The following is a 53045-nucleotide window of genomic DNA, read 5'->3' as shown; positions in this document are numbered from 1 at the left end:
GGCGCATCTCGCCCGGGTCGAGGCCTGGGACGCCGAGGAGGGTGCGTATGAGCATCAGCACCACACGCGTCCGCTCACGCTCGCTCCAGCGCTGTCCGACTCCCCAGTCGGCCTACTCTCGTGGATCCTCGAGAAGCATCGGGCCTGGAGCGACTGCGGCGGCGACGTCTCATCCCGGTTCAGCGACGACTACCTCGCGACACTCGCCTCCGTCTACTGGTTCACGAACGCGATCGGCACCTCACTCCGCCCGTACTACGAGTCCGCGACCGGGATCACGACGCGTGTCGACCGGGTCGAGGTGCCGACCGCGGTCGCGCTCTTCCCGCACGACCTGGCGAGCCCGCCGCGCAGCTGGGCCGAGCGGAGCTACGCCGTGCGACGGTTCACGACCATGCCCCGAGGCGGCCACTTCGCCCCGCACGAGGAGCCCGAGCTCCTCGCGGACGACATCCGGGCGTTCCTGACGACGCTGTAGCGGACGGCAGCACGGCGCTCGTCGTTGCCGATAGGCTGCCCCACATGTCTCCAGTTCGTGATTGATCGGCCCGCGCGTCGTCCCCGACGCTCGTCGTCCCGATCCTGATCACCCCGCGCGCCGTCGAGCGCGCCCGTTTCACTGGAGTCCTTCTCATGTCGTCCACCCGGACAGCGCGTTATCTCGACGTGCTCGCACTTCCCCATGTCCCGCTGACCTTCGGGTCCGCTCTCGTCGGCAGATCCGCCTACGCGCTGGTACTGCTCCCCCTGCTCTACGCGGTCTCCGAGGCGACGGGTTCGATCGCCCTCGCGGGTGTCGCGGTGGCCGTCTACGGCGCAACGGCGAGCCTCCTCGCACCGCTTCGGGCCTGGTTCATCGACCGCCACGGCGCGCGTCGCGTCCTGGCCATCCTGGTCCTCGTCTTCGGTGGCGCCATCGCGGGCCTGGCCGTCGCGTCGCTCACCGCCGCTCCCGGGGCGCTGTTGATCACGCTCGCGGGACTGGCGGGCGCGTTCGCTCCCCCACTCGGGCCGACGATGCGAGTCGCCTGGGGTCGACTCACGCCAGACGGTGAACTCCTGCGCAAGGCACTCAGCCTGGATGCGGTCGTCGAGGAACTCCTCTACCTCGCGGGACCCGCGGCGGCCGGGTTGGCCCTCGCCGTCATCGCCCCGGGGACGGCGCTCCTCGTGCCCGCCGGGTTCGTCCTCATCGGCGGACTCCTCTTCGTGAGCACCTCGACCGTCGGCAGCATGGCGCCGCAGGATCGCAGCGTCCCCCGGCAGGACCGTGGGCGGTCACTCCTACTCGACGCCCGCTTCATCGCCATACTCCTGCCGGTGCTGGTCGCCGGGGCGGTCTCGGGCACGATCAGTGTCGCCGTACCGGTCGTGCTCGCGGAACACGGTGGTGCGGCCGCCGCGGGCATCGCCCTCGGACTCTTCGCCGGCGGGAGCGCCCTCGGCGGGCTGCTCTACGGGGCACTCTCGGTCCCGGGGTCGGCCGTCCGCCAGCTGGTCGCACTCGCGGGGGCACTGCTCGTCTCGGCATCGCTCATCGCCGCGGTGACCGGCTTCCTCGCCGTCAGCGTCGTCCTCGCGGTCACCGGGCTGTTCTTCTCGCCGATCATGATCGTCTCCTACGTCGCCGCGCACGCAGCCGGTGGGCGGTACCAGCAGAACGCCGCGACGACCTGGGTGAACACGGGACACAACATCGGGGCGGCAGCGGGCAGTGCGATCGCCGGCGTCCTCATCCAGGCGACCGGGGCACCCACCGCGGTCGTCGGCATCTGTGCGGCGGCAGCCGTCGTCGTCCTCGTCGCGGCGACGCTCGCCAGGCTCACGCCGGGTGAGTCGTCCACCGGGGACGACTCACCGCGAACGTGATCGGGGCCTATCGATACGGTGAGAGCATGCGCACCGTCCGAGACGCCTATGCCCGTCGGTCCGCCGAGTACGCGACGCTGCTGGGCACGATGGCGTCAGTGCACCCGTCGGACCGGCAGCTCGTGACCTCCTGGGCCGACCGGATCGCCGGTCCCGCGCTGGACGCCGGCTGCGGCCCGGGCCATTGGACGGCGTACCTCGCCTCGCGCGGGCTCGACATCCGTGGCGTCGATCTGGTCCCCGAGTTCATCGCGCATGCCCGCGCCGAGCACCCGGAGACCCGGTTCGACCTCGGCAGCCTCGACGCCCTCGACGCCGAGACCGGATCGGTGGGCGGCGTCCTCGCCTGGTACTCGCTGATCCACCACCGTCCCGACACGATCGAGACACCGCTCGCGGAGTTCGGACGCGTGCTCCGACCGGGCGGCGAACTGCTGGTCGGCTGCTTCGAGGGTCCGGCGGTCGAGGCGTTCGACCATGCCGTGGTGACGGCCTATCGTTGGCCGGTCATGGAGCTGGCCGAGCGGGTGCGCCGGGCGGGCTTCGAGGTCGTCGAGACGCACACCAGGACGAGCCTCGACCAGCGGCCCCACGGCGCGGTCCTGGCCCGGCGAGCCGACGCGGTGAGGTGAGGTGGTTCGTCGCCCGGCCCGAGGCTGAGCGACGGTCCGCCGCATCTCACTGCCGCTGCATTTCCAGAGTATGCCGGGCACCGGGGCTTGCCGCAAGACCCCCTCCGGCCTCCAGAATGGGTGGCCGCGGTCGCCTCCGACCGCGAGAACGGGGTCCTCATGCACGACGTCATCATCAGCGGTGGCGGCCCGACCGGCATGATGCTGGCAGCCGAACTCCGGCTCCACGGGGTCGACGTCCTCGTCCTCGAGCGGGACGCCGAGCCGAGCCCTGCGGTGCGGTCGTTGGGCCTCCACCCGCGGAGCATCGAGATCCTCGACCAGCGCGGCATCCTCGACCGGTTCCTCGCCGAGGGCACGCGGTACCCGGGCGCCGCCGGTCACTTCGCCGGGATCGTCCCGCCGCGACCCGTACCGCTCGACACCGCGCACGACTACATCCTCGGTCTCCCGCAGCCGGTCACCGATCGGCTGTTGACCGAACGCGCGCTCGAGCTCGGTGCCGAGTTGCGGCGCGGGAACGGACTCGTCGGCCTCGAACAGGACGATGACGGCGTCACCGTCGAGCTGGACGACGGTGAGCGCCTGGGGGCACGGTGGCTCGTCGGATGCGACGGCGGGCGGAGCACCGTCCGGAAGAGCCTCGGCATCGGCTTCCCAGGCGAGCCCGCGCAGACCGAGTGGATCCTCGCGGAGATCCAGGTCACCCTCCCGGCCGACGAGGTCGCCGCCATCGCCGACGAGGTCCGGAAGACGCACCGTGGCTTCGGCATCGGACCGGTGTCGGGCGGCTTCTTCCGCGCGGTGGCGCCCGCCGACGCCCCCGCCGACGAACGCCTGGCGACTCCGACGATCCAGGAGTTCCGGGCCCGGCTCGAGCGCTTCGCCGGGACCGACTTCGGCGCACATTCCCCGCGCTGGCTGTCGCGCTTCACCGATGCGACGAGACTCGCCGAGCGCTACCGGGTCGGCCGCGTGCTGATCGCTGGCGACGCCGCCCACGTGCACCCGCCCCTCGGCGGGCAGGGCCTCAACCTCGGGGTCCAGGACGCGTTCAACCTCGGATGGAAGCTGGCCGCCGAGCTCGCCGGCTGGGCACCGGCCGACCTCCTCGACACCTACGCGATGGAGCGCCGCCCGGTCGCCGACGACGTCCTCACGCTCACCCGAGCGCAGAGCGTCCTCCTGTCCCCCGACCCCGGCCCGCAGGCGGTGCGTCGGCTGTTCTCGGAGCTGATGCGGTTCGACGACGTGGCCCGCTTCCTGGGCGAGCGGATCGCTTCCACCGGCATCCGATACGACGTCGGAGGTCCCGGCGCAGCGGTGGACAGCGGCTCGGACGACGGGTCGCTGCTCGGTCGACGGCTGCGCGATATGGCCCTGACCGACGGCGGGCGCCTGTTCGCCCTCCTCCATCAGGGTCGCGGACTCTTGCTCGACCAGTCCGGAACCGACACCGTCACCGGCTGGGCGGACCGCGTCGACCGAGTCGTCACCACGACCCCGGAGCTCGCGGCCACGGCGGTGCTCCTGCGCCCGGATGGTCACGTGGTCTGGCTGGCCGACGGGCGGGAGCCGCTCAAGCCGGCCCTCCGGCGCTGGTTCGGCGAGCCGACACGGTGAGGTGAGGCGGTTCGTCGCCCGGCCCGAGGCTCAGCGACGATCCGCCGCATCTCAGCGAGCGCTCAGTCGTGGTCGATGGAGGCGACCGCGTCGGCCACCTGCGACTTCCCCTCGGCCACGCGGTCGTCGTCGTCTGTGACGATCCCGATCGTCTCCTCGATCCGACCTCCGACGGCCTGGATGATGGCCGCGGGCTGCGGCGCCTCCGGTTCCTTGTCGTCGCTCCCGTCCGAGTCCTCGGGGTAGACCTGGAGTCGGTCGTCGTCGCCGTCCGCCACCGTGCGCCTGGCGTGGTCGACGCAGAGCTTCGCGACCTCCTCGGCGTGCGCGTACATGACGGAGTGCGCAGCACCCGGGATCTCCCAGAGGCGTGAGGAGGGCAGGAGTTCGCCGACCCGTTCCACCCACTCGCGCGGCGCGACGGCGTCGTACTCGCCGCGGATCACGAGCGTGTGCGCCTGCACCTTCGGCAGGGCCTCCTCGATCGGGTAGGTCAGCATCTCCGGCAGGACCCGCGAGAACCACTTGAAGCCGCAGAAGACGTAGGCGCTGACAGCCAGCACCTTCACGGTGAGCGGTTCGTGCCAACTCGACTGCAGGAACCGGACCGCCTGGGTGAGCACCCGCCGCTGACCCGGCACGACGACCGGTCCGATGAGGATGAGGGTCGACAACTCGGGGCGACGGGAGACGAGGTCGCTGACCACCTGACTGCCCATCGAGTGGCCGACGATGATCGGGTCCTTGAGATCGAGCTCGTCGATGACCCGACCGACGAGGTCCGCATACTCGCGGATCGTGAGCGTCGACGAGGGGTGCGGCACCCCGCCGAAGCCGGGGAGGTCGAGCGCGTGCACCGGCCCGAACTCGTTGAGGTGCGGCGCGAGGCGCTCGAAGTACGTGGACGAGACACCGATGCCGGGGATGAGGATGAAGGAGCGATCCCCGCTGGACCCTACGGAGTTGACCCGGACGTAGACGTCGCCGTCGTAGACGCGATCGACCCGCACACTCCGCTTGCGACGCTTGCGTTCGATCCTCGACATGCCCCCAGCGTACAAGCGGGCGACGCCTGCACCGCCGGAGCTGTCAACCATGCGGGATTCGGATCGGCGAGCGCGATGATGGAGGCGACCGGAGCGGCAATCCCACGCTCCCTGAGAGGTGGCACCACGATGACCGTTCCCCGCGTCCTGATCTCCGGAGCCAGCATCGCCGGCCCCGGCCTGGCGTTCTGGCTGAACCGCTACGGCTGGGAGACGACGGTCGTCGAGCGCGCGCCGGCGTTCCGCGACGGCGGCCAGAACATCGACGTGCGGGGCGCTGCTCGCGAGGTCCTGCGACGCGCGGGCCTCGAGGACGCGGCACGCGAGGCGACCACCGGCGAGCGCGGAACCCGGTTCGTCGGTGACGCCGGTGAGACGATCGCCGAGTTCCCGGTGTCGGACTCCGAGACCGACGGCGCGACCGCCGAGGTCGAGATCCTCCGTGGCGACCTGGCCCGCATCTTCATCGACGCGACGGACGGCACCACCAGCTACCGGTACGGCGACCACATCACCGGGCTCGACGACGACGGTGAACGGGTCCTCGTGTCCTTCGCACATGGCGAGGATGAGGCGTTCGACCTCGTGATCGCGGCGGACGGCATCCGATCGTCGACGCGTGAGCTGGCCTTCCCCGGCGAGGCGGTGACCCGGTCCCTCGGGCTCGAGATGACGTACCTCACCATTCCGCGCGACGACGCCGACGTGCCGTGGTGGCAGTGGTATTCGGGCGTCGGCGGCCGCAGCGTCACGCTCCGACCCGACCGGCACGGCACCACCCGGGCCGTCCTCACGGAGGTCACCTCCGACCGCGGCGACGGCGTCGTCCCCGCGCGCCGCGACCTCGACGCGCAGCGACGGCATCTCAGGAACCGGTTCGTCGGACTCCCCTGGCAGGCGAACCGGATCCTCGAGCATCTCGACGACAGCGACGACGTCTACTACGAGTCCATCGGCCAGGTCAGGACGCCCCGCTGGGCATCCGGACGGGTCGCACTGCTCGGTGACGCGGCCTGGTGCGCGTCGCCCGTCAGCGGCATGGGGACGAGCCTGTCGATCGTCGGCGCCTACGTGCTGGCCGGTGAGCTGGCGGCGCACGTGCACCACCGGGACGCCTTCCGCGGGTACGAACGGATCATGCGCCCCTACGTCGAGCAGGCCCAGTCGCTGCCGCCGGGTACGCCGCAGCTCGCCAACCCGACCTCGAAACCCGGCGTCGCGGCGTTCCGCACCGCACTCCGCGTGGCCGGCTCGAAGCCGGCGAAGCTCGTCGGTGCGCAGTTGTTCTCCCCGCCGGCCGACAAGATCGACCTGCCCGAGTACGAGCACCTGGCATGACGACCTCCACCGGCAAGCCCGCTGCGATCTCCGTGACCGCACCGGCACTGTCCGGCCCGGTCGTCGCCGCGCAGGAATGGCGGGACCTGGCGTTCGTCCACTGGCGCGTCCCGGCGAGCGCCGTCGCGCCACTGCTCCCGCCCGGAGTGGTCCCCGACGTCTTCGACGGTTCCACCTGGGTCGGGCTGATCGCCTTCCAGTTGGGCGACGCCCGCATCGGTCCGCTGCCACCGTCGCCCATCGGCGGCTCCTTCACCGAGGTGAACGTCCGGTTGTACGGGGTCGACAGCGAGGGGCGTCGCGGCGTCGTGTTCCGGTCGCTCGAGGCGTCGAGCCTGCCGGCGGTCCTCGCGGCTCGCGCGATGTTCGGCCTGCCCTACCAGTGGGCGCGGACCGCGCAGCGACCGACGGACGACGGCTGGGAGTACGCGTCGCGGCGGATCACGACGTCGCCGACGACACGAGGTCCGGGCTTCCAGCTCGGCGTCGATGTCGACCGCGCGACGACCGTCGACGACGAGCTGTCGCAGTTCCTGACGGCGCGGTGGGGGCTCTTCCAGAGCCGCTTCGGTCGGACGCAGTGGTTGCCGAACGAGCACGAACCCTGGGTGCTCCACCCGGCGTGCGTCACCTCCTTGCGCGACGAACTCTGCGCGGCGGCGGGCCTCCCGGGTGTCGTCGAGCACGAGCCCGACTCGGTGCTCTTCAGCCCCGGCGTGACCGCCCGATTCGGCATCGGCTCGTTCCTCGCCCGCTGAGTGGCGGATCAGTCCGCAGCGACCGCGGCGAGCACGGCGGGATCCTCACAGCCGCGCGCGAAGCCTCGGATGCGGCGGTCGATGTCGCGCTGCAGGACGATCGCACCGATGCGCTCGGCGATCGGCGCCAGCCACCGCGGCTTGCACGTGAAGTTGTAGCGCCAGACGGCGAGGGTGCGCTGGTCGTCGCCCTCCACCGGGCTGAAGCGCCAGCCGCCGGCGAGCCGCTCGAAGAACCATGAGCCCTTCGTCATCTTCATACCGACGTTGGTCGGCGGGTGGTACGACACGTACTCGCTGACCATCCGGAACCCGAACCGCTGGACGGTGAAGGTGCGGACGCCCTTGGCGGCCTCCTTCGCGCCGTCGAGGAAGTACTGCCTCCGGATGAACGGATCCCAGCGCATCCGGGTCTCGCCGGTGGTCTGGGAGATCGCGAACGCGACGTCGGGCGGGACGGGCACGGTGCAGCGGGATTCGACGACGGGCATGCCCCATCCTGACACGGGTGCTTGACGGGTATCGCTTGTTCGTGTTCAATCAGTCACATGAGCCGATCGACCGCCGAGGATCAACGCGTCCGCACCGTCGCGAGTGCGGTGGAGGTCTTCTCGATCGCCGGTTACCGCGCCACCCCCGTCGCGGACGTCGCTGCGGCGGCCAAGATCTCCCCCGCCTACGTCTTCCGCCTGTTCGACGGCAAACTCGGCCTCTTCGTAGCCGCTGTCGAGCACTGCTACGAGCAGGTCGCGAACGCGATGTCCGCAGCCGTCGAGGACCACCCGGAGTGGAGCCCGGACGACAAGCTCGACGCGATGACCCAGGCGTACATCGAGCTCATCCGCGACCGCAGTCTCATCGCCCTCCAGGTGCACGCGCAGAGCGCCTGCGACGTCCCCGAGATCCAGGAGGCGGTCCGTTCCGGGCTCGCACTCGTGGTGCGCGTCATGTCCCGTGACTCCGGGGCGGACGCCGGCGCGGTCCAGCGCAGTCTCGCCTACGGGCAGCTCTGCCACCTCGTCGTGCAGGCGGGCCTCGGCGACGTCGACGCCGACTGGGCGCGCGTCGTCGACCACGGCATCCGGCACGACTGATCGACTCCGAGCCACCGACCGCACCCGCGAATTTTCATACCCACATTTGTGACTGTTCAGTCACACACAACCATCACGAGATCGGAACACACCATGCACACCACACCATCCGCGACCACCACCCAGGTCGTCCTGCCGGGCCTCGTCGAGCCGTCCGGCCTCGAACTGGCCACCGTGCCGACGCCGACTCCCGACGCCGGCCAGCTCTTGGTCGAGATGGAGGCGACCGGGGTCTCCTTCGCCGAGCAGTCGATGCGCAAGGGCCGGTACTTCGGCCAGCCGGCGTTCCCGTTCGTCCCGGGGTACGACCTCGTCGGACGGGTGCTCGAGGTGGGCCCCGGTGGCGACGCGACCCTCATCGGCAGGCGGGTCGCGACCCTGACCAAGACGGGCGCCTGGGCGACCCACGCCGTCGTGGCCGCGCGCGACAGCATCCTCGTGCCAGACCGCGTGAGCTCGGAGGACGCCGAGACGGTCGTCGTGAACGGCGTCACCGCCTGGCAGATGCTGCACCGCGCGGCACGGGTCCAGCCGGGCCAGACCATCCTGTTGTTCGGTGCGAACGGCGGTGTCGGCGGAATCCTCATCCAGCTGGCGCGGCTCCACGGCGTCCGGGTCATCGGTGCGGCGTCACCCCGGCATCACGAGGCACTCCGCGCGGCGGGCGTCATCCCCGTCGACTACGCGGACCCCGAGCTCGCGACACGCGTTCGCGAGCTGGCGCCGAACGGGGTCGACGCCGTCTTCGACAACGTCGGCGGCCAGACGACCCGCACGGCCTTCGGACTCCTCGCGCGCGGCGGCACGCTCGTGACCTACTCGATCATCTCAACGGTCGGCGGCACGGGACCGCTGATGGCGCCGTTCCTGCTGGCGATCGGTCAGGCGCTGCTCTGGACGGCCCTCCCGAACGGCCGCAGCTCGACCTTCTACGACCTGTGGGCAGGCCACCGCTTCCGTCCCGCCCGCTTCCGCCGCCACCTGGAGGCCGACCTCGGCGAGGTCTTCCGACTCCTCGAGCACGGCGACATCACCGCGAACATCGCCGCCCGATTCCCCCTGACCGAGATCGTCGCCGCCATGGAGCTCGCCGAGTCGCGGACGCTCAACGGGAAGGTGGTCCTGCACCCGTGAGCCTGCGCCTCACCTCAGCGGCGGAGCGCGGCGGGCAGCACCCGGTCGACGAGCTTGAGCAGCACGGCGAACACGATCGCGACGACGAGCACCATGAGCGCGTTCCGGACGGCACCGTCGAAGCCGAGCTGCGTCGCATCGAGGAAGGGGTAGGGGTACCAGCCGGTAATACCGCCACGGATGAAGGTGAAGACCACCCAGGCGAGCGGCCAGAGGAACGCCCAGGCGACGGTGCTCCAGGTGAAGCGCGGACGCGGACCGAACACGAGCCAGGCGCCGAGCGTGAGCCACGGGGACAGGTAGTGGAACCCGATCGTGATGACGAGCGCCCACCCCGTGAGGTTCACCTGCGGCGCCAGCACCACCGCGTACACGATGCCGGTGATGACGATGCTGAGCAGGGCGTCGAGCCGCGCGACCCGCCAGAGCCGACCGTCACGCAGGGGGTCGATCGCCAGCAGGACGGACACCGCGAGCACGATGAGGTTGCTGAGGATCGTGAACGCACTGAAGATGCGAGCGAAGCGGGTCGCCAGTCCGACGGACATGTCCACGCCACCCGAGCGGGCGTCGGCGCCGCCGGTGATGACGAGGACGATCTGGATGACGAGCGAGGTCGCGATGATCACGGCGATCAGGAGGTACATCACGCGGCTGGCGGTGACGACGGCTGCGGACGGCGCGACCTGCGGGGGATGGACGGTGGTGCTCACCCGCCAACCCTAGCCAGCCCGCCGCACCCCACCTCCCTCAAGCCCTGACGCGTGCGCTTTCAGGCCAGCAGCGGCAGTCGCCCGACGATCCGGTCCACCCGGTTGCGCGGCCCGACCAGCGCGACGGCCAGCGGGGCGAGTTCGTCCGGCGCGGTCGCCGCCACTGCTTCGAGATACTCGTCGTAGACCCGGGTGAGCTGGGCCGCTTCCGGCATGTCGACGACGAGCACGCCATCCGAGCCCGCCGCCTTGGCCCGGATCGCCGCCAGTTGCTCAGCCGGAGCGGACAACACGCTGCACCCGGCCCACGGCAGTCCGGGATGAGCCGAGCCGTCGGCATCGAGGGCGTCCGGCCCGAGGAGTCCCTGCACGCTGGCTCCGATCGCCGCAGCGACGCAGGCCGCCGCATTCACGGCTCGACCGACCGGGAGGTCCTGCTGCACGACGACGACCCATTTCAGCCGGGCGGACCGCGTGGGCGCCGCCGTGTCGATCTCCTCCGGCGCGAAGCCGACGAGCTGTTGTTCCGTCATGTCTCTCCCTGATGTCGTACGTGAATCGACCATCAGGCTATGTCGGGCGGTACCACAGCGAATTCAACCCCGTACATCGTCCGGACGAACTGGCACAATCGACCGCATGGACGAACTTGATACGGCGATCCTGCGCGAACTGCAGCGCGACGCACGGCGCACCAACCGGGACATCGCTGCCGCGGTCGGCGTCTCGCCCACCACCGCGCTCGACCGGACCCGCGGCCTGTACCGCCGCGGCGTCATCCGCGGCGCGCGACTCGACGTCGATCTGCCGTCGCTCGGTCGCTCGGTCCAGGCGCTCATCGCGATCCGGATCCGACCGCCGTCGCGCGTCAACATCGACGCGTTCCGCAGCTGGGCGATCACCCTCCCCGAGACCATCGGCGTCTTCGTCGTCTCCGGGAACGAGGACTTCCTGCTCCAGGTCGCCGTCACCGACAACGACGCGCTCTACGCCTTCGTCATCGACAAGCTCACCGAGCGCGAGGAGGTCGCGGACGTCCGGACGAGCGTCGTCTACGAGCATGTGCGACCGCACGTGGTGATGCCCGCGGAGACGAGGGACTGAGCGACTGTGGCGACAGATCAGCCGACGTGCTCGCCGAGGAACCCACGGACGTCGTCGATCTCGGCCTGGTCGATCCCGTGGGCGAGGCCCGGGTAGGTGCGCTCGGTGAGGGTCGTGTGCAGCGGCAACCACGCTGCGGCGCGCGCGACGGCCGGCGCGGCGATGACGCGGTCCTCGAGACCCCGTCCCCAGAACACCGCGGGTTTCGTCGCTGCCAGCATCTCGTCGCCGGGCTGCGGCGCACTCAGCACGAACCCGGCGAGGATGACCGGCGCCACGACCCGCTCGGGTCGCGTGCGCAGCAGCTGCGAGGCCATGAAGCCGCCCTGCGAGAAGCCGATGGGCACGACGCGCGCCTCGGCCGACACGTGCTCGTCGATCCAGCCCCAGACGGCGTCCGTCGCGCGGGCGATCGGCTCCGGGTCCGGGTTGCCCGGCGTCGTGATCTCGAACCAGGCCGCGCCACCGTGGCCCATCTCGAGCGGCGCGCGCAGCGACACCCAGGGCATGCCGAGCGCGAGCGGCCCGACGAGACCGGTGAGGTCGTGCTCGTTGGAGCCGTAGCCGTGGAGGAGCACCGCGACGACGGGAGCGGACGACGCGGCGTCGGCCCAGTCGGCGGAACGGACGTCGCGCAGTGCGGTGGTCATCGGGACAGCAGCTCCTCGGTCGACAGGTCGGGCAGGGCCACGGTCACGCGGGTCCCCCACGGGTCGGAGACGGTCACGGAACGACCGTCCGCGTCGAAGGGGATCGCGCGGGCGCGCAGCCTCGCGGCCAGCGTATCGAGGTTCGCGAGGTCGGGGACGGTGATCGACACGTCGCCGAGGCCGAGGGCGGCCGCGCGAGGACCGGCGCCCTGGCTGTTCCAGACGTTCATCGCGATGTGGTGGTGGTACCCGCCGGCGGAGGCGAAGATCGCGCCGGGGTACTCGGTCTGCGTCGTCTCGAATCCGAGGGCGTCGACGTAGAAGGCTCGGGCGGTCTGGAGGTCTCCGACCTGCAGGTGCACGTGCCCGACGGCACCGGCCAACGAGGGCCCGGCGCCGAGGGCGTCCTCCGTGAGGTGCCGCTGCAGGTAGGCGTTCGGGTCGAGGTAGGTGGTGGTCATGGCGATCTGGTCGCCCGAGCGCACCCAGCTGCTGCGCGGGCGGTCCGTATACAGCTCGACGCCGTTCCCCTCCGGGTCGGTGAAGTAGAACGCCTCGCTCACGAAGTGGTCGCTCGACCCGACGAACTGTCCGCGGGGGTCCTGCGCGGCCCGATAGACCGTCGCCGAGAGGCTCGACTCGTCCTCGAACAGGAACGCCGTGTGGAACAGGCCGGCCTGCCGCCGGTCGACGGCCGGCAGGTCTGGCGTGTGAACGAGCCGCACGAGCGGGGTGTCGCCACGACCGAGCACCCGGTGCACCTCGCGGTCGCGGCTGCGCTCCTCGAGCGGCTCCATCGCGAAGGCGTTGGCGTAGTAGCCGGACATGAGGTCGAGGTCGCCGACGCGGAGCGTGACCGCGCCCATCGACGTCTCCGGGGCGAGCAGACGCTCGTCGAGCACAGCGGACATTCGGTCTCCGATCGGGTGATGGGGTCGGTACAGGCTACCCCGTTTACTTGTAGATGTAACCAATTGAGTGTCGCCGTATTCCGCGATCGGCCGACACGCCTGTCAAGCCCTTGTCTCGCGCGCGCGAGGGGTGTGGGCTGGAGGACCACAACGAGAAGAGTGCTCACATGACCGATGCCAGCAGCGCGGCCGACCGCAGACGGAGTCGCCGCGGACTTCCTCCCATGAAGACCCTCCTCACCGACCTCCGCGAGGACATCGTCCGCCTCGTCACGGGCGAGATCGCCCTGTTCAAGGCGGAGATGACGAAGAAGGCCAAGGACCTCGGGATCGGCGCGGGGATGCTGGTCGTCGCCCTGGTGCTCGTGCTCTTCGGTTTCGGGACGCTCATCGCGGCCGCCGTCCTCGGACTCGCCACCGTGCTCCCCGCCTGGCTCGCCGCCCTCATCGTCGGCGTCGTCCTCATCCTCGTCGCCGGGATCCTGGCGCTCGTCGGCGTCAAGAAGCTCAAGGCCGGCGCGAAGCCCGTTCCCGAGCGCAGTGTCGAAGCCCTCACCGGCGACCACCTCGCAGATCAGCAGCACGACTCGAAGCACGACACCAAGGAGGCCGCAGCATGAGCGACCAGGATCTCGCCCGCCCCACTCCCCCCGAGGGTGCCGGTCTGAACACCCTGCAGCTCGACGTCGAACAGACGCGCGAACACCTCGCGCAGACGCTCGACCTCCTCTTCCAGAAGTTCGACGTCCGCACCGCCGTGGCCTACCACCTGCGTACCACCGCCATCGTCGTCGCGTCGGTCGCGGTCGTCGGCGCCGGCGTTCTGCTGTGGCGTGCGAACCGAGGGCACCGTGTCTGAGCCCACCAAGGAGGACCGCCTCGAGCGCAGCATGCCAGACGATCCGCGGAACCGCGATGCGGACCACGCGGAAGAGACGATGAACCCCCAGCGCGTCCCCGTCCCCTGGGGCTACGTCCTGAAGCGGACGCTGCACTCCTTCACCTCGAACCAGTGCACCGACCTCGCCGCAGGGCTCACCTACTTCGCGATCCTGTCGCTCTTCCCGGCGGTCCTTGCGCTCGTCTCGATCCTCGGCCTCTTCGGACAGAGCCGCAACGGCACCGACGCCCTGCTCGAGATCGTCGGCAACCTCGCACCGGGCGACAGCCTCGGCTTCCTGACCGACGCGGTGAACCAGTTCGTCGAGTCGCCGGCGATCGGCTTCGCCCTCATCGCCGGTATCGCCGGTGCCGTGTGGTCGGCATCCGGCTACGTGGGCGGTTTCGGTCGCGCGCTCAACCGCATGTACGGGGTCGAGGAGGGTCGCAAGATCTGGTCCCTGCGTCCGACGCAGCTCGGCGTGACCCTCGTCGTCCTACTCGTCATCTCGGTGATCGCGCTCGCACTCATCGTGTCCGGCCCCGTCGCGCAGGCCATCGGACAGGCGGTCGGTCTCGGTGAGACGGGCCTCACCGTCTGGTCGATCGCGAAGTGGCCGGTCATGGCCGCCGCGCTCGTCTTCGTCATCGCCGTGCTGTACACCGCGACGCCGAACATCAAGCCGGAGAAGTTCCGTTGGATCAGCATCGGTGCGCTCGCCGCGCTCCTGATCCTGCTCATCGCCTCGGTCGGGTTCGGGTTCTACATCGCGAACTTCAGCAACTACGACGCCACCTACGGCTCGCTCGCCGGCATCATCATCTTCCTGCTGTGGATCTGGATCGCGAACCTCGCGCTGCTGTTCGGCGCCCAGCTCGACATCGAGATCCAGCGTGGCCGCCAGCTCGCCTCGGGTGTCGCCGCGGAGCAGGAGCTGCAGCTGCCCCTGCGCTCGGACGCCGCGATCAGGGCGCTCGCCGACCGCGACGCGAAGGACGCCCTCGAGGGACGTCGCGTCCGACGTGCAGCGGACCGCACGGACTGACCCAAACAGCCCGCGAACTGTCAGAAGAAGCTAGTCGGACGGCGTCTGACTAGCCGGAAGTGACAGTTCGCGGGCTGCTGTGGGGCGGGACGGGGTTACGGCGTGGGCATACCGCCGTTGACGTTCAGGGTTTCGCCGAGGACGTAGGACGACTCCGCCGACGCGAGGAACACGTAGGCGGGAGCGAGCTCCGCCGGCTGGCCCATGCGTCCGAGTGGGGTGTCCTCGCCGAACTCGGCGATCTTCTCCTGCGGCTGTCCGTCCGACACCTGGAGCGGCGTCCAGATCGGGCCGGGAGCGACCGCGTTGACGCGGATGCCCTTGGGCGCGAGCTGCTGCGCCAGCGCCTTCGTGAAGGCGTTGATGGTCGCCTTCGTGGACGCGTAGTCGACGAGGATGTCCGACGGCGAGTACGCCTGGATCGACGTCGTGTTGATGATGGACGAGCCTGCCGGAAGGTGCGGGAGGGCGGCCTTCGAGAGCCAGAACATCGCGTAGACGTTGGTCTTGAAAGTGTCGTCGAACTGCTCGTCCGTGAGGGTGGTGAGGTCCTCGTTGAACATCTGCTTGCCGCCGTTGTTCACGAGGATGTCGAGTCCTCCGAGGCCCTCGACCGTCTGCGCGACGAGGTCGCGGCAGTAGGACGGGTCGCGCAGGTCGCCCGGCAGGGTGAGGACGGTGGCGCCGGCCTCGCGGACGATGCCGGCGATGCGCTGCGCGTCCTCTTCCTCCTCCGGGAGGTAGGAGAGGGCCACGGAGGCACCCTCGCGGGCGAAGGCGATCGCGGTGGCGGCACCGATACCGGAGTCGCCGCCGGTGATGAGCGCCTTGCGGCCGGTGAGACGACCCGAGCCGCGGTAGCTCTCCTCGCCGAGGTCGGCCTTCGGGTCGAGCTTCGCGTCGAGGCCTGGCTCGGGCTGGTGCTGCTTCTCGGCGGTGATGTGGGCGTAGAGCTTCGCCGGGTCGGTGAAGGTGTACTGGTCGTTGGCCATGGTGATGGTCCTCTCGTTCAGTGTTCGGTCGTGGTCGGACAGGTCGGAATGGTTCAGGTCAGATGCGGTCGGTCGCCGGGTCGGTCGCCGGGTCGGGCCCCGAGGTCGATCGGCGTCCGTAGGAATTGACGGGTCGGCCGGTCGCGAGTCCGTCGAATCGGAAGATGCCGCCGCTGAGCGGTGCATCCACCAGGTCCGCCTCGGTGAGGTTCTCGCGGGCCGTCCCGACGAAGAGCGTCGTGAGCTCGGGCCCGCCGAAGGCCACCGACGTGACGCCCGGGGCCGGCACGCTCAGCTCGTCCTCGACGGTGCCGTCCGGGCTCCACCGGAGCACGCGACCACCGCCGTTGACGCCGTTCCAGAATCGACCGTCGGTGTCGAGCGCGAGGCCGTCGGAGTCGTAGCCGACGAGGAAGGGCTCCAGCGGCCCGAGTCGGCCGTCTTCTCCCGTGCTCGCCCGGTAGACCGTCTTCACGGTGGTGTCGGTCACGTACACGGTACGACCGTCGTCGGACCACTCGAAGCCGTTGGTGACGCCGAAGCCGCCGAGGAGCGTGCGGAGTCCGGTGTCGTCGAGCAGGTACAGGGCGGCATTCGGTTCGCCGGTGGTGACGTTCATGGAGCCGACGAGGAACCGGCCGTACGGGTCGACCTTCGCCTCGTTGCTGCGCAGGCCGGCGTGGACGTGGTCGAGCTTCGCCAGGGTCTCGGCGATGAGCCCGTCGTCGTCGAGGGTGACGATGCGGTCACCGAGTGCGGCGATGTAGCCGCCGGCGGCACGCGGCTGCACGGCGCTCAGCGGCGGTGGGAGCTCGGTGACGCGGTCGTCACTGCCGTCCACGGCGCCGTCCATCCGTCCGCGGTGGAGCGTGCCCGCGGTGATGTCGACCCAGACGACCTCGTCGGTGCGGGCGTCCCACCAGATGCTCTCGACGAGGATCGCGGGGGTGTCTCGGAAGACCTGTGGGTGAACATCCATTGCCTCCACGGTACGGACCCGGACGGGTGTCCCCGCGGGGCTTGCTTTCCCAGCATCCGGCCGGTACCCGCGTGCGTGGGCCCTTCGACACTTCGACAGACTCAGTGCGGCGCAGCTCAGGGACCGGGAGCGCTCAATCCTGCTCGGTGAGCTCCTTGATCGTGAGGGCCGCGTTGATGAGCGCGAGGTGGCTCAGCGCCTGCGGCAGGTTGCCCCAGTGCGCGCCGTCGGCCGGGTCGATCATCTCGGCGAGGATCCCGACGTCGTTGGTCATGCCGACGAGCTCGTCCATGGCCGCGATCGCCTCGTCGTGACGACCGACGCAGGCGAGCGCGGAGGCCCGCCAGAACGCACAGGCGACGAAGGTGTACTCCTCCTGCTGCACCCCCGAGTACCGGTACAGCAGCGCCCCCTCGCCGAGTTCGGCCGCCAGTGCGTCGATCGTCGAGGACATCCGGTCACCGCGGTCGAACCCGCTCATCGCGTGCAGCAGCACGGAGGCGTCGAGGTCGTCGCTCCCGGGGAACATGACGTACGCCCCGCGCTCCTCGTTCCACCCGTGCTCGTCGATCCACTCCCGGATGCGGGTCTGCTCGGTGCGCCAGCGGTCGGCGCTGCCGGCGACCTGCCCGAGCTCCGCCAGGTGCACGGCGTCGCCGAGCGCCTGCCAGCAGCCCATCTTCGACGAGACGTAGTGCTCCTCCTGGGGCAGCTCCCACATGCCGGCGTCGCGGTTCCGCCACAGGTCGCAGGTGCGGTCCGCGACCTCGGCGAGGAGACGGCCGGTCTCGACGTCGAGGACGTTGCCGGCGTCGACGTAGGTGCGGCAGATCGCGAAGAGGTCGCCGTAGACGCCGAGCTGCAGCTGCCCCTGAGCCGGGTTCCCGCTGACCACCGGACCGATGCCGCGCCAGCCGGCGACGTCGTGCTCGACCACACCATCGGGCACGCCGCCCTCGAGGCCGTAGAAGATGTGCAGCTCCGGTCCGTTCTCGCGGATGGTGCGCAGCAGCCACGACACGGCGGCGTGCGTCTCCTCGCGGAGGCCGAAGCGGACGAGGGCGTGCGCGGTGTACGCGAGGTCGCGCACCCAGGCGAAGCGGTAGTCCCAGTTCTTGGCCCCGCGCGGGTTCTCCGGGAGCGAGGTGGTCGCCGCGGCCGCGATGGCACCGGTGGGGCTGAAGATCAGGAGTTTGAGGGCGAGGGCACTGCGCTGCACCTGATCCGCCCAGGGGCCTTCGTAGGAGAAGGCCCGGGACCAGGCGCGCCAGTTGTCGATCGTCCGGTCGATACCCACGTCCACGTTCGCCGGGACCGGCAGATGGATCGGCTCACCGTGGGTGGCGACGATGATCAGCAGGTGACGGGAGTTCTCGGTCGTCGTGAAGCGACCGGAGAGCTCCGTCGGCATGGCCCCGTCGACCTCGACCTCCTCCGGCCCGTACTCGTCGCCGACGACCGCGATCGTCGTCGCGCCGGAGCGGATGATGGGGCCGCGCGTGCTGTCCTCGATCCAGGGCGAGGCCGTCCCCAGTGCGGTCCCGGGCCGGACGCGCCAGGTGAACTCGACACTGCCCGACACCCCGTCGATCCGGCGCGCGAGTTCGGCCCAGGGCAGGCGACCCGCGATGCCCGTGACGAGTGCGTCCGTGATCGTCGCACGCCCGTGCTCGGTCGTGAAGGTCGTGCGCAAGACGTTGGTGCCGGACACGTAGCGTCGCGTGACGGTGTACTCGCCGACCGGCTCGAGCTCGATGCACCCGCCGGAGTCGTCGTCGAGCAGCCGGGCGAACACCGGCATGGAGCCGAGGTCGGGGATCGGCAGCCAGTCGACCTGGCCACGGAGTCCGATGAGGGCGACGGTGCGGCCGTCCCCGATCGGTGCGTACGAACGGAGATCCTCGCCAGCTGCGGTCATGCGATTCACCCTACGAGCCGCACCTCCGAATCGCCGGGGCTGGCGGCCCCGCCACGCGGCTGCTAGCGCGGGACGCCGGGTGCCGGGCGGGCGTCAACCCCTGGAGGCGGATCGCTCGGATCGGCTTGGGTGGACGGACCGCAACCACAGCATGCTGGCACGCACAGCAGCACGGATCCACAGCAGCACAGGGAGGAACACCATGAACCAGCCCGCTCAGCAGCAGCAGCCGCCCGGGACCGAGGGAGCGCTCACGCCGCAGGCCGACCACGGCGAGACCGGCTACCGGGGTTCGGGCAAGCTCGAGGGCAAGGTCGCCATCATCACCGGTGGCGACAGCGGTATCGGCAAGGCCGTCGCGATCGCCTACGCCCGCGAAGGGGCGGAGGTCGTCGTCAGCTACCTCGATGAAGACGAGGACGCGGCCGACACGGTCCGCTGGGTCGAGGAGGCCGGCCGGACCGCCCTCAGCATCGGTGGTGACCTCACGAGCCCAGAGCACTGCCGCGAGATCGTCCGCGCGACGGTCGAACGCTTCGGGAAGGTCGACATCCTGGTGAGCAACGCCGCGTACCAGATGACCCGGGAGAGCCTGGCCGAGATCCCGGACGAGGAGTGGGACCACACGCTCGCCACGAACCTGAGCGCGTTCTTCCACTTGAGCAAGGCGGCCGTCCCCCACATGGCTCCGGGCTCCTCGATCATCGCGACGAGCTCGGTGCAGGCCGACTCGCCGTCGCCGCAGCTCATGCCCTACGCCATGACCAAGGCGGGTCTCGCGAGCATGACCGCGTCGCTCGCGCAGGTGCTCGGTGGTGACGGGATCCGCGTGAACGCCGTCGCGCCCGGTCCGATCTGGACGCCCCTGATCCCGTCGACGATGCCGCCGGAGACGGTCGAGTCGTTCGGGACGGACACCCCGCTCGGGCGTCCGGGCCAGCCTGCCGAGGTCGCTCCGCCCTACGTGCTGCTCGCCTCGGACGAGGGGAGCTACATCTCGGGCGCCGTCATCGCGGTGACCGGCGGCAAGCCGATCCTCTGAGGACCGGGCGCGCCGGGCGCCGCTCAGGCGTCCGGCGACCGCTCCGAGCGTTCGATCTCGGCGTGGATGCGACGCAGCGCGAACAGCAGGTTCTCGCCACCCGCATCCTCCGCCGGGTCGGCGTCGTCCGACTCCCGACCGGCCGCACCGTTCGCGCCCGCGTGGGCCGAGCGCACCGCCCGACGCAGCATCGTCAGCGCCTGGTCGGAGGCACGCAGCGCATCGGAGAGACGCTCGTCGTCGATCGCCGCCTCGACGAGGTCGGCCGAGGCGTCGATCGCATCGGCGAGCGCACTCCGGACGCCCTCGTCGAGGTCGACCGGCACCGGGATCCCCCAGAGCGCCGCACGCAGGGCGTCACCGATCTCCACGACCACCGGCGCGATCCGCTCGAGGGCGGCGAGCGCCCCCTCATCCCCGCGGAAGTCATGCCGGTTCCACCGCGTGCGCGGATTGGCCCGGCGGCTCTCCGCGGCGTCTTTCATCAGCACGCGCGCGGCGTCGACGTCGTGCCGGATGGCGAGCAGCGAGCTGTCCCAAGACGGCGGGTCGTCCGGGGTCGGTGCCGACTCGGATCGGAGGGTGTCCGACATGCTCCGGAGCGCACCGACCATCCGTGACCTCGCGGCCGAGATCCCGGCTGCCGACTCGCGGACGAACAGCGGCGGCATGATGAGCAGGTTCACGAGGAGCCCGACGAGCACGCCGAGGGCCATCTGCACGAGGTAGCCGACCGAGAAGTCGTTGGCGTTCGCTCCGCCGATGATGATGACGAACAGCGCCGCGATGGGGACGTAGTCACGGCCCTGTCCTAGCCCCGGCAGGCCGGCGAGCAGCGTGCCGAGCCCCACCGACAGCGAGACGGACACCCAGCCGGGCGCGGGCGAGATGATGAGCAGCCACGCGAGTCCGATGCCGAGGCCCAGACCGATGAGGGTCTGCAGGCTCGAGCGCACCGAGTCCATGAGCGTCGGTGTGAGGCTCACGAGGGCGCCGAGCGGTGCGTAGTAGGAGAAGTCGCCGAGCTCGCCCGGGAGCAGGCTGCCGAGGAACCAGGCCGCGGTGGCCGCGATGGCCACCTTGAGCGCGAGCATGAGGCGCCACGGACGCAGCGCGGGCATGATCCACGCGCCGACCCGCTGTTTCGGCGTCCGGATGCTCCCTGTGGCGGTCGTGCGCCCGGTCACTTCATCGCCGCTCATCACAGCCGCCATGGTGGTCTGGCCCTGTTGAAGCGTCAACCCCCACGCGCTGATCAGCTCGGCGGCCTAGCGTTGGTCTGGTCATCTCCGATGGCGACAACCAGGAAGGAAGCGAACATGACGAACGCATCTGCATCATCCTCACGTCCCGACGCGGAGGAGATCCCCGACGGATCGGGCTCCGACGGTTCCGAGTCGACTGATGGTGAGGACACGGCGTCGGGCGGCGGCGCCGACGACGAGTAGTCGCCGAACCGACATTCGACCCCGACGGGTGGCGGCGCCGACGACGAGTCGCCGTCGGACGCCGCCCCAGGTCAGCGACTGCGGGTCGCCGTCCGGTTCTCCGCGCTGATCATCCACGCGAACTGCTCCAGCTGCTGGATGATCGCGTGGAGGATGTCCGCGCTCGTCGGGTCCTCATCGTCGACGTCGTCGTGGACCCGACGCATCGTGCCGACGACCGCCTCGAGTCGGACGGTGATCAGGTCGATCGTCTCCGAAGTGTCGATCTCGCCCTGCGGGTACTCGGGCAGCGTCGTGGTCTCGGCGACGATGTCGCTGCGGCCGTCCGGCACGGCGTGCAGGGCACGCATGCGCTCCGCGACGGTGTCGCTGAACTCGCGCGCGGCGTCGATGATCTCGTCGAGCTGCAGGTGCGTGTCGCGGAAGTTGCGTCCGATGACGTTCCAGTGCGCCTGCTTGCCCTGGATCGACAGCTCGATGAGGTCGACGAGGACGGCCTGCATGTTGGCGTCGAGTTCCTTCGACGCGACGAAGCCCTTCTCGGCGTTCTGCCGACGGGTGGGCTTCGGCCCGGATCCTCCGGGAGCCGATCGGGTCGTGCTCTCGGTCTTGCTGGTCTTCTCTGCTGTTGCCATGGTTGGCACCTCCTGCACGGCAGGTTACGCACCGTACCTGTCGATCCCGGGGCCCTTGACATCGACGCCGAAGCGTCCCATCCGTGCCCGCGCGGCCGCCAGCTGGGTTTTCGGAGCCGAGAGTCTTAAGGTGAAGCGACACCGCGATAGACACCGCGTGACGCACAACGAGGAGAGCACGGCCCGCCATGGGAAAACTGATCTACGGTTCTGAGGTCTCGATCACCTTCGAGGACCGGCTGCTTGCGCACCTGCAGTTCGTGATCGGTGCGAAGCTCCGCCGGAACGAGGCCTTCTACTTCGGTTGGAAGGACGACCCGCGCGCCGGCGACGGGCGCAGCGTCATCTGGATCCACCCCTCGGTGCCATTGCGTTTCAAGTACTCGGGCAGTGTCCCGATCGACCTCAACCGCGCGTGGATCGACGCGCTGAACGTCACGGCGAACTCCGCCCACGGCCTCTCGGTCATCGCGGAGCCCGCTCCGAGCCGGACAGGACAAGTCGCATGAGCCGCATGGAGATCGTCTACCAGGGACTTCCGTACTCGATCGCCGTCGAGGATCCGGACGAGTTCCGCGCCGAGGTGCTCGACAGCATCTCCGCCGGACAGTTCCGGTGGCTGCAGGTCGACCGCGGTGAGGGTCAGCTGGAGCCCATCACCATCTTGATCGGCCCCGGGATCGGCATCGCGATGGGCACACCGGACGGTCCTTCCCAGGACACCCCGTCCTCGGCACTCCCCCAGGGACAGGACCCCGACCTGCTGTCCTGACCGCCTCGCCAGCGGAAGCTGGCATAGCGCAGCCGACACCTGGAAATCAACAGTTCAGAGCGACGATTTCAAGTTTCCTACACTTGTTCGGCGGACATTGAAGTGGGTCTCCAGGCTGGCCGCTCGACACCGGCGCATCTCGCCGTGTCGATCGTCGGAGGCCCGAAGAAGGGCACAGCACATGGGCGCGATCGTATACGGCACGGGCGAGAACCGGTTCCACCTCGAAGACCGGATGCTGGCTCACGTCAAGACCATCACCCTCATGAAGCTCCGCCGGAACGAGTCGTTCTCGGTGACCCTGCGCGACACCTCGACGGAGCGCGGCCGCGTCACGCTCTGGCTGCACCCGTCGATCCCGCTGCAGTTCAGCTTCGACTCGGACGAGACGTTCGAGATGGACCGCCCCCTGCTCGAGGACCTCATGCACGGCGCCAACGGCGGCGAGGTCACCGTCCGCGCTGACGCGGACGAACTGGCGTAGCCCTCGGGACCGCTCACGGGTGCCGCACGAAACAGGAGGGACTTCGTGCGGCCCCGTGAGCATCCCGGCCGCCGACGGCTCAGTCGGCGATCGTGAAGCGGACCGCGTGCAGCGCATCGGCCCGTGACGAGCCGCCCACCCGCAGCTCGAACTCGCCCGCTTCGACGACCCGCCGTCCTCTGGCGTCGACGATGGAGCAGTCGGCGACGGGCAGTTCGATCGTGACCGTCGCCGTGTCGCCCGGTTCGATCGCGACCTGACGGAACGTCTTCAGCTCCTGGTCGGCCCAGCTCACCGAGGTGACGAGGTCGCTGACGTACACCTGCACCGTCTCGAGGACGGGACGCGAACCGCTGTTGTGCACCTCGACCTCGGCGCGCAGGGTGTCGCCACGTCCGTGGACGACCTGGTCGAGGCGCGGCTCCCCGTACTCGACGCTCGAGTAGGACAGTCCGTCGCCGAACGCGAACGCAGGCTCCTGGGTGAGGTCGGCGTAGCGGTCGCCGTGCTGTCCGCGGATCTGGTTGTAGTACGTCGGCTGCTGGCCGGCGTGCCGCGCGAAGGAGATCGGTAGGCGACCGGTCGGCTCGATGAGACCGAGCAGGAGTTCCGCGATCGCGCGGCCACCCTGCATGCCGGGGCTCGCCGCCCACACGATCGCGTCGGCGTGCAGCGCGGACGGCGGCAGCACGAGCGGCTTCGAGGCGAGCAGGACCACGACGAGCGGCTTGCCGGTGGCGGCCAGGGCGTCGAGCAGTGCCACCTGTCCGCCGATGAGCTCGAGCGTCGCGGTGGAGCGGCCCTCCCCCACGAGCTCGATGCGGTCGCCCACGACGGCGACGACCACGTCGGCGTCCTGGGCCAGCGCGACGGCTTCCGCGATGAGCGCATCGTCGGGTTCCGCGGGCGTGACGAGCGGTGGACGCGGCTGGCCGTCGGGGAAGGTCGCGCCCGCTGGATCGGGCGAGAGCGTGAGGATGTCGGCTCCGAACGCGGTCGTGACCGTGCTCCCGGCGGGTGCGACCGCACGCAGGCCGTCGACCACGGTGGTGATCATCTCGCGCGGCTGGCCGTCGGGCAGCCAACCGGCCTGGCCGGAGTTGCCCGCCCAGTCGCCGAGCTGCATCTGCGCGTCGTCCGCGAGCGGACCCACGACGGCGATGCGCTGCGGCCCGGCCTCGGACGTCGCGATCGCCCTGCCTGCCTCGTCCGCCCGGTAGCCGCCGGCGAGCGGCAGCACGCCCTCGTTGCGGAGCAGGACGAGGGAACGCCGCGCGGTCTCGAGGTTGAGCTCGGTGTACTCCGGCGAGCCGATCACCGCGAGCTGCTCGGCGGCGTCCGGGTGCCGCGGGCGCTCGAACAGGCCGAGCGCGAACTTCAGGGTGAGGATGCGACGGACCGCGCGATCGAGGTCGGCCTCCTCGAGCAGTCCGCGGTCGAGCGCTTCCAGGGCGCCTTCGAAGAAGCCGGGCGTGGTCATCACCATGTCGTTGCCGGCGCGGATCGCGGCAGCCGAGGCGTGCACGTAATCAGGGCTGACGTGCTGCTCCCACACCATGCGGCCCACGTTGTCCCAGTCGGTGATGAGCGTCCCCTCGTAGCCCCACTCGCCGCGCAGCACGTCGTTGAGCAGCCACTCGTTGACCGTGATCGGCACCCCGTCGATCGACTGGTAGCCGAGCATGAAGCTGGCGCAGCCCTCGCGGGCGACCCGCTCGAAGGGCGGGAGGAACCATGACCGCAGTTTGCGCGGCGAGATGTCGGCCTCGCTCGCGTCGCGCCCGCCCTGCGTCTCGGAGTAACCGGCGAAGTGCTTGGCCGTCGCGAGGATGGCCGTCGGGTCGGACAGGCCGTCGCCCTGGTAGCCGCGCACCATCGCGGACGCGAGCTCGCCGATGAGGAACGGGTCCTCACCGAAGGTCTCGCCGACACGCCCCCAGCGGAGGTCGCGGGCGATGCAGAGCACCGGCGAGAACGTCCAGTGGACACCCGTCGCGGCGACCTCGACGGCCGTGGCCCTGGCGACCCGCTCGAGCAGCTCGGCGTCCCAGCTCGCGGCCATGGCCAGTTGCGTGGGGAAGATCGTCGCGCCGAGGTGGAAGGAGTGACCGTGGATGCAGTCCTCCCCCACGATCAGCGGGATCCGCAGTCGCGTCCGCCCCACGAGTTCATGGGCGACCGCGAGACGCTCCGGTGACGCGTGCAGGATCGAGCCGACGTGCGTCTCGAGCACGTGCGCCTCGATGTCGTCGCGGGCGTCGAGCTGCATCATCTGCCCGACCTTCTCGCGGACGGTCATCCGCTCGACGAGGTCGTCGACGCGGGCTGCAATGGGCAGCGTGGCGTCGAGGTAGCGGGCGTCCTCGAGGTGGCGGGCGGTGTCGGTCTTCATCGTTCGGTGGCTCCAGCGCGTTCGGTGTGGGTCGTGTCGGTGATCGTGGACGGGCCGGTCGTCTCGGTGCGGACGGCGGTGACGCTCGCCCCGGGCTTGATGCCTCGCTTGCGGAGGGCCCTGGCGCGTTCACCCGCCGAGCGGAGCCTCGGGTTCACGTACTCGTCGATCCCGAAGTTGATGAGCGACAGCGCGACACCGAGCAGGGCGATGCAGACACCGGCGGGCACGTACCACCACCAGAAGTCGGGGAACGCACCGTTCTGCTGCGCCCAGAACAGGATGGTGCCCCAGTTGAGGTTCGTGATGGGGATGACGCCGATGAACGCGAGCGTGGTGAGCCCGAGCACTGCAGCGGTGACCGTGCCGACGAAGCTCGAGGCGATGATGGCGGTCAGGTTCGGCAGCATCTCGACGGTGATGATCCGGAAGAGGGACTCCCCGTTCGCCTTCGCCGCCTGGATGAAGTCGCGGTTCCGCAGCGACATCGTCTGCGCGCGGAGCACCCGGCCGCCCCACGCCCACCCGGTGAGCGCCAGGACACCGGCGATGAGGAACAGGCTCGGGTTGTCGTACTGAGAGGCCACGATGATCATGAGCGGGAGACCCGGGATGACGAGGAAGACGTTCGTCAGCGCGGACAGCGACTCGCTCGTGAACCCGGAGACGTACCCGGCGGTGACCCCGATGGCGACGGCGATGATCGTCGCGAAGATCCCAGCCAGGAAGCCGACGAGGAGCACGCCCCTGGTGCCGTAGATGAGCTGGCTCAGGACGTCCTCGCCCATGTGCGTGGTACCCAGCAGGTGCGCGGCCGACGGAGCCTGGCGCAGCGCGGTGAAGTCCTTCTCGAGCGGGCCGTAGGGCGCGATGAGGTCGCCGAAGACCGCGACGAGGACGAAGAACCCGAGGATGCAGAGCCCCGCGATCGACTTGCCGTTCCGGAACATCGCGAACGACGACGCGAACCGGGCGGCGAACGAGCGACCAGCGGGCGTCGGCTTGGGCGCCTCGGCGGTGGCGAGGGCCTCGGTGGTGGGGATGGTCATGTCAGGACTCCATCTGGCGGGTGCGGGGGTCGAGCACCGCGTAGGCGACGTCGGCCAGGATGTTCGCGACGAGGACGGTGAGCGTGATGACGAGGAAGAGCCCCTGCATGAGCGGGTAGTCCTTCGCCGTCGTGGCGTCGAGCAGGAGCTTGCCGACGCCCGGGTAGGAGAAGACCATCTCCATGACGATCGTGCCGCCGACGATGAAGCCGAGCGACAGGGCGAAGCTCGACAGCTGCGGCAGCATGGCGTTGCGCGCCGCGTAGTCGACGAGCACCCGGCGGGTCGGCAACCCCTTCGCCTGCGCGACGGTCACGTAGTCCTCGTCGAGGACGGTGACCATCATGTTGCGCATGCCGAGGATCCAACCGCCGAGTGAGGCGAGCACGATCGTCGCCGCCGGGAGGAAGCCGTGCGCGATCACCTGGCCGATGAAGTCGAGCGTGAACTCGGGCCTCGACCCCTTGCCGTAGGCGTGGGAGGCGGGGAACCAGCCGAGGAGGGTGGAGAACACCGCGATCGCGATGAGGCCCATCCAGAAGTACGGCACCGTCGAGAAGAAGGTGGACAGCGGGACGATGAAGTCCGCCTTGCTGCCGCGTCGCCACCCGATGAGGGCGCCGATGGACGTGCCGAGGACGAACGACAGGATCGTCGCGATCCCGACGAGGCCCACGGTCCAGGGCAGAGCGGCGGCGATCACGTCCGTGACCGGGGCGAGGCCCTTCGAGAAGGACCGTCCGAGGTCGCCCGAGAAGAGCAACCGCCAGTAGTCGAGGTACTGCTCGAGCATCGACCTGTCGGCGTCGAGTCCGAACAGGGTGCGGAGCGAGTCCGCCGCCTCGGGGCTGATGCGGCCCTGGTTCTTCGCGATGTACGCCGAGACCGGGTCGCCCTTGAGCATCCGTGGCAGGAAGAAGTTGATCGTGATCGCGGCCCACGCGGTGAACGCGTAGAAGGCGGCGCGACGGAGGAAGAAGGTCATGCGATGGTCTCCGTTCCCGCGAAGTGGCGGTCGGGGTCGGGCGACGCGTTGCGGAGGGCGAGCGTGTAGGGGTGCTGCGGGCGGAGGATCACATCGTCGGCCGGGCCCCGCTCGACCACCTCGCCGTGGTGCAGGACCATGATCTCGTCGCTGAAGTGCCGCGCGGTCGCGAGGTCGTGCGTGATGTAGAGCACGCCGAGTTGCGACTCGCGCTGCAGCTCGGCCAGGAGGTTGAGGACACCCAGCCGGATGGAGACGTCGAGCATCGAGACGGGCTCGTCGGCGATGAGGAGGGACGGACGCGACGCGAGCGCGCGGGCGATGGCGACCCGCTGGCGCTGACCGCCGGACAGTTCGTGGGGCCGACGGTCGATCGTGCCGGCCGGGTCGAGCTGCACGCGCTCGAGGAGGCGGTGCACCTCGTCCTCCACCTCGGCCTCGGGGACGACGTGGTCGAGGCGCAGCGGTCGCTCCAGGTGGTGGCGGATCGTGTGCGACGGGTTCAGCGAGGCGAACGGGTCCTGGAAGACCATGCGGACCTGCTGGCGGTAGCGGCGGAGTGCACGACCACGACGCGGGATGGCCTTGCCGTCGAGCAGGATGTCGCCGCTCGTCGCCCGTTCCAACTGGGTGAGGATCTTCGCGATGGTCGACTTGCCACTGCCGGACTGACCGACGAGGGCGAGCGTCTGGCCGGACCGCAGGGTGAAGCTGACGTCGTCGAGCGCGAGCATGTGGCCGGAACCACGGACCCGGTAGCGCTTCGAGACGTGCGAGAACTCGAGGGTGGTCATGCGGTCACTCCTGCCTGGGTGGCCGACGTGGCGGCACCGGTTCCACGGACGAAGTCGCCGCGCTCGCCAGTGAGGCTCGGGAAGGACGCGAGCAGCTTCCGCGTGTACGGGTCCTTCGCCTGTCGGTAGATGCGTTCCGCCGTGTCGATCTCGACGAGCCGGCCGGCACGCATGACGGCGATGCGGTCGGAGATCTCGAGGAGCAGCGGGAGGTCGTGGGTGATGAAGATGACCGAGAAGCCGAACTCGGTGCGGAGCTCGGAGATCTGTTGGAGGATCTCGCGCTGCACGAGCACGTCGAGCGCGGTGGTCGGCTCGTCCATGATCATCAACTGCGGCTTCAGGGCGAGCGCCATCGCGATCATGACCCGCTGACGCATGCCGCCGGAGAGCTCGTGGGGGTAGGACTTCAGGCGGTCGCGGCCGACCCCGACGATGTCGAGCAGCTTGCCCGCCTCCTCACGGCGTTCGGCGCGTGACATGCCTCGGCGGTGCGTGGTGAAGACGTCGTCGAGCTGCCGCCCGATGGAGGTGACCGGGTTGAGGGCGTTCATCGCTCCCTGGAACACCATGGAGGCCTTGTCCCAGCGGAACGCGCGCATCTCCTCCTCGCCGAGCCGGCCGAGGTCGATGTCCTCGCCGGACTCGTCGTGGAAGACGGCGGTCCCGCCCGTGATGACCGCCGGTGGTTTGAGGAGCCGTTGCAGGCCGTAGGCGAGGGTGGTCTTCCCACAGCCGGACTCGCCGGCCAGGCCGAGGATCTCGCCGCGGCGGAGGGTGAGCGAGACATCGCGCACGGCTTCGACGGGTGGTTCCACGTCGTAGGTGACGCTGAAGGAGGACACCGTCAGCAGGTCGTCGTTGGTCACTGCATGAGTCCGTTCTGTGCTGATGAAGAGCGGCGCCGGACCGTCAGCAGGTCGTCGTTGGTCACTGCATGAGTCCGTTCTGTGCTGATCGCGGTGCATGCCGTTGCGCATGCGGGAGGTGACGGGCGGGGCGGATGAGCGCCCCGCCCGTCGGTGTGGTGCCCGTGTCTACTTCGCGGCTTTGAGCTGCGTGAGGATGTAGACCGCGGTCGGCTGCGTCGGGTCGGCGGGCGCGTAGGGGTCGTCCTCGCTCGGCCATCCGGTGTAGTTCCGCGTGTTGTACGAACCGATGAACGGGCGCGTGCCGATCGGCATGGCCGGGACGTCGGACACGAACAGCTTCTGCACGGTCTCGAGCGCGGCTGCGCGCGTGGCGTCGTCCGTCGCGTTGGCGTAGGCGGCGAGCGCCGCGGTGGCCTCCGGGCTGTCGTACCGACCGAAGTTGAAGTCGGCCGCCTCACCCTCGGCGACGAGCCAGCGGCCGTCCATGATGTCGGAGTACAGGTCGTACGGCGTCGCGCCGGTGTCGGTCCAGTGCAGGATCGCCTGGAAGTCGCCGTCCGACTTCGCCGCCCACCAGGTGTCCTGGTCGGGGGTGTCGACCGTGGCGGTGACGCCCAGCGTCTTGACCGAGTCGGCGATGAGGCTGATGCCGGTCACGTAGTCGTTCCAGCCCTGCGGCACCGACAGCGTGAAGGTGACGGCCTCGCCGGACGGGTCGGTGAGGACGTCGTCCTCCCAGGTGTAGCCGGCGTCGGTGAGGACCTGCTTCGCGGCCTTCGCGTCGACGGTGTAGTCCTCGCCCTCGAACTCGGAGGCGATGAACGCGTCGCCCGCCGGGGTCGGGAGACCGGTCACCGAGCTGAGCTCGGGGACGCCGCCCTCACGGGCGATCTGCTGGTGCTGCTCGCGGTCGATGACGAGGTTCACCGCCTGGCGGAACGCGGGGTCGTTGAACGGCTTCGTCTGCGTGTTCACGAACATCGCGTCGACGGCGAGACCGGCGGCCGCCCAGTAGACGTTGTGTTCCTTGTCCTTGTCGAGGTACGCGGACTGCACGTTCGGGATGAAGGCCTGCGCCCAGTCGGCGTCGCCGTTCGCGAGCGCGGTGGTGAGGGCCGTGTTGTCGTTGTACGACACGTAGTAGAGCGTCGGCACGGCCGGCTGCTCACCCCAGTAGTCGTCGCGGGCGGAGAGTTCGACGCTCTCGGTGCTGAAGCTCGTCAGCGTGTACGGACCGGTGCCGACGGGCTCCGGGTTCTCGAAGGTGGCGGGGTCGTCGACGGACTCCCACACGTGCTTCGGGACGATCTGCTTGAGGAGCACCTTGTCCTGCTTCACGAACATGGGGTTCGTGAACGACAGGGTGACGGTGTCGCCCTCGGTCGCGACCGTGGTGAGGCCGAGGGCCGAGTTGTCGAGTTCGGGGTGGTCGATGAACTGCTGGAAGGTGAACGCGATGTCGTCGGCGCTGAACGCCTCGCCGTCGTTCCAGGTGACGCCGTCGCGGGCGGTCAGCGCGACGGAGGTGTAGTCGTCGGACCAGGCGATCTCGGAGGCGAGCCACGGCTTCACCTCGGCGCTCGGGTCGACGAGGTTGACGATCGCGAGCGGCTCCAGGATCGCGTTGATGTAGCCGAGCTTCATCGCGGACGAGTCGCCGACGTAGGGGTTGTTGGATTCGGTGGCGATCGAGCCGTCCGGCTTCGCGATCGTCAGGGCGGCGCCGCTCTCGGGTCCGTCGCTCGACCCGCCGCCACCGGTGCATCCGGTGAGCAGCAGGGCTGTGGCCGCGAACGCGGCCAGCAGTGGGGTTCTCAGCTTCATCGCTTTCTCCTCTTGGGTGTGCGCTGCGGCAGTGCGGCGCAAGTCGGGATTCGGTGATAACTTACTGACCATTCAGTAAGTTGGCAAGCGCGGTAGTGTCGGGCGCATCGAGGCCCCCGCGGAACGGACACCATGAGCACGGTGAAACGACAGAACACGGTGAAACGACCAGCCCAGCCACGCCCGGCGACCGTGGCGAGGCGAGCCGAGGTCGTCCGCTCGGCGCTCGACGTCTTCGGCGCCAAGGGGTACGCGAACGGAACCCTCATCGACATCGCCGAGCTCGTCGACATGACGCCGGCGGGCATCCTGCACCACTTCGGGTCGAAGGACCAGCTCCTCCTCGAGGTGCTCAGCTACCGCGACGCGACGGACGTCCAGGACCTCGACGACCAGCACATCCCCGGCGGTATCGACCTGTTCAAGCACCTGATCCGCACCGCCGCCGCGAACGCGCAGCGTGCCGGGATCGTGCAGGCGTTCGTCGTCCTGTCGGCGGAGTCGGTGACCGAGGACCACCCGGCCAGGCACTACTTCGACGACCGCTACCGGACCCTCCGGCGTGAGATCGCGGAGGCGTTCGAGGTGGTGTGCGCCGAGCGGGGCGTGGATGCGCCCGAGACGATCCACCGTGCGGCGGCGTCGATCCTGGCGGTCATGGACGGCCTGCAGGTGCAGTGGCTCATCGACCCTGCGGACGTCGACCTCGCCGAGACGAGCGAGTACGCGATCCGGGTCATCGTCGAGTCGGTGCTCGGGCCGGGCGCACTGGACGGCTGAGTCGCCCGAATCGGTCGGTTTTCGGGCTGATTTCGAGCGCTTTTGGGCGACTCACTGGGCCGAGCAGGATTCGAGAAGCGCCGTGGGGCTCGCAGGGCTACCGTGAGAGGCGGACCACAGCCCCGAACGGAAGGACGCCGACATGGCCGAGAAGCAGTCGAGCACGAAGAGCGGATTCAGCGCCGAGGAACGCGCGGCGATGAAGGAGCGCGCCAAGGAGCTGAAGGCGGCCGCGAGTCGCGAGGAGGCCCTGCAGGCCGTCGTCGACGCGATCGCCGAGATGGAGGACGCGGACCGCGCCATCGCCGAGCCGTTGCACGAACTGATCATGGGTGGCGACTCCGGCCTCGCGGCCAAGACCTGGTACGGCATGCCCGCCTACGTCGGCGCCGACGGCAAGGCGGTCGTGTTCTTCCAGGCGGCGGCGAAGTTCAAGGCGCGCTACGCGACCATCGGATTCAACGACTCCGCGAAGCTCGACGACGGCGACCTGTGGCCGACTGCGTTCGGGGTCACCGCGTGGAACGACGCCGTCGCGAAGCGTGTCGCAGACCTGCTCGCCCGGGCGGTCTGACCCCGCCCGGTCGCTTGTCGAGTGCCCTCGCCCGGTCCCTGAGCCTGCAGAAGGGCACACGGACCCGCCAATCGGGCACCCTTTCCCCGGTCCCGGAGCCCGTCGAAGGGTCCACGGACACCCTCACGAATCCGGCGCCCTTCCACCGGTCCCTGAGCCTGTCGAAGGGCCCACGAGGGACCTCCTGCTCCGCTGATCTTCTCCCGGTCCCTGAGCCTGTCGAAGGGCCCACGAGGGGACCTCCTGCTCCGGTGATCTTCTCCCGGTCCCTGAGCCTGCCGAGGGGCACACGGGGAACCCCACGAGTCCGGCGCCCTTCCACCGGTCCCTGACCCTGTCGAAGGGCACACGAGGAAACCTCGCCAATCCGGCGGCCCCCTTCCGGCCCCTGAGTCTGTCCAAGGGCCCACTAGGGACCTTCTGCTCCGGAGATCTTCTCCCGGTCCCTGAGCCTGCCGAGGGGCCCAAGAGGAAACCTCGCCAATCCGGCGGACCCCTTCCGGTCCCTGAGCCTGTCGAAGGGCACACGAGGGGACCTCCTGCTCCGGTGATCTTCTCCCGGTCCCTGAGCTTGTCGAAGGGCACACAAGGATGTTCCCCAACCAGCCCGACTCGGCATCTGGAATGTCAGTGGTCCATGGTGGACTGGTTCCATGACCGAGACCACCCTCACCGCGATCCGCGCGAGCGACGAGTACGCCGCGCGGCTCGAGGAGTTCTCGGACGAGTGGGCTGAGATCCACCGGCAACAGGCCTTCCTGGACGCCCGGAAGGCGCGCCTCCTGGCCCGCTCCGCCGCCTATGCCGATGCCTTCGCGGACGCCACGGTCCCGGCGATCTTCCCGCCGGCTGAACGTCAGGCGCTCTCACGCCGGTCAACGTGTGCGGCCCTCGCGATGGCGACCCGGATGCCGGAGCGGACGGTCCAGCTTGCGACGAACGACGCCGAACGTCTGGTGAATGACGCACCGGCTGTGCTGGCGTCGCTGGAGGCCGGCCGGATCTCGGCGCGGCATGCGCAGGTGATCACCGACCAGCTCTGCGACGTCCCGGCTGCCGGGCGGGCGGTGTTCCTCGACAAGGTCCTCGTCGTCGCCGAGCGCACCACGGCCGCTGGGCTCCGCACGAGCGCCCGCGTCCTGCGCGAGCGTCTCCACCCAGAATCGATCACCGCCCGAGCGGTCCGCTCGGAAGCCGACCGCCGCGTCGAGTTCGAACCGGCCGCTGACGGCATGGCGTGGGTGCACCTGTTCACGACGGCACCGATCGCGCAGGGCATCATCGAGCGCGTCGAAGCCGCCGCGGCCGAGTCGCGCGCTGCGGGCGACACGCGCACGTGCGCCCAACTGCAGGCCGACGCCCTGGCAGCCCTCGCGCTCACCGGCGTCACACCTGACGACGTCATGTCGAACCCGGTGCTCCCGCACCCGATCGAGGTGCAGGAACACATCAAGCCCACCGTGCAGATCACCGTCCCGGCGCTGAGCATGGCCGGCGTGAGCGACGCACCCGGCATGCTCGACGGCTACGGTCCGATCGACCCGGAGACCGCAGCACGTATCGCAGTGAACGCACCGAGCTTCACCCGGATCCTCGTCCAGCCGGAAACCGGCGCGGTGCTCTCCGTCGGACGCAGCCAGTACCGGGTCCCGGCCGACCTGCAACGCGCGGTCCGCCTGCGAGACGGCACCTGCCGGGCACCGGGCTGCGGCAGGCGAGCACGGGCCTGCGACCTCGACCACTCGGTCGCCTGGGAGGACGGCGGGACGACGGATGTCGGTAACCTCGCGTGTCTGTGTCGACATCATCACCGGATGAAGCATCTGCCCGGATGGAACCTCGACCACGGACCCGGCGGCGTCCTCGACTGGACGACACCCGACGGGAAGCAGTATCGGACCGAACCCGATCCCGCGCCCTTCTGACCAGTTTCGGTCCCTGAGCCTGTCGAAGGGTTCCTCGTGGGCACTTCGACAAGCTCAGTGACCGGGAGAGGTGTGCCCGAGATGATGAGCCGTCCTCGTGGGCACTCCGACAAGCTCAGTGACCGGAAGAGGTGTGCCCGAGATGATGAGGCGTCCTCGTGGGCACTCCGACAAGCTCAGTGACCGGGAGAAGTGCGCCTGGACCATTTCGGTCCCTGAGCCTGTCGAAGGGCAGCCGTGGCGCGCAACCTCGGTCAGCGGAAGAGGTTCACCCGGATGAACCCGGTCCCTGAGCCTGTCGAAGGGCAGCCGAGCCCAGGCACGTCGGTCGACGGGGAAGGTGCATGCGGGAGACTTCCAGCTTCTTCCTCACCTCCCGGGCAACGCCAGCCCGGTCGGTCGCCCTGACACCGCGAGCAAGAGGTCGAGCGCCGATCCCCGGACCTCGTCGCCCGCACCCCAGCTCACCCCGGCGTCCTCGGCGACGAGCCGGACGCCCCGGACGCGTTCCTTGCCGCCGCCCATCGAGACGCCGGTCCGGAGCTGGTACTCCAACGCCACCAGGACCGCGGCTATCGGGTAGTCCGCGCTGATGCCGAGCGGCCGACGGACGTCCTCGCCGTGCACGATGGCCTCGACGAGCCTGGTCGCGAGGTTCGCCGGCGGGGTGCGCCTCAGCTCGGTGGCGTCCGCCAGGGCGCGGAGCGTCTCCTGCGGATCGTTCCGCCGCTCCCGCTCGACCCCGCGTTCATTGTCGAGGTCGAAATCGAACCGCGCGGCGATGAGTCGTCGGGCGAATCCCAGCCGCGTCGTCTTCGCCGAATCGACGAGATGGGCGACGACGTCATGCACATCCCATCCGGTGCAGAGCGACGGCCTCCCCCACTGCTCGTCGCTCAGCACCGACAGGTCCGCGACGAGCCGCCGACGCTCCTCGTGGACGACCGGCCACACGGTCCCCGGTGACACCCTCATCCGCGCCGGTCCCCCATCATCAGCGGTAGTGCTGCTCGCCCCGGGCGGCCTTCTCGACCACGTCCGCGATGCGCGCGGCCCTGATCGCGGGCGTCTTGATGTTGCTCAGGCGGAAGAAGACACGGAAGCGGTCGGTGCGACCGAGGGTCGCGAAGTAGGCCGCCGCCTCGGGGTTCGCTTCGAGCGCCGCCTGCAGATCATCCGGTGCGACGGCGTCCTTCTGCCGGTACGCCACGTCCCACCGCCCGTCGGCCTTGGCGCGTTCGATCTCCGCGAGCCCACCGGGACGCATCCGCCCCTCCTCGATGAGGCGGGCGACGTGCTCCCGGTTGATCTGCGACCACGGGCTGCTCTTCCGCCGCGGGGTGAACGCCTGCAGCGTGTAGTCGTCGTCGAACCGTTTGCTCTGTCCGTCGATCCATCCGTAGCAGAGGGCGACGTCCAGTGCCTCCGACCAGGTGATCCCCGACGCCTTCGAGGTCTTCTTCCGCAGCTTCAACCGCACGCCTGCGTCGCTCGGCGCGCCAGCGAGGTAGGCCTCCCACTCATCGAGCGTGAGGTCCAGGATCGGTTTCTCCTCGAAGCTCGCCACGTGAGCGAGCGTAGCGCGCACAGGCGACGCAGCCCAGACCTCGACGCAGCCCAGACCCCGGTGCAGCTCAGACCCCGGTGCCGTCCGGACCGCCACCCAGGACTGGATAGGGTCGAAGCATGCTGATGAACGACGAGACGCTGTCGCGCGCCGCCGACACCCTGCGAGCCTGGGCCCTCGACGAGGACCTCAAAGCGCGAGTCCTCGCCCACCCGGAGGCCGCCGCCGTCGCCAAGCGGGCCGCCCTGCGATACATCGCCGGCGAGGACGCGGCCTCGGCCTTGCGGCTCCTCGAAGCGAACACCGATCGTGGACACCGCTGGAGCATCGAGCTCGTCGGCGAGTCGGTCCGCGACGCACGTGTCGCCGACGAACAGACCGCGGAGTTCATCGACCTCGCCCGCCGGATCAGCGAATCCGACCAGACCGCGACGATCTCGCTCGACCTCTCCCACATCGGTTCCGTCGTCTCCCCCGAGCTCGGCCTGCGCAACGGCCTGGCGCTCGCACAGGCGGCCCGGGACGCCGACACCTCGCTCATGATCTCCGCTGAAGGCTCCGACCGCACGGACCTGGTGCTGTCGCTCTTCGAGCAGATCGCCGACCGGTTCCCGGAGACCGGCATCACCCTGCAGGCGAGACTGCACCGCACCCCCGCGGACCTCGACCGCGTGCTGCATCGGCCCGGGCCGATCCGTGTCGTCAAGGGCGCCTTCCTCGAATCGACCGAGGTGGCCTACCCCCGCGACTCCGCGCCGATGACCGCCGCCTACATCAGCATGGTCACACGACTCGTTGGGTCGGGTCACCGGGTCAACATCGCTACCCACGACGCGAACCTCGTCGCCGCACTCGAGGGCGCGCTCGGCGACGACCTCCGCCAGCCGCACGTGGAGTTCGAGATGCTGCAGGGACTCGGCACCGAACTGCTCGACGACCTCCACCGCCGCGGGTTCGTAACGCGCGAGTACCTCGTCTACGGACCCGAGTGGTGGCTCTACGTCCTCAACCGGATCGCCGAGCACCCCGAGCGGGTCATCGAGGCGATCGCGGACATCGGCCCGATCGCGCTCCTCGCCTGATCAGCCGAGCGGGTCGGACTCCACGCGGTGGAAGTTGCGGTTCTGGTAGACGAGCGCCGGCGCGTCGGTGCCGGGCGGGATGACCTCCAGCACCTCGGCGATGACGAGCATCGAGCTGCCGGCCGGGACCGTCTGCACGATCCGGCAGCGCAGTGCCGCACGGGCACTCGGCAGGTAGGGCTCGCCGGTCGCGAGTCGCTCCCAGTGCTGTTCCGGGGTGAAGCGCGGCTCCCCCGTCTTGGCGAACGCCTTCGCGACCTCCAGGTGGTGGTCGGCCAGGAGGTGGACGACGACCGTCCCCGCACTGAGCAGTCCGCCCGCGGACCCCGTGGCCCGCGTGACCGAGAAGGACAGCATCGGCGGGTCGACGGCCACCGACGCGACCGATGACGCCGTCAACCCGACGTCTCCACGATCGGTCGAGGCACTGATCAGCGCGACGCCCGCCGGGTGGTCACGGAACGCCGTCTTGAACCCGTCGACGGTCGCTGCGCGGGCGAGGGCATCGGGATCAGCGGACGGCGTGGTGGGAATGGTCATGCTTCAACCGTAGAACCTCAATCGGTCTTGAGGTCAACTCAAGGAGCAGCGATCTCCGGCTACTCGAACATCTCCGCGAGGAGCTCGTGCGGGTCGCCGTCGACCCGGTGCTTCGAGCGACCCTCGGGCCAGAACGTGACCCCGTCGTCGTCCCAGCACGGCACGACGTGGAGATGGAGGTGGGGGACGCTCTGCCCGGCATCGGCACCGGACGCACTCAGCACGACGACCCCGGTCGCGCCGAGCGCCGCCCGCATCGCGCGTCCCACCCGCTGAGCGAGGGCGGTCGTCGCCTGCAGGGCTCGCGGATCGGCGTCGAGCAGGCCGACGCTGTGCGCCCGCGGCACCACCAGGGTGTGGCCGGGCGCGAGCTCCGACTCGGGCAACGGCCGGAAAGCGACCGCCTCGTCCTCGCGTTCCACCCAGGTGACGTCGGCGGGCTCGTCACGCAGGATGCGGCAGAAGGTGCAGGTTTCGGGCATCGTCCCATTCTCGGGGCTCACCGCGGGCGCGTCGATCTCCTCAGGACACGCGGTCGCGCGCACCCCGGATCAGGCGCGGGCCGACGATCCACACCAGCCCGATGACGACGACCACGACCCCACCCGCCCACAAGCCGACCGCGGGCGACACGACGAAGTCGAAGACGAACAGGACGATCCCCGCGAACAGCAGCGACGCCGCCCCGAGACACACCATGAGGATGCTGCTGGACAGCCGCACCAGCTGTGGCTTCGCCAGCTGCCGGAACACCAACCGGTGCATGATCACCGGGGCGAGCGCGAGGAGCGTGACCGTCACTGCCAGGACCACGAGGACGAGGTACAGCACATGATCGAATCCACTGAGCTCGGTGAACCGCGGCTGGAACGGCAGCGTCAGCAGGAAGCCCGCGAGGATCTGCGTGCCCGTCTGCAGGACACGGAACTCCTGCAGCAGCTCCGACCAGTTGCGGTCGGATCGCTCGTTCAGCGTCTCGTCTCGCCCGTCCCCGGGCAGGGCGTCGGCCGGATCACTTGCGGCGGGCATGACCGGACACCGTCAGCGGGCGAGCTTGCGCGCCACCGCGACCACCGGCACGGCGACGACGAGGACCGACGCCGCCCGCGCGAACAACGATCGCTTCGGGAACTCGGCGCGCTTCCGATCTTCGGCCGTCGGCTCGGCCGCCTCGACCAGGTGGGTGCCGCCGGCGCCGCCCTCGGCGAGGTGGGCGAGTCGGCGCAGCGTCTCGATGTTGCGGATGTGCAGCCCGATGTCGAGGAGCCAGACCGGGATCAGCGCACCAGGGCCTGTGACGGCGTGCTCATGCAGGTGGACGATGCACCCGCGCTCGTGCGGCTCGACTTCGACCGCGACGCGGGCCTCACCGAGCGGCCACCCCTTCGGCTGGATGACGAACCGGTGCGGAGCATCCCACTGGAGCACGGTCGTCTCGTCGTTCAGCACCGCCGGCCAGACACCGAAGGAGTGGTGCAGCTTCCCGCCCACGTGTGGCCACCGGTCACCGACGTCGCGCATGCGGGACGCGCCGACCACCCACGCCGGGAAAAGCCAGCCGTCGGCGAGGACGGCGAAGACACGGTCGGGCGGGCAGTCGAGGATCCGAGTGGTGTGGGACACGGTGGTGTTCCTTTCGCTGGAGCAGGGACGAGGTCAGGAGGTCGGACGCGGTCGGTCGGGCGCGAGCGACGGCATGCGGTCGCGGCCAAAGACCGAGCGGAGGGCGCTGCGGGCGGCGTGCCAGCCGGCGAGACCGTGGACGCCAGGGCCGGGCGGAGTCGACGAGGAGCAGAGGAAGATCCCCGGTGTCGGTGTCCGCCACGGGTCGTTCGAGAGCACGGGACGCGCGACGAGCTGCGCGAAGCTCGCAGCGCCGGCCGCGATGTCGCCGAGCACGTAGTTCGGGTTGTACCGCGCCATGTCGCGGGCGGTCATCGACGCCGACGTCAGGATCACGTCACGGAACCCGGGCGCGAACCGCTCGATCTGCCGGGTGATCGCCTCGGTCTGATCGAGACCGGACCCGCTCGGCACGTGCGTGTACGCCCAGAGGACCTGAGCGTCACCAGGAGCGCGACCAGGATCGCCGACGTCGGGCTGCGAGACGAGGACGTAGGGCGACTCGCTGTGCCGACCGCGGGCGACGTCGCGCTCGGCCGCGGCGATCTCCGGGCGGGTGCCGCCGAGGTGGAGCGTGCCGGCCCGGGCCAGTTCCGGGTTCGTCCACGGGACGGGGCCCGAGAGCGCGAAGTCGACCTTGGCCACGCCGTCGCCGTAGCGGAACCGGGAGAGACGACGGAGGTACGCGTCGGGCAGTCGGCTGCCCGCGATCTCGGCGAGCGCCTTCGGCGTCGTGTCGAACAGGACGGCGCGGGCGGACGGCAGTTCGTCGATGGAGCGCACCTCGGTTCCGATGACGATCTCACCGCCGTGGGCCAGCAGGTCGGCCGCGAGCGCGTCGACGATCGCCTGGCTGCCGCCGACGGGGATGGGCCAACCGCGGGCGTGCGCATACGCGCCGAGCGACAGGGCGGCGGCCGAGGTGGACAGGCTCGGCATCGGCCGGATGGAGTGGGCGGCAACACCGCTGAGCATCGCCGGAGCGGTCTCCTCACGGAACCGGAGGTTCCAGGCGGGACTGCCCTGCTCGAGCGCGCGGAGGCCGAAGCGCGCGACCGTGACCGGGTGGCGCGGCACCTGCAGGAGCTTGCCACCGGTGAACTGCGAGACGCGGTCGGCGTCGGCGGCGAGCGGGCCCATGAGCGAGCGCCAGGCCTCGCCGTCGCGTCCGAGGGCGTCGGCCGTGCGGTCGATGTCGCGGTAGGCGATCCCGGCCCGGCCACCGTCGAGCGGGTGGGCGTAGGAGATCTCCGGCACGACGAGGTCGATACGGCGCTCGAGGCCGAAGGACCGGAAGAACCCGGAGGCGAGTGCCATCGGGTGGACTGCGGAGCAGATGTCGTGGTGGAAGCCGGGCAACGTCAGCTCGGCGGTCCTGGCACCACCACCGATCGTGTCGCCCCGCTCGACCACCTGCACGTGCAGGCCGGCCCTGGCGAGGGTCACCGCGGCCGCAAGCCCGTTGGGACCCGCGCCGACGACCACCGCGTCGAACTGCTCGCGCCGCGCCATCGTGCTCAGCGCCGCTTCGCCGCGCCGGCCACCAGGGCGACACCCGCTGCGAGGGTGCCGGCGGCGGTCGCGTACACGGCCCGCCGGTGGCGGATCGCCCAGGTCTGCGGGCTCCACGAGTGGGCCTTGTCGCTGAACACGCCACGAGCGCCGTGGTCACCGGGGGCGGGCGTGTAGACGTTGTCGGGCATGCGCGGGTCGTGCTTGTCCGGCGCGAGCTGGCCGGAGTACCCGGTCCTGGCGAGGAACCAGTCGAGGAATCCTCCGGCGAAGCGGTCGCCGAGGATCGTGCCGACGGTGGACTCCCCCACCCAAGTGCGTCGCCTCGGTCGGTCTGCGACGTCGGCGATGGCGGTCGCACCGACCTCGGGCTGGTAGATCGGCGGCACCGGCTGCGGGTGCTCGGGCAGCTGCGACTTCACCCAGCTGAACTGGATGGTGTTGAGCGCCGGCATGTCCACGGTCGAGAGCTTGACGTTGCTGCCGTCGTGGAGCAGTTCGGCGGTCACCGACTCCGTGAAGCCTCGGGCGCCGAACTTGGACCCGCAGTACGCGGCCTGCAGCGGGATGCCGCGGTGGGCGAGGGCGGAACCGACCTGGATCAGGTGTCCACGATCGCGCGGCGTCATTCGCGAGAGGGCGGCCCTGGTGCCGTTGACGAAGCCGAAGAAGTTGACCGCCACGGCACGCTCGAAGTCCGCCGGTTCGGTCGTGAGGAAGTCCCCGAAGACGCCGACCATGGCGCAGTTCACCCACAGCTCGATCGGTCCGAGTTCCGCCTCGACCCGGTCCGCCGCCTGCTCGACGGCCTCCCGGTCGGCGACGTCCGTCGGCACCGCGAGAGCACGACGCCCGGCCTGCTCGACCTCGGCGATGGTCGCATCGAGTCCGTCCTCGCCACGCGCCAGCACCGCGACGTCCCAGCCGCGCTTCGCGAGTTCACGGACGGTCGCACGACCGAGCCCTGCGGTTCCGCCGGTGACGACGGCGACCCCGCGGCTCATCGCGCCGACCGATCGGTTGCTGCGGACCGGTGGGCGGAGGGGCGCGGAGAGGTTGTCGTCGTCAGAGGCATGACGCCACGTTAGGCGAATCCACCCCGCCAAGGCGGCCCCTTGCTTTCCCAGGCAGGACGGATCGCCACCCGGCGATCGCAGCGGGATAGCCGTACGATGAGCGGAGACCACCCTTGAGCCCGGAAGGAATGCGGACATGAGCGACACCTTCGCCATCGTGTACAGCGCACTCGACCGGGTCGACGAGGACGACCAGCTGGTGGAGCCGATCCTCCGGCTCATGCCCCTCAGCGGCGTCTCGATCGCGACGCTCGGCGACACCCTGAGCCCCGAGACGATCGCCGCGAGCGACGAGCAGATCGCGCTCATCGACGAGCTGCAGTTCGACCTCTCCGAGGGCCCCTGCTGGGACGCCGTCGGCAGCGGCCGCCCGGTGCTCGAGGAGGCCGTCAAGCGGAACGGCTACGACTCCTGGCCGTCGTTCACCGAGGCGATCCGCGACCACGCGGTCGGCTCCATCTTCGCCTTCCCCCTCCGCGTCGGGCCGCTCCAGGTGGGCGCGGTCGAGCTGTACGACACCGAGGAGCGCACGCTGGACGCGCAGGCGGTCGAGGACATGATGTCCCTCACCCGCCCGCTCAGCCGGTACGTGCTCCGACGCACCCTCGAACTCGCGAGCCTTCCCGACACGACGCAGCTGAAGCCCCACGCCCGACGACGGATCCATCAGGCGACCGGGTTCGTGATCGCGCAACTCGGCCTCACGCCCGACGACGCCCACCTGCTGATCCAAGCTCAGGCCTTCGCCCAGAACCGCTCGATGTCGGACGTCGCCGAGGACATCCTCGAACGTCGCACCGGCTACGTGCTGCGCGACGACACGATCGAAGACGAGCGATGAGCGCGCGCGGCGACGACGGGACCGGCTCCGAGCTCCGTCACTCGACCGCCCTCCTCGACGTGTTCGCGACGCTCGCCGACACCCTGGTGGACGAGTACGACGTCGTCGACCTGCTCCAGACCCTCGTCGACGCGACCGTGGACCTCCTCGACGTCCAGGCCTCGGGCATCCTCCTGGCCGACCCGAACGGTGATCTCGAACTGATCGCGTCGACGAGCGAGTCCGGGAAGCTCGTCGAACTTATCCAGCTGAGCGCGGACGAAGGCCCCTGCATCGACAGCTTCCGTGATGCGACGCCGGTGTCGATCCCCGAGATCGCCGCGGTCGCAGCCGACTGGCCGAGATTCGCCGAGGTCGCGGCGACCGCGGGATTCCGGTCGGCTCATGCCTTCCCGCTGCGACTCCGCCGGACCACCATCGGCACCCTCAACCTGTTCCGCACGACTCCGGAAGCCCTCGACCGGTTCGAGTCCCAGGCCGCACAGGCGATGGCCGACGTCGCGACCATCGGGATCCTGCACGAGCGGACCCTCCGCGAGAGTGACGCGACCCGCGAGCAGCTGGAGTCCGCGCTGCAGTCCAGGGTCGTCATCGAGCAGGCGAAGGGCGTCGTCGCCTACACCGCCGCGATCTCGGTCGAAGAGGCCTTCGAGCGCATCCGGAAGCACGCTCGCGGCGGACGTCGTGCCCTGGCCGACGTCGCCCGCGACATCGTGGAGCGACGCCTCGAGCTCTGAGGCCCGGTCACCGGCCCCGGTCGACCTTCAGCGCGGCTTCCGCGCGAACACATAATGCACGACGCCACTCGGTGATGCGGTCACCTCGACCGTGAACCGCTCCTCGAGGCCTTCGAGCCCGTCCCAGAGCCGCACCCCACGACCGAGCAGGATCGGGACGACGACCACATGGAGATGGTCGACGAGGTCGGCCGCGAGGAACTGGCGGACCGTCGTCGGTCCTCCGCCGAGACGGACGTCGAGTCCGTCGGCGAGCGACGTCGCGAACGACAACGCGTCGACGGCGGACAGGTCACGGAAGAGGAACGTCGTCTCACCGACCACCAGGTCCGGGCGTTCATGGTGGGTCAGCACGACGACCGGCGTGTGGAACGGCGGTTCCTCGCCCCACCATCCCCGCCAACTCTCGTCCTCCCACGGTCCGAGCTGCGGACCGAACTTGCGCCGGCCCATGATCTCGACGCCGATGCGGTCACCGGTGGCCGCTGCGAACGCGTCGTCCACCCCACGCGTCCCCGCGCCGACCGCTTCGTCCTCGTGCCCGCTCATGGACACGAAGGTGCGGGTCGGGAAGAACCACTGCATGAGCCGGTGCTGGGCGTGGCCGAAGGGGGTCTCGAAGGACTGGCCCTCGCCCGTGGCGAACCCGTCGAGCGAGACGGCGAGATTGTGGACCCGGAGCGTCGTCATGGGCACACGCTAGTCCGAACGTCCGGGCCCGTCGAGTAGCAGCTCGACGACGGAAAGGCAAGAGCGCGCCGAACGGCCGAACGGGAACGACACTCGAAGGAGGGCACGGCGGTCTGACGACCGGTCGACGCAGCCGGCCCGCCTGACATCGGGTGCCACGACGCGCCCAGAGAGGAGATGCTCGTGTTCACCGAGCTCGACGAATTCCTACGCGGCATGGAGTACCCCTGCCGCCCCAGCGACCTGACGCGTGAGGCCCGCCGCGACCTGCTCCCGCCCCACCTGGTCGAGGCGCTCCGCTCACTCCCCGAGCGCAGCTACACCAGCCGCTGGGACGTCCTGCACCGCACCTCGATCGCGGAGGCGCTGCCGATCAGCGTCTGAGCGATCGCGCACCACCGCTGAGCGGCACCGGCATCGCGCCGATGCCGCTTCTGCGTGTCAGGTCCGGTGACTCGCGCCGGTTCGCAACCCCCTCGGGGAACGTGGTGCTTCCACAGGACCGGGCCTACGGTGGAAACCGGAGAGCGGAGCAGGAGAACCCATGGGCAAGATGATCTACGACGCAGACGTGTCGGTGACGTTCGACGACCGGGTCCTCGCCCACCTGCAACAGGTCATCGGTGCGAAGTTGCGTCGCGGCGAAGCGTTCTACTTCGGGTGGAAGGACGATCCGCGGTCGGGCGACGGCCGGACGACGATCTGGCTGCACCCGGCGATGTCCCTCCGCTTCAAGTACGCGGGCAGCGTGCCGGTCGAACTCAACCGTGCCTGGCTCGATGCGCTCGCGGTCAGCGCCGACTCGAACCAGGGCCTCGTCCTCGTGCCGGAGCCGGGTCCGCGCATCTGAACCTCGCCGACAGGGTCTCCGGTCCCGCTCACCTCGAACGTTCGTCGAACTCCAGGTCGTCGATGTCCGTGAGTTCCGTCGCCCACTCCGGTCGCGCCGGTTGCAGCTCGGCGGTCCGTTGTTCGAGTTCGACGATGGTCTGTTCGTCGAACGGTTCCTCCGAGGCGTTCTCGACGGGCGTCGAGAACAGTTGGCTTGCCGGTCCGATGAGGAGGTGGGCGTATCCCAGGCTGCCGCCTTCCGAGATGGTCGGGACCATCACGATGTCGGACTCACCGCTCTGGGAGAGGGCCCGCGCATACCGGAGCAGCGCCTTGCAGGTCTGGTCAGCCATCAACAGATAGCCGCTGGCGTAGTGCAACTTCCTCATACGACCATTCTGGGAACCGAAGCGGCCGGACCGGCAGACCTTGCATCCGCAACCCGGAAGGTATACCGGAGGCACCACGCGCCCGTGCGCTATCGTCTGGGCATGACCGACAGCGACCAGACTCCCAACACGCACGACGAGAACCGCCACGACCAGCTGACGACCGCCCCGAACGCGACCGAAGCCGACGCGGCTCCCCGCATCGACGTCACCGACCAGGGCGACGGCGTGACCCGGATCGACATCCGCGACGACGCGGCCGTGCGGCCGGGCGCGGACCCCGAGGACACCGAGCAGGGCTGAGCCCCGCCCGCTGCACGTGGAAGCGCCGCCGACCCGAGGGTCGGCGGCGCTTCCACGTCTGACGGGGTCAGCGAGCGTCGGGGTCCTCCAACGGCGCCGTGTCCGGCTGCTCGAGCACGTCCGGCTCGTCCGCCGTGTCCTCATCCGTCGACTCGTCCGGGACCTCGGTGGGCGGCGTGCCGACCACCATGTCCGGGTCCGTACCCAATGCGTCTGCTCCGGTGAAGTCGCTCATGTCGCTCCTGCTTCCTGTGGTGGTGGTTTCGATGTGGTACTGGTGTCGGTCTGCTGCTGGTCAGGCGACGACGAAGTGCAATCCGCCCGTGATCTCGATCTCCTCGAGCATCTCGGCGGCCATGCGCTCGTCGATCGGTGGCTCGAACTCCGCGTCGAACGCGAAGACGATCGGCTGCTCGGGCGACACGGTGACCGGCTCGGACGATTGGAAGCGCCCACGGTGGAGCTGCAGTCGGAACGAGCGCTCGCCGAGCATGCGGGTGAGGATCACGCGTTCCAGTTGGGCGAGCGTCTGGTCGTCGACCTGTGATCGGAGCGCACCGAGGCGAAGGAATCCCATCGTCAGCCCCTTTCTCAGGTGTGCCACGCTAGCGCGCAGAGATGGGGGCGCCCGGGCCATTGCGCGGATGGCTCGGGCAGCGGACAATGCGCGTCGGCGAACAGTCATCGCCTTGTGGATAATCGGGCGCGCGCCAAGAATGTCTCGTATCCTGAGAGAGCGCTTCACCGGCCCGGACCCCGTCGGGATGCGCACAGCAGTCGGCCGCTCGCGTCGTCGGCCATCGCAGGGGTCGGAAGTCGAGGGATCCCATGGGACAACTGGTCTACGGCACCGGCGATGCACGCGTTCGGCTCGACGATCGAACGCTCGCCCATGTCAAGACGATCGCGCTCATGAAGCTCAGGCGGAACGAGTCGTTCGCGCTCACGATCCGACAAGACTCCACCAGCGACGGACGCACGACGCTCTGGCTGCACCCGGCGATCGCCCTGCAGTTCTCCTTCGACTCCGACGAGGTCGGCGAAATGGACCGCGCACTGCTCGAAGGCTTCATGCACGAGGCGAACACTGGCGAGGTCGTCGTGCACGCGACGACCGGCGACGACGCGACCGCCCAGGCGAAGTAGCCCGGGCGATCGCGCCGCCTGTTCAGCTGTCGCGGAGCATCGAGATGAGTTCGCTCTTCCGCTTGCCGGAGTAGCCGGTCAGACCGATCTCCTTTGCGCGCTCACGGAGCTGCGCGGCCGTCCAGTCCTCGTAGGACCCGGCCTCGCCGCCCTTCTCCCCGATCGTCGAGCGCCCCTCCTTCGCGGCGGCGTTCGAGATCCGAGCGGCCTTGCCCTTCGACGCTCCGTCGTCGCGGAGCTTCTCGTAGAGCTCGGGGTCCTTCAGTGACGGGTTCTGCTTCCCGGGCATGTCGTCCTCCCTCATCGTCCGGTGGTCGGCCGATCGGCCTGCCACCAGCCTCTCGCTGCCCGACGGATCGGTGGAGGGGCTGGTGTCAGGGACACGGACGCGCTAGTTCAGGAACCAGTCCCTCGGGTGCTGGTCCGCGGTCGGCGGTGTGCGCTCGATCGTCGGGCGCGCCCACTGGGCCGCGTTCGCCAGCACTCGACGGATGTCGGGGTGGTGGTAGACCGGGTACTCCTGGTCGCCCGGCGAGAAGTAGAACACGCGCCCGCGACCGCGGTGGTAGGCGACACCTGACCGGAACACCTCGCCGCCGGCGAAGGTGGAGAGGAACACCTCCTCGTCGGGACGCGGGATGTCGAACTGCTCGCCGTACATCTCCTGGCGGTCGATGACGATCGGGTGCGGCACACCCTGCGCGATGGGATGGTCCGGGAGCACCGTCCAGACGAGCTCTCGCTCGCCGTCGTTCCGCCACTTGAGGGCGCAGCTCGTGCCCATCAGCCGCTGGAAGACCCGCGAGTAGTGCCCGGAGTGCAGCACGACGATGCCCATACCGGCGTGGACGTGGCGCACGACCCGCTCGACGACCTCGTCGGAGACCTGGTCGTGGGCGATGTGCCCCCACCAGAAGAGGACGTCGGTGTTCGCGAGGACCTCCTCGGTGAGACCGTGCTCGGGATCCTGGAGGGTCGCGGTCGAGACGGACACGGCGTCGCCGAGCGACTCCTCGAGGCCCGCCGCGATCACGGCGTGGATGCCGTCGGGGTAGTGGCCGAGCACCACGGTGTCACCGCGGGACTCGTGGACGAACTCGTTCCAGACGCGGATGCGGATCGGTGTCGTGGTGCTCATGCGGGGACCTCCAGTTCGTGCCCGGCGGCGGCCGAGGCGTAGGCGGCGTCGATGACGCGGCTGCGGTGCAGGGCGTACTCGCCGTGGTGACCGGCGAACCGGAGCTCACCGCCGGCGGTCTCGCCCGCGCGGATGGTGTCGAGGAACTCCGCGATGACCGACTGGTGGTGGCCGGCCGGGACCTGGACTGCGGGTCGTTCGATCGTCGGCGCACCGGCGACGTCGCGGTAGATCGTGACGGTCCCCTCGGTGTTGTAGTTGTCGACGTGGAGGCGGACGCCGCCCTCCGAGCCGAGGAGCTCGACCGAGATGTCCTCGTGGGCCTTCGAGTAGGACGCCCAGGACGCCTCGAGGTGCAGGCTGCCGCCGTCCTCGAAACGCAGGAGGGCGGACGCGAAGTCCTCGACGTCGAAGGCGTGCGTGGACCGGCTCGAGACCGGACCACCGCCGGAGGAGCCACCGCGACCGGCGCGGCCGAGCTCGTTGTACGCGACGGCCGAGACGTGCGTCACGCGCGGCTCGCCGAGGAGCGACAGCGCGATGTCGAGCACGTGGGAGCCGAGGTCGATGAGCGGCCCGCCACCGGCAGCAGCCTTGTTCGTGAACCAGGAGTCGATGCCGGGCACGCCCTGTCGACGGAGCCAGGAGGCACGCGAGTGGTAGACGCGACCGATCGGCTCCTCGGCGAGGTAGCGCGCGAGGTAGGCGACGTCAGCACGACGGCGGTGGTTGTACGCGACCTCGAGGACGCGGTCGGCGGCGGTCGCGGCCTCGACCATCTCGGCGGCGAGGTCGGCGGTCGTGGCGAGCGGCTTCTCGCAGAAGACGTGCTTGCCGCTGCGGAGCGCGGCCACGGCGATCGGGTGGTGCAGGGCATTCGGGACGCCGATCGAGACGATGTCGAGGTCGTCGCGGGCGACGAGGTCCTCCCAGTCGGCGTAGGTCTCGGGGACCCCACGGCTCTCGGCCAGCTCGGCGAGGCGCGCCGGTTCCTGGCCGGACAGGGCGACGACGGTGGCACCGGGGAGCGCGGTGAAGGCGTCCAGGTGCGTGGTCCCGGCGAAGCCGAGGCCGATGACGCCGACCCGGAGGTCCGGAGCGTCTGATGATGTCGGGGCGGTACTGGTGCTCATGCTCGGACGGTTCCTTTCGGGGTGCGGAGCCGAGCACTGTCGTGACCGGCGGTGGTCGACCTTCGCCACTAAATATAGCGGCCATATCTAGTAATGCAACCCTGCTACAGTCGCCCCATGGCGGAACCGGGGATCGAGACGGGCAGGGCGAGCGTCGAACTCGTCGCCGCCTACGCCTTCGACCATGGTGCGTTCACGGCGAGTGACGTCATGGACGGGACCGGTCTGACCCGTGCCACCGTGCTGAACGCCTGCGATGCACTCGCCGACCGCGGCTGGATCCGTGAGCTCGACGACGCCCGGGCCGCCGGTGACTACCGGCGGGGACGACCCGCCAGGCGCTACGAACTCGCCGCGGACACCGCGTTCGTGGTCGGACTCGACGTGGGGCAGCACCGGGTCGCAGCACTCGTCGCGACGCTCCGTGGTGAGGTCGTCGGCCGGGCCGAACGCCCCATCGTGGGCGGCGACGAAGACCCAGACCTCCGCCTCGCGACCGCACGGACCGTCGTCGAGGAGGCGACCGCGCAGGCCGGCGCGACCCCGGGACAGGTGCTCGTGACCGCCGTCGGCGTCCCGGCACCGGTGGACGCGCACGGCCGCTCACCGCGCGGCGATCACGACTACTGGGCCAGGATGAACCCCGACTTCGCGAGCCGCCTCGGCCCCTGGGGCGACGTCGTGCTCGAGAACGACGCCAATCTCGCAGCCACGGCTGAGCGCGCCCTCGGGGAGGTGGCACGCGAGTCCATCGCCGTCCTCCTGGCCGAGGCGAGCTTCGGCGCGGGACTCATCGTCGACGGCGTGCTGCTGCACGGCGGGGCCGGCGGCGCAGGCGAACTCCGCGTGCTCGGCATGGTCGAGGGCGTCGGTTCGCCTGAGGGCCTCGACGGTGCGGCACGGTCGTGGCTGGAAGAGGATCAGCGATCCGGTGCGGTTCCGGCGGCCTCCCCGCTCGCCCGGATGCCGATCGGTACCCTCGACGTCGGCCGCATCATCGACGCCGCAGCCTCGGGCGACGCCTACGCCGGCAGACTCGTCGAACGTCTCGGGGAGCGCCTCGGGCGGGTGTGCGTCCTGCTCGGCAGCCTGCTCGACGTGGACGAGGTCGTCGTCGCCGGAGGCGTGGCCCGCGTCGCCTCCCCCGTCATCGTCGCTGCTCAGACCTGGCTCGACGAGGGGACTTACGCCCCGACGCCGATCGTGCGGGCCTCGCGACTCGGCGCGGACGTCGTCGCCCTCGGTGCGATCACCCGGGCCGTCGCGACGATCCGCTCCCAGCCGTGGCGCTTCGCCGCCGCGATCCCGCGCTGAGACCACACCCGGCGCAGGGCAGCCCGGACACGGCGCAGGGCCCCACCTTCCGCCAAGATCGGTGGGGCCCTGTGCGCGGTTTCGCCGCTGTGCGAACGGTCGTTCCGGCCGTACTCGTTCAGACCGTTCGCAGGGGACGGGCGACGCAGAGCGGCCCGTGTGCTTCAAGATTCGCAGCAGAAACGCGTTCATCCCGCCCCGAACGGTCGTTAAGAATCGCCGTTCTTAACAATCACTGAAGTTCTGCGCCTCGACGGCTACTGGACCGACCATCCGCCGTCGGACGGCAGGATGACGCCGTTGACGTTGACGCCGTCGTCGCTCAGCAGGAAGGTGATGGACGCCGCGAGCTGCTCCGCGGTCGCGATCGTCGGGATCGCCGCCTGGAACGGTTCGAGCCGCGCCGAACCCGCCTCGGAGACGTTCGGCGGGAAGGGGATGCCCGTGGCGACACCACCCGGAGCGACCGCGTTGACCCGGACGCCGTGCGGTCCGTACATGAAGGCGGCGCTCTTGGTCATGCCGACGACCGCGTGCTTCGAGGTCGTGTAGGCGTTCCCCGAGGCGTTGCCACGAAGCCCGGCCTCGGACGCGATGTTGACGACCGAACCGGATCCGGCCGCGACCATCGACGGCAGCACGGCCCGGGTCAGCTTGAAGGCGCCGGTGACGTTCACGCCCATCACCCGCTCCCAGGTCGCGTCGGAGGTCTCGTGGAGCGGGGAGAAGTCGTCGTTGATGCCGGCGACGTTGGCGAGCGCGTCGATCCGTTCCCCCGCCGCGGCGACGATCGCGTCGATGTCGTCCTGCTTCGTGATGTCGCCGGCGACCGTCACGAGGTCGGCGTCCGGCAGGCTCGAGGCGAGGTCGGCGAGCTTGTCCTCGAAGAGGTCCACGGCCACGACCCGGCCGCCCTCGCGCGCGACGCGGGATGCCGTGGCACGGCCGATGCCGGAAGCGGCACCGGTGACGATCACGGTCTTGCCGGCGAACCGACCGACGGTGATGCGCTCCTGCCACCCCTGAGGCGCGTCGTCGACGGGTGCGACACCGTCGTTCGCGGCGAGGACGAGCTCGTCGATGAGCGACTGGGGCAGCTTGCCCTGGCTCAGGGCGACGAGCTGCTGGAGCGGGAGGCCCGAGATCGGGGCGAGCTGCGACTCCTCGGTGCCCAGCTGGGTGAGGAGACCGCGGATGAGCGGTCCACCGGTGGGGTCGGCGAGCCACGCGGCGATCGGGGTGTTGGCGGTGAGGGCGCTCATGGGGTTCCTTCGGTATCGGGAGGACGATGAGCGGCGGATCGTATGGGCTTCGATCCATACCGGACATCATTGTCCGGTACACGTTACGCCGTCCATGGCGCGGCCGCCAGCCCTCACGGTCGGCTCCCAGCCGGGTCCACCGGACCGGTCGCGCGGCGTTACGCTACCGGGATGTCGTCCACGCCCCCGAAGCCGAACCGAGGCCCGAGCGCGGGACCCGAGAACCGCCGTGCGCTCATCGCCGCAGCGCGTCAGGTCTTCGCCGCGGACGGCTTCAGTGCTCCCCTCAGCGCGGTCGCGAAGCGGGCGGGCGTCGGACAAGGAAGCCTGTACCGGCACTTCCCCGACCGACTCTCCCTCGCGCTCGCAGTGCTCGACGAGAACGTCGGCGAGCTGGAGGAGCACACCGGGCTGCCCGCGGCGACCCTCGACACCCTGCTCGACGTCGTGATCGACCAGGCACTCGTCACCTCGCCCTTCGTCGAGGCGATCCTCGGCGAGGGCGACGACCCCCGTGTGATCGCACTCGGCACCCGCCTCGACCGCCTCGCCCACGCCCTGCATGCCAAGGAACTGGCTGCGCATCGCATCGCCGACCACGTCGAGCCCGACGACATCCTCATGGCGATCTCGATGGTGGGGGCGACCCTCACCCGCATCCCCGATTCCCATCGAGCCGACACCGCGGCGCGCGCGAAGGCGATGTTCCGCCGCTCGTTCGGCCGATGAACCGGGGCGGAAGGATCGATGCGGCTGGGTCGGTGGCACAGGACACACGCGAACCGTGTGCCGACAGCCCATTGAGGCGCGCGTGGGACGACCGTAGGGTCGGAGGGACAGAGAAGGGGTCCGCCATGCAGGCCAGCGCGTTCGCGTCGATCGACGTCGACACAATCCGTCGGTCCCTCGGCGAACCGGATCCCGCGGCGACGGCCAAGATCATGGACGAGCTCGACGAGAACTGCCTCGCCTTCCTCGCCCACTCGCCGTTCTGCACCATCGCGACGTCCGACGCCGACGGCCGGTGCGACAACTCCCCGCGCGGGGACTACCCCGGGTTCGTCCGGGCGCTCGACACCCGCACGCTCGTGATCCCGGAGCGCCTCGGCAACCGACTGGCCGACTCCCTGCAGAACATCGTCCAGAACGGCCACATCGGCATGCTGTGCTTCGTCCCCGGGATGAGCGAGACCCTCCGGATCAACGGCAAGGCGACCGTCACCGACGACGCGGCGCTGATGGCCATGCTCGAGCAGGACCACGTGACGCCGCAGCTCGCGATCGTCGTGCGCACCGAGGAGGTCTACCTGCACTGCGGGCGGGCACTCCTCCGCGGCGGGCTGTGGGACGCCGAGATGCAGGAGCTCGCGGCCGAGGTGCCGAGTGCGGGTCGGATCTGGGCGAGCATGTCGGGCCTCAGCACCGAGGTCGGCGACGCCATCGACGAGGCGGTCGCCGTCGGGAACCAGAGCCTGTACTGATGGCTGGAAGCAACGAGCCTGTACTGATGACTGGAAGCACGAGGGATTCCTGATGCGCAACCGCGCGGGCATGACCCCGCTCATCGTCCAGGAGATCGTGCGCGAGACGCCGACGATC

The 53045-nt window shown here is 69.9% G+C and carries 64 protein-coding genes (2 of these 64 cut by a window edge); 31 read left to right on the top strand and 33 right to left on the bottom strand.

Going from position 1 to position 53045, the window contains the following annotated elements:
- The 4 genes from EAO79_RS07025 to EAO79_RS07010 form a co-directional block, all read left to right on the top strand.
- On the top strand, positions 1–478 hold the end of the coding sequence (locus EAO79_RS07025) for an alpha/beta fold hydrolase (protein WP_124768516.1). 920 nt of this gene lie to the left of the window's left edge; the window shows 478 of its 1398 coding nt (coding positions 921–1398); the start codon falls outside the window, past its left edge; the stop codon is at positions 476–478.
- Positions 479–633: 155 nt separating this feature from the next.
- On the top strand, positions 634–1869 hold the full coding sequence (locus tag EAO79_RS07020; protein ID WP_124768515.1) for an MFS transporter: 1236 nt from the start codon (positions 634–636) through the stop codon (positions 1867–1869).
- A 26-nt stretch (positions 1870–1895) separates the two neighbouring features.
- Complete coding sequence (locus EAO79_RS07015; RefSeq protein WP_124768514.1) at positions 1896–2501, top strand: class I SAM-dependent methyltransferase; 606 nt, start codon at positions 1896–1898, stop codon at positions 2499–2501.
- Between the two features lie 159 nt (positions 2502–2660).
- Positions 2661–4124, top strand: coding sequence for an FAD-dependent monooxygenase (locus tag EAO79_RS07010; protein ID WP_124768513.1), 1464 nt, complete (start codon positions 2661–2663; stop codon positions 4122–4124).
- A 62-nt stretch (positions 4125–4186) separates the two neighbouring features.
- On the opposite strand, the gene EAO79_RS07005 is transcribed toward EAO79_RS07010, so the two are convergent.
- Positions 4187–5170, bottom strand: coding sequence for an alpha/beta fold hydrolase (locus EAO79_RS07005; protein WP_124768512.1), 984 nt, complete (start codon positions 5168–5170; stop codon positions 4187–4189).
- Positions 5171–5299: 129 nt separating this feature from the next.
- Between EAO79_RS07005 and EAO79_RS07000 the strand changes: the two genes are divergently transcribed.
- Both EAO79_RS07000 and EAO79_RS06995 read left to right on the top strand, forming a co-directional pair.
- Positions 5300–6508 (top strand): FAD-dependent monooxygenase, encoded by a 1209-nt coding sequence (locus EAO79_RS07000; RefSeq protein WP_124768511.1) that lies wholly within the window; start codon positions 5300–5302, stop codon positions 6506–6508.
- Complete coding sequence (locus tag EAO79_RS06995; RefSeq protein WP_124768510.1) at positions 6505–7266, top strand: YqjF family protein; 762 nt, start codon at positions 6505–6507, stop codon at positions 7264–7266. Before EAO79_RS07000 ends, EAO79_RS06995 begins: the two co-directional genes overlap by 4 nt.
- Positions 7267–7274: 8 nt before the next feature.
- On the opposite strand, the gene EAO79_RS06990 is transcribed toward EAO79_RS06995, so the two are convergent.
- Positions 7275–7757 carry an SRPBCC family protein gene (locus EAO79_RS06990; protein WP_124768509.1) on the bottom strand — a complete coding sequence of 161 codons (483 nt, stop codon included), beginning with the start codon at positions 7755–7757 and terminating at the stop codon, positions 7275–7277.
- 57 nt (positions 7758–7814) lie between these two features.
- On the opposite strand from EAO79_RS06990, the gene EAO79_RS06985 reads away from it, so the two are divergent.
- Both EAO79_RS06985 and EAO79_RS06980 read left to right on the top strand, forming a co-directional pair.
- Positions 7815–8360: a TetR/AcrR family transcriptional regulator gene (locus EAO79_RS06985; protein WP_124768508.1), complete on the top strand. Its 546-nt coding sequence runs from the start codon at positions 7815–7817 to the stop codon at positions 8358–8360.
- Between the two features lie 93 nt (positions 8361–8453).
- Entirely contained in the window at positions 8454–9494 is a 1041-nt protein-coding gene (locus EAO79_RS06980; protein WP_124768507.1) for a medium chain dehydrogenase/reductase family protein, read from the top strand.
- A gap of 14 nt (positions 9495–9508) precedes the next feature.
- Here the strand turns inward: EAO79_RS06980 and EAO79_RS06975 are convergent, their stop codons facing one another.
- On the bottom strand, positions 9509–10207 hold the full coding sequence (locus EAO79_RS06975) for a Pr6Pr family membrane protein (RefSeq protein ID WP_241161011.1): 699 nt from the start codon (positions 10205–10207) through the stop codon (positions 9509–9511).
- A gap of 59 nt (positions 10208–10266) precedes the next feature.
- Positions 10267–10740, bottom strand: a complete 474-nt coding sequence (locus EAO79_RS06970) for a DUF2000 domain-containing protein (protein WP_124768506.1) — start codon at positions 10738–10740, stop codon at positions 10267–10269.
- Positions 10741–10846: 106 nt separating this feature from the next.
- Between EAO79_RS06970 and EAO79_RS06965 the strand changes: the two genes are divergently transcribed.
- Positions 10847–11311, top strand: coding sequence for an Lrp/AsnC family transcriptional regulator (locus tag EAO79_RS06965; RefSeq protein WP_124768505.1), 465 nt, complete (start codon positions 10847–10849; stop codon positions 11309–11311).
- A gap of 17 nt (positions 11312–11328) precedes the next feature.
- On the opposite strand, the gene EAO79_RS06960 is transcribed toward EAO79_RS06965, so the two are convergent.
- Both EAO79_RS06960 and EAO79_RS06955 read right to left on the bottom strand, forming a co-directional pair.
- A complete protein-coding gene (locus tag EAO79_RS06960; protein WP_124768504.1) occupies positions 11329–11961 on the bottom strand; it encodes an alpha/beta hydrolase in 633 nt (210 codons plus the stop codon).
- Positions 11958–12872 (bottom strand): VOC family protein, encoded by a 915-nt coding sequence (locus EAO79_RS06955; RefSeq protein ID WP_124768503.1) that lies wholly within the window; start codon positions 12870–12872, stop codon positions 11958–11960. The genes EAO79_RS06960 and EAO79_RS06955 overlap by 4 nt, the downstream gene beginning before the upstream one ends.
- A gap of 167 nt (positions 12873–13039) precedes the next feature.
- Between EAO79_RS06955 and EAO79_RS06950 the strand changes: the two genes are divergently transcribed.
- The 3 genes from EAO79_RS06950 to EAO79_RS06940 are packed head-to-tail and all read left to right on the top strand — an operon-like array spanning position 13040 to position 14797.
- Complete coding sequence (locus EAO79_RS06950; RefSeq protein ID WP_124768502.1) at positions 13040–13492, top strand: phage holin family protein; 453 nt, start codon at positions 13040–13042, stop codon at positions 13490–13492.
- Positions 13489–13731: a DUF3618 domain-containing protein gene (locus EAO79_RS06945; RefSeq protein WP_064297084.1), complete on the top strand. Its 243-nt coding sequence runs from the start codon at positions 13489–13491 to the stop codon at positions 13729–13731. The genes EAO79_RS06950 and EAO79_RS06945 overlap by 4 nt, the downstream gene beginning before the upstream one ends.
- A complete protein-coding gene (locus EAO79_RS06940; protein ID WP_241161010.1) occupies positions 13724–14797 on the top strand; it encodes a YihY/virulence factor BrkB family protein in 1074 nt (357 codons plus the stop codon). The genes EAO79_RS06945 and EAO79_RS06940 overlap by 8 nt, the downstream gene beginning before the upstream one ends.
- Positions 14798–14892: 95 nt before the next feature.
- Here EAO79_RS06940 and EAO79_RS06935 read toward each other — a convergent pair whose 3' ends face one another.
- The 3 genes from EAO79_RS06935 to EAO79_RS06925 form a co-directional block, all read right to left on the bottom strand.
- Positions 14893–15789 carry an SDR family oxidoreductase gene (locus tag EAO79_RS06935; RefSeq protein ID WP_124768501.1) on the bottom strand — a complete coding sequence of 299 codons (897 nt, stop codon included), beginning with the start codon at positions 15787–15789 and terminating at the stop codon, positions 14893–14895.
- Positions 15790–15847: 58 nt separating this feature from the next.
- Positions 15848–16768, bottom strand: a complete 921-nt coding sequence (locus EAO79_RS06930) for an SMP-30/gluconolactonase/LRE family protein (protein WP_124768500.1) — start codon at positions 16766–16768, stop codon at positions 15848–15850.
- Between the two features lie 133 nt (positions 16769–16901).
- Positions 16902–18686, bottom strand: a complete 1785-nt coding sequence (locus EAO79_RS06925; protein ID WP_124768499.1) for a glycoside hydrolase family 15 protein — start codon at positions 18684–18686, stop codon at positions 16902–16904.
- A gap of 202 nt (positions 18687–18888) precedes the next feature.
- Here EAO79_RS06925 and EAO79_RS06920 point away from each other — a divergent pair, with 202 nt between their 5' ends.
- Positions 18889–19728: an SDR family oxidoreductase gene (locus tag EAO79_RS06920; RefSeq protein WP_124768498.1), complete on the top strand. Its 840-nt coding sequence runs from the start codon at positions 18889–18891 to the stop codon at positions 19726–19728.
- 23 nt (positions 19729–19751) lie between these two features.
- On the opposite strand, the gene EAO79_RS06915 is transcribed toward EAO79_RS06920, so the two are convergent.
- Positions 19752–20930 (bottom strand): FUSC family protein, encoded by a 1179-nt coding sequence (locus EAO79_RS06915; protein ID WP_124768497.1) that lies wholly within the window; start codon positions 20928–20930, stop codon positions 19752–19754.
- Between the two features lie 117 nt (positions 20931–21047).
- Here EAO79_RS06915 and EAO79_RS19460 point away from each other — a divergent pair, with 117 nt between their 5' ends.
- The gene (locus EAO79_RS19460) at positions 21048–21176 is read left to right on the top strand and encodes a hypothetical protein (RefSeq protein WP_255376699.1); all 129 of its coding nucleotides are present in this window, start codon (positions 21048–21050) and stop codon (positions 21174–21176) included.
- Between the two features lie 71 nt (positions 21177–21247).
- Here EAO79_RS19460 and EAO79_RS06910 read toward each other — a convergent pair whose 3' ends face one another.
- Positions 21248–21811 (bottom strand): Dps family protein, encoded by a 564-nt coding sequence (locus EAO79_RS06910; protein ID WP_086472957.1) that lies wholly within the window; start codon positions 21809–21811, stop codon positions 21248–21250.
- 188 nt (positions 21812–21999) lie between these two features.
- Between EAO79_RS06910 and EAO79_RS06905 the strand changes: the two genes are divergently transcribed.
- The 3 genes from EAO79_RS06905 to EAO79_RS06895 all read left to right on the top strand — a co-directional run bounded on the left by EAO79_RS06905 (position 22000) and on the right by EAO79_RS06895 (position 23067).
- Positions 22000–22320: a hypothetical protein gene (locus tag EAO79_RS06905; protein WP_064297077.1), complete on the top strand. Its 321-nt coding sequence runs from the start codon at positions 22000–22002 to the stop codon at positions 22318–22320.
- Positions 22317–22583 (top strand): hypothetical protein, encoded by a 267-nt coding sequence (locus tag EAO79_RS06900; RefSeq protein WP_086472956.1) that lies wholly within the window; start codon positions 22317–22319, stop codon positions 22581–22583. Before EAO79_RS06905 ends, EAO79_RS06900 begins: the two co-directional genes overlap by 4 nt.
- Before the next feature lie 181 nt (positions 22584–22764).
- On the top strand, positions 22765–23067 hold the full coding sequence (locus EAO79_RS06895; RefSeq protein WP_085512050.1) for a hypothetical protein: 303 nt from the start codon (positions 22765–22767) through the stop codon (positions 23065–23067).
- A gap of 79 nt (positions 23068–23146) precedes the next feature.
- Here EAO79_RS06895 and EAO79_RS06890 read toward each other — a convergent pair whose 3' ends face one another.
- The 6 genes from EAO79_RS06890 to EAO79_RS06865 all read right to left on the bottom strand — a co-directional run bounded on the left by EAO79_RS06890 (position 23147) and on the right by EAO79_RS06865 (position 30983).
- On the bottom strand, positions 23147–25459 hold the full coding sequence (locus EAO79_RS06890; protein ID WP_124768496.1) for a glycoside hydrolase family 3 N-terminal domain-containing protein: 2313 nt from the start codon (positions 25457–25459) through the stop codon (positions 23147–23149).
- Entirely contained in the window at positions 25456–26508 is a 1053-nt protein-coding gene (locus tag EAO79_RS06885) for an ABC transporter permease (RefSeq protein ID WP_079704857.1), read from the bottom strand. Before EAO79_RS06885 ends, EAO79_RS06890 begins: the two co-directional genes overlap by 4 nt.
- A 1-nt stretch (position 26509) precedes the next feature.
- A complete protein-coding gene (locus tag EAO79_RS06880; RefSeq protein WP_124768495.1) occupies positions 26510–27493 on the bottom strand; it encodes an ABC transporter permease in 984 nt (327 codons plus the stop codon).
- Positions 27490–28287 (bottom strand): ABC transporter ATP-binding protein, encoded by a 798-nt coding sequence (locus EAO79_RS06875; RefSeq protein ID WP_056009243.1) that lies wholly within the window; start codon positions 28285–28287, stop codon positions 27490–27492. Before EAO79_RS06875 ends, EAO79_RS06880 begins: the two co-directional genes overlap by 4 nt.
- Complete coding sequence (locus EAO79_RS06870) at positions 28284–29156, bottom strand: ABC transporter ATP-binding protein (RefSeq protein WP_138946183.1); 873 nt, start codon at positions 29154–29156, stop codon at positions 28284–28286. Before EAO79_RS06870 ends, EAO79_RS06875 begins: the two co-directional genes overlap by 4 nt.
- Before the next feature lie 168 nt (positions 29157–29324).
- Entirely contained in the window at positions 29325–30983 is a 1659-nt protein-coding gene (locus EAO79_RS06865; protein WP_124768494.1) for an ABC transporter substrate-binding protein, read from the bottom strand.
- 132 nt (positions 30984–31115) lie between these two features.
- Between EAO79_RS06865 and EAO79_RS06860 the strand changes: the two genes are divergently transcribed.
- From EAO79_RS06860 to EAO79_RS06850, 3 genes are all read left to right on the top strand, one after another.
- A complete protein-coding gene (locus EAO79_RS06860; protein ID WP_124768493.1) occupies positions 31116–31763 on the top strand; it encodes a TetR/AcrR family transcriptional regulator in 648 nt (215 codons plus the stop codon).
- Positions 31764–31905: 142 nt separating this feature from the next.
- Complete coding sequence (locus EAO79_RS06855) at positions 31906–32337, top strand: hypothetical protein (RefSeq protein WP_124768492.1); 432 nt, start codon at positions 31906–31908, stop codon at positions 32335–32337.
- A gap of 653 nt (positions 32338–32990) precedes the next feature.
- Complete coding sequence (locus EAO79_RS06850; protein WP_124768491.1) at positions 32991–34262, top strand: HNH endonuclease signature motif containing protein; 1272 nt, start codon at positions 32991–32993, stop codon at positions 34260–34262.
- A 369-nt stretch (positions 34263–34631) separates the two neighbouring features.
- Here EAO79_RS06850 and EAO79_RS06845 read toward each other — a convergent pair whose 3' ends face one another.
- Positions 34632–35237, bottom strand: coding sequence for a maleylpyruvate isomerase family mycothiol-dependent enzyme (locus EAO79_RS06845; protein WP_124768490.1), 606 nt, complete (start codon positions 35235–35237; stop codon positions 34632–34634).
- Positions 35238–35256: 19 nt separating this feature from the next.
- A complete protein-coding gene (locus EAO79_RS06840) occupies positions 35257–35829 on the bottom strand; it encodes a YdeI family protein (RefSeq protein WP_124768489.1) in 573 nt (190 codons plus the stop codon).
- A gap of 119 nt (positions 35830–35948) precedes the next feature.
- Between EAO79_RS06840 and EAO79_RS06835 the strand changes: the two genes are divergently transcribed.
- Positions 35949–36911, top strand: coding sequence for a proline dehydrogenase family protein (locus EAO79_RS06835; RefSeq protein WP_206428302.1), 963 nt, complete (start codon positions 35949–35951; stop codon positions 36909–36911).
- Here the strand turns inward: EAO79_RS06835 and EAO79_RS06830 are convergent, their stop codons facing one another.
- Genes EAO79_RS06830 through EAO79_RS06805 form a run of 6 tightly spaced genes read right to left on the bottom strand, consistent with a single transcriptional unit; the run spans position 36912 to position 41590 of the window.
- The gene (locus EAO79_RS06830) at positions 36912–37451 is read right to left on the bottom strand and encodes a flavin reductase family protein (RefSeq protein ID WP_124768488.1); all 540 of its coding nucleotides are present in this window, start codon (positions 37449–37451) and stop codon (positions 36912–36914) included.
- Between the two features lie 59 nt (positions 37452–37510).
- Positions 37511–37933 (bottom strand): HIT family protein, encoded by a 423-nt coding sequence (locus EAO79_RS06825; RefSeq protein ID WP_124768487.1) that lies wholly within the window; start codon positions 37931–37933, stop codon positions 37511–37513.
- 40 nt (positions 37934–37973) lie between these two features.
- Entirely contained in the window at positions 37974–38480 is a 507-nt protein-coding gene (locus EAO79_RS06820; RefSeq protein ID WP_124768486.1) for a DUF6328 family protein, read from the bottom strand.
- Positions 38481–38492: 12 nt separating this feature from the next.
- Positions 38493–39074 (bottom strand): SRPBCC family protein, encoded by a 582-nt coding sequence (locus EAO79_RS06815; protein WP_124768485.1) that lies wholly within the window; start codon positions 39072–39074, stop codon positions 38493–38495.
- A 33-nt stretch (positions 39075–39107) separates the two neighbouring features.
- Positions 39108–40586: an NAD(P)/FAD-dependent oxidoreductase gene (locus EAO79_RS06810; protein WP_124768484.1), complete on the bottom strand. Its 1479-nt coding sequence runs from the start codon at positions 40584–40586 to the stop codon at positions 39108–39110.
- A gap of 5 nt (positions 40587–40591) precedes the next feature.
- The gene (locus EAO79_RS06805; RefSeq protein ID WP_124768483.1) at positions 40592–41590 is read right to left on the bottom strand and encodes an SDR family oxidoreductase; all 999 of its coding nucleotides are present in this window, start codon (positions 41588–41590) and stop codon (positions 40592–40594) included.
- 208 nt (positions 41591–41798) lie between these two features.
- Between EAO79_RS06805 and EAO79_RS06800 the strand changes: the two genes are divergently transcribed.
- Positions 41799–42503 (top strand): GAF and ANTAR domain-containing protein, encoded by a 705-nt coding sequence (locus EAO79_RS06800; RefSeq protein ID WP_124768482.1) that lies wholly within the window; start codon positions 41799–41801, stop codon positions 42501–42503.
- The gene (locus tag EAO79_RS06795; RefSeq protein WP_124768481.1) at positions 42500–43240 is read left to right on the top strand and encodes a GAF and ANTAR domain-containing protein; all 741 of its coding nucleotides are present in this window, start codon (positions 42500–42502) and stop codon (positions 43238–43240) included. Before EAO79_RS06800 ends, EAO79_RS06795 begins: the two co-directional genes overlap by 4 nt.
- Before the next feature lie 27 nt (positions 43241–43267).
- Here the strand turns inward: EAO79_RS06795 and EAO79_RS06790 are convergent, their stop codons facing one another.
- Positions 43268–43930 carry a dihydrofolate reductase family protein gene (locus tag EAO79_RS06790; RefSeq protein WP_124768480.1) on the bottom strand — a complete coding sequence of 221 codons (663 nt, stop codon included), beginning with the start codon at positions 43928–43930 and terminating at the stop codon, positions 43268–43270.
- 183 nt (positions 43931–44113) lie between these two features.
- On the opposite strand from EAO79_RS06790, the gene EAO79_RS06785 reads away from it, so the two are divergent.
- The gene (locus EAO79_RS06785; RefSeq protein ID WP_161578564.1) at positions 44114–44314 is read left to right on the top strand and encodes a DUF2795 domain-containing protein; all 201 of its coding nucleotides are present in this window, start codon (positions 44114–44116) and stop codon (positions 44312–44314) included.
- Positions 44315–44474: 160 nt separating this feature from the next.
- Entirely contained in the window at positions 44475–44780 is a 306-nt protein-coding gene (locus EAO79_RS06780) for an ATP-dependent DNA ligase (protein ID WP_086472938.1), read from the top strand.
- 28 nt (positions 44781–44808) lie between these two features.
- On the opposite strand, the gene EAO79_RS06775 is transcribed toward EAO79_RS06780, so the two are convergent.
- Entirely contained in the window at positions 44809–45150 is a 342-nt protein-coding gene (locus EAO79_RS06775; protein WP_124768478.1) for a hypothetical protein, read from the bottom strand.
- A gap of 102 nt (positions 45151–45252) precedes the next feature.
- On the opposite strand from EAO79_RS06775, the gene EAO79_RS06770 reads away from it, so the two are divergent.
- A complete protein-coding gene (locus EAO79_RS06770) occupies positions 45253–45453 on the top strand; it encodes a hypothetical protein (protein WP_085512068.1) in 201 nt (66 codons plus the stop codon).
- A 67-nt stretch (positions 45454–45520) separates the two neighbouring features.
- Here the strand turns inward: EAO79_RS06770 and EAO79_RS19040 are convergent, their stop codons facing one another.
- Both EAO79_RS19040 and EAO79_RS06765 read right to left on the bottom strand, forming a co-directional pair.
- Positions 45521–45688, bottom strand: a complete 168-nt coding sequence (locus tag EAO79_RS19040; protein ID WP_164486912.1) for a hypothetical protein — start codon at positions 45686–45688, stop codon at positions 45521–45523.
- Positions 45689–45748: 60 nt separating this feature from the next.
- The gene (locus tag EAO79_RS06765) at positions 45749–46030 is read right to left on the bottom strand and encodes a hypothetical protein (RefSeq protein ID WP_124768477.1); all 282 of its coding nucleotides are present in this window, start codon (positions 46028–46030) and stop codon (positions 45749–45751) included.
- A gap of 251 nt (positions 46031–46281) precedes the next feature.
- Between EAO79_RS06765 and EAO79_RS06760 the strand changes: the two genes are divergently transcribed.
- On the top strand, positions 46282–46599 hold the full coding sequence (locus EAO79_RS06760; RefSeq protein ID WP_124768476.1) for a hypothetical protein: 318 nt from the start codon (positions 46282–46284) through the stop codon (positions 46597–46599).
- Positions 46600–46621: 22 nt separating this feature from the next.
- Here the strand turns inward: EAO79_RS06760 and EAO79_RS06755 are convergent, their stop codons facing one another.
- The 3 genes from EAO79_RS06755 to EAO79_RS06745 all read right to left on the bottom strand — a co-directional run bounded on the left by EAO79_RS06755 (position 46622) and on the right by EAO79_RS06745 (position 48870).
- Positions 46622–46888, bottom strand: coding sequence for a Rho termination factor N-terminal domain-containing protein (locus EAO79_RS06755; RefSeq protein WP_124768475.1), 267 nt, complete (start codon positions 46886–46888; stop codon positions 46622–46624).
- Between the two features lie 102 nt (positions 46889–46990).
- A complete protein-coding gene (locus tag EAO79_RS06750) occupies positions 46991–47737 on the bottom strand; it encodes a ThuA domain-containing protein (protein ID WP_206428301.1) in 747 nt (248 codons plus the stop codon).
- Positions 47734–48870: a Gfo/Idh/MocA family protein gene (locus EAO79_RS06745; protein WP_124768474.1), complete on the bottom strand. Its 1137-nt coding sequence runs from the start codon at positions 48868–48870 to the stop codon at positions 47734–47736. The genes EAO79_RS06750 and EAO79_RS06745 overlap by 4 nt, the downstream gene beginning before the upstream one ends.
- Before the next feature lie 117 nt (positions 48871–48987).
- Between EAO79_RS06745 and EAO79_RS06740 the strand changes: the two genes are divergently transcribed.
- Positions 48988–50184, top strand: coding sequence for an ROK family transcriptional regulator (locus EAO79_RS06740; protein WP_164486911.1), 1197 nt, complete (start codon positions 48988–48990; stop codon positions 50182–50184).
- Positions 50185–50441: 257 nt separating this feature from the next.
- On the opposite strand, the gene EAO79_RS06735 is transcribed toward EAO79_RS06740, so the two are convergent.
- A complete protein-coding gene (locus EAO79_RS06735) occupies positions 50442–51446 on the bottom strand; it encodes an SDR family NAD(P)-dependent oxidoreductase (RefSeq protein WP_124768472.1) in 1005 nt (334 codons plus the stop codon).
- 171 nt (positions 51447–51617) lie between these two features.
- Between EAO79_RS06735 and EAO79_RS06730 the strand changes: the two genes are divergently transcribed.
- The 3 genes from EAO79_RS06730 to EAO79_RS06720 all read left to right on the top strand — a co-directional run.
- Positions 51618–52175: a TetR/AcrR family transcriptional regulator gene (locus tag EAO79_RS06730; protein ID WP_206428300.1), complete on the top strand. Its 558-nt coding sequence runs from the start codon at positions 51618–51620 to the stop codon at positions 52173–52175.
- Between the two features lie 125 nt (positions 52176–52300).
- Positions 52301–52927 carry an MSMEG_1061 family FMN-dependent PPOX-type flavoprotein gene (locus EAO79_RS06725; protein WP_124768470.1) on the top strand — a complete coding sequence of 209 codons (627 nt, stop codon included), beginning with the start codon at positions 52301–52303 and terminating at the stop codon, positions 52925–52927.
- A gap of 52 nt (positions 52928–52979) precedes the next feature.
- Positions 52980–53045, top strand: the start of a protein-coding gene (locus tag EAO79_RS06720; protein ID WP_124768469.1) for a PDR/VanB family oxidoreductase. Its footprint extends 879 nt past the window's final position; 66 of the gene's 945 nt are visible here — the first part of the coding sequence; it begins with the start codon at positions 52980–52982; its stop codon lies beyond the right edge, outside the window.

The organism is Plantibacter sp. PA-3-X8, from assembly GCF_003856975.1.
GTDB lineage: Bacteria > Actinomycetota > Actinomycetes > Actinomycetales > Microbacteriaceae > Plantibacter > Plantibacter auratus.
Note: the sequence above shows the minus strand (reverse complement) of the source record. Positions and strands in the feature narration are given on the sequence as shown.

Excerpts from the sequence above, each read along its gene's own strand:
- EAO79_RS07020 (WP_124768515.1), top strand. The coding sequence starts at position 634 with ATGTCGTCCACCCGGACAGCGCGTTATCTCGACGTGCTCGCACTTCCC.
- EAO79_RS07015 (WP_124768514.1), top strand. The coding sequence starts at position 1,896 with ATGCGCACCGTCCGAGACGCCTATGCCCGTCGGTCCGCCGAGTACGCG.
- EAO79_RS07010 (WP_124768513.1), top strand. The coding sequence starts at position 2,661 with ATGCACGACGTCATCATCAGCGGTGGCGGCCCGACCGGCATGATGCTG.
- EAO79_RS07005 (WP_124768512.1), bottom strand. The coding sequence starts at position 5,170 with ATGTCGAGGATCGAACGCAAGCGTCGCAAGCGGAGTGTGCGGGTCGAT.
- EAO79_RS07000 (WP_124768511.1), top strand. The coding sequence starts at position 5,300 with ATGACCGTTCCCCGCGTCCTGATCTCCGGAGCCAGCATCGCCGGCCCC.
- EAO79_RS06995 (WP_124768510.1), top strand. The coding sequence starts at position 6,505 with ATGACGACCTCCACCGGCAAGCCCGCTGCGATCTCCGTGACCGCACCG.
- EAO79_RS06990 (WP_124768509.1), bottom strand. The coding sequence starts at position 7,757 with ATGCCCGTCGTCGAATCCCGCTGCACCGTGCCCGTCCCGCCCGACGTC.
- EAO79_RS06985 (WP_124768508.1), top strand. The coding sequence starts at position 7,815 with ATGAGCCGATCGACCGCCGAGGATCAACGCGTCCGCACCGTCGCGAGT.
- EAO79_RS06980 (WP_124768507.1), top strand. The coding sequence starts at position 8,454 with ATGCACACCACACCATCCGCGACCACCACCCAGGTCGTCCTGCCGGGC.
- EAO79_RS06970 (WP_124768506.1), bottom strand. The coding sequence starts at position 10,740 with ATGACGGAACAACAGCTCGTCGGCTTCGCGCCGGAGGAGATCGACACG.
- EAO79_RS06965 (WP_124768505.1), top strand. The coding sequence starts at position 10,847 with ATGGACGAACTTGATACGGCGATCCTGCGCGAACTGCAGCGCGACGCA.
- EAO79_RS06960 (WP_124768504.1), bottom strand. The coding sequence starts at position 11,961 with ATGACCACCGCACTGCGCGACGTCCGTTCCGCCGACTGGGCCGACGCC.
- EAO79_RS06955 (WP_124768503.1), bottom strand. The coding sequence starts at position 12,872 with ATGTCCGCTGTGCTCGACGAGCGTCTGCTCGCCCCGGAGACGTCGATG.
- EAO79_RS06950 (WP_124768502.1), top strand. The coding sequence starts at position 13,040 with ATGACCGATGCCAGCAGCGCGGCCGACCGCAGACGGAGTCGCCGCGGA.
- EAO79_RS06945 (WP_064297084.1), top strand. The coding sequence starts at position 13,489 with ATGAGCGACCAGGATCTCGCCCGCCCCACTCCCCCCGAGGGTGCCGGT.
- EAO79_RS06935 (WP_124768501.1), bottom strand. The coding sequence starts at position 15,789 with ATGGCCAACGACCAGTACACCTTCACCGACCCGGCGAAGCTCTACGCC.
- EAO79_RS06930 (WP_124768500.1), bottom strand. The coding sequence starts at position 16,768 with ATGGATGTTCACCCACAGGTCTTCCGAGACACCCCCGCGATCCTCGTC.
- EAO79_RS06925 (WP_124768499.1), bottom strand. The coding sequence starts at position 18,686 with ATGACCGCAGCTGGCGAGGATCTCCGTTCGTACGCACCGATCGGGGAC.
- EAO79_RS06920 (WP_124768498.1), top strand. The coding sequence starts at position 18,889 with ATGAACCAGCCCGCTCAGCAGCAGCAGCCGCCCGGGACCGAGGGAGCG.
- EAO79_RS06915 (WP_124768497.1), bottom strand. The coding sequence starts at position 20,930 with ATGAGCGGCGATGAAGTGACCGGGCGCACGACCGCCACAGGGAGCATC.
- EAO79_RS19460 (WP_255376699.1), top strand. The coding sequence starts at position 21,048 with ATGACGAACGCATCTGCATCATCCTCACGTCCCGACGCGGAGGAGATC.
- EAO79_RS06910 (WP_086472957.1), bottom strand. The coding sequence starts at position 21,811 with ATGGCAACAGCAGAGAAGACCAGCAAGACCGAGAGCACGACCCGATCG.
- EAO79_RS06905 (WP_064297077.1), top strand. The coding sequence starts at position 22,000 with ATGGGAAAACTGATCTACGGTTCTGAGGTCTCGATCACCTTCGAGGAC.
- EAO79_RS06900 (WP_086472956.1), top strand. The coding sequence starts at position 22,317 with ATGAGCCGCATGGAGATCGTCTACCAGGGACTTCCGTACTCGATCGCC.
- EAO79_RS06895 (WP_085512050.1), top strand. The coding sequence starts at position 22,765 with ATGGGCGCGATCGTATACGGCACGGGCGAGAACCGGTTCCACCTCGAA.
- EAO79_RS06890 (WP_124768496.1), bottom strand. The coding sequence starts at position 25,459 with ATGAAGACCGACACCGCCCGCCACCTCGAGGACGCCCGCTACCTCGAC.
- EAO79_RS06885 (WP_079704857.1), bottom strand. The coding sequence starts at position 26,508 with ATGACCATCCCCACCACCGAGGCCCTCGCCACCGCCGAGGCGCCCAAG.
- EAO79_RS06880 (WP_124768495.1), bottom strand. The coding sequence starts at position 27,493 with ATGACCTTCTTCCTCCGTCGCGCCGCCTTCTACGCGTTCACCGCGTGG.
- EAO79_RS06875 (WP_056009243.1), bottom strand. The coding sequence starts at position 28,287 with ATGACCACCCTCGAGTTCTCGCACGTCTCGAAGCGCTACCGGGTCCGT.
- EAO79_RS06865 (WP_124768494.1), bottom strand. The coding sequence starts at position 30,983 with ATGAAGCTGAGAACCCCACTGCTGGCCGCGTTCGCGGCCACAGCCCTG.
- EAO79_RS06860 (WP_124768493.1), top strand. The coding sequence starts at position 31,116 with ATGAGCACGGTGAAACGACAGAACACGGTGAAACGACCAGCCCAGCCA.
- EAO79_RS06855 (WP_124768492.1), top strand. The coding sequence starts at position 31,906 with ATGGCCGAGAAGCAGTCGAGCACGAAGAGCGGATTCAGCGCCGAGGAA.
- EAO79_RS06850 (WP_124768491.1), top strand. The coding sequence starts at position 32,991 with ATGACCGAGACCACCCTCACCGCGATCCGCGCGAGCGACGAGTACGCC.
- EAO79_RS06845 (WP_124768490.1), bottom strand. The coding sequence starts at position 35,237 with ATGAGGGTGTCACCGGGGACCGTGTGGCCGGTCGTCCACGAGGAGCGT.
- EAO79_RS06835 (WP_206428302.1), top strand. The coding sequence starts at position 35,949 with ATGCTGATGAACGACGAGACGCTGTCGCGCGCCGCCGACACCCTGCGA.
- EAO79_RS06830 (WP_124768488.1), bottom strand. The coding sequence starts at position 37,451 with ATGACCATTCCCACCACGCCGTCCGCTGATCCCGATGCCCTCGCCCGC.
- EAO79_RS06825 (WP_124768487.1), bottom strand. The coding sequence starts at position 37,933 with ATGCCCGAAACCTGCACCTTCTGCCGCATCCTGCGTGACGAGCCCGCC.
- EAO79_RS06820 (WP_124768486.1), bottom strand. The coding sequence starts at position 38,480 with ATGCCCGCCGCAAGTGATCCGGCCGACGCCCTGCCCGGGGACGGGCGA.
- EAO79_RS06810 (WP_124768484.1), bottom strand. The coding sequence starts at position 40,586 with ATGGCGCGGCGCGAGCAGTTCGACGCGGTGGTCGTCGGCGCGGGTCCC.
- EAO79_RS06805 (WP_124768483.1), bottom strand. The coding sequence starts at position 41,590 with ATGAGCCGCGGGGTCGCCGTCGTCACCGGCGGAACCGCAGGGCTCGGT.
- EAO79_RS06800 (WP_124768482.1), top strand. The coding sequence starts at position 41,799 with ATGAGCGACACCTTCGCCATCGTGTACAGCGCACTCGACCGGGTCGAC.
- EAO79_RS06795 (WP_124768481.1), top strand. The coding sequence starts at position 42,500 with ATGAGCGCGCGCGGCGACGACGGGACCGGCTCCGAGCTCCGTCACTCG.
- EAO79_RS06790 (WP_124768480.1), bottom strand. The coding sequence starts at position 43,930 with ATGACGACGCTCCGGGTCCACAATCTCGCCGTCTCGCTCGACGGGTTC.
- EAO79_RS06780 (WP_086472938.1), top strand. The coding sequence starts at position 44,475 with ATGGGCAAGATGATCTACGACGCAGACGTGTCGGTGACGTTCGACGAC.
- EAO79_RS06775 (WP_124768478.1), bottom strand. The coding sequence starts at position 45,150 with ATGAGGAAGTTGCACTACGCCAGCGGCTATCTGTTGATGGCTGACCAG.
- EAO79_RS06770 (WP_085512068.1), top strand. The coding sequence starts at position 45,253 with ATGACCGACAGCGACCAGACTCCCAACACGCACGACGAGAACCGCCAC.
- EAO79_RS19040 (WP_164486912.1), bottom strand. The coding sequence starts at position 45,688 with ATGAGCGACTTCACCGGAGCAGACGCATTGGGTACGGACCCGGACATG.
- EAO79_RS06765 (WP_124768477.1), bottom strand. The coding sequence starts at position 46,030 with ATGGGATTCCTTCGCCTCGGTGCGCTCCGATCACAGGTCGACGACCAG.
- EAO79_RS06760 (WP_124768476.1), top strand. The coding sequence starts at position 46,282 with ATGGGACAACTGGTCTACGGCACCGGCGATGCACGCGTTCGGCTCGAC.
- EAO79_RS06755 (WP_124768475.1), bottom strand. The coding sequence starts at position 46,888 with ATGCCCGGGAAGCAGAACCCGTCACTGAAGGACCCCGAGCTCTACGAG.
- EAO79_RS06750 (WP_206428301.1), bottom strand. The coding sequence starts at position 47,737 with ATGAGCACCACGACACCGATCCGCATCCGCGTCTGGAACGAGTTCGTC.
- EAO79_RS06745 (WP_124768474.1), bottom strand. The coding sequence starts at position 48,870 with ATGAGCACCAGTACCGCCCCGACATCATCAGACGCTCCGGACCTCCGG.
- EAO79_RS06740 (WP_164486911.1), top strand. The coding sequence starts at position 48,988 with ATGGCGGAACCGGGGATCGAGACGGGCAGGGCGAGCGTCGAACTCGTC.
- EAO79_RS06735 (WP_124768472.1), bottom strand. The coding sequence starts at position 51,446 with ATGAGCGCCCTCACCGCCAACACCCCGATCGCCGCGTGGCTCGCCGAC.
- EAO79_RS06730 (WP_206428300.1), top strand. The coding sequence starts at position 51,618 with ATGTCGTCCACGCCCCCGAAGCCGAACCGAGGCCCGAGCGCGGGACCC.
- EAO79_RS06725 (WP_124768470.1), top strand. The coding sequence starts at position 52,301 with ATGCAGGCCAGCGCGTTCGCGTCGATCGACGTCGACACAATCCGTCGG.